Source organism: candidate division WOR-3 bacterium, assembly GCA_039802205.1.
Classification (GTDB): domain Bacteria; phylum Hydrothermota; class Tepidihabitantia; order SM23-42; family JAOAFX01; genus JAOAFX01.
This window is the reverse complement of the sequence record JBDRWD010000015.1, coordinates 1-46,081: the sequence shown is the minus strand read 5'-3', so window position 1 is coordinate 46,081 and position 46,081 is coordinate 1. Positions and strand designations below refer to the sequence as shown.

General features: G+C 43.1%; 60 protein-coding genes and 2 tRNA genes. 18 read left to right on the top strand and 44 right to left on the bottom strand.

What is annotated here, in order from left to right:
- Positions 1 to 199 precede the first annotated feature (199 nt).
- From ABIL39_05110 to ltaE, 6 genes are read left to right on the top strand one after another with little or no spacing between them, the layout of a single operon-like run.
- Positions 200 to 709, top strand: a complete 510-nt coding sequence (locus ABIL39_05110; protein MEO0165498.1) for a chemotaxis protein CheW — start codon at positions 200 to 202, stop codon at positions 707 to 709.
- 4 nt (positions 710 to 713) lie between these two features.
- Entirely contained in the window at positions 714 to 2,282 is a 1,569-nt protein-coding gene (locus tag ABIL39_05105) for a methyl-accepting chemotaxis protein (protein MEO0165497.1), read from the top strand.
- On the top strand, positions 2,279 to 2,704 hold the full coding sequence (locus ABIL39_05100) for a chemotaxis protein CheW (GenBank protein MEO0165496.1): 426 nt from the start codon (positions 2,279 to 2,281) through the stop codon (positions 2,702 to 2,704). Before ABIL39_05105 ends, ABIL39_05100 begins: the two co-directional genes overlap by 4 nt.
- On the top strand, positions 2,701 to 3,489 hold the full coding sequence (locus tag ABIL39_05095) for a nitrilase-related carbon-nitrogen hydrolase (protein ID MEO0165495.1): 789 nt from the start codon (positions 2,701 to 2,703) through the stop codon (positions 3,487 to 3,489). Before ABIL39_05100 ends, ABIL39_05095 begins: the two co-directional genes overlap by 4 nt.
- A gap of 39 nt (positions 3,490 to 3,528) precedes the next feature.
- Complete coding sequence (locus tag ABIL39_05090) at positions 3,529 to 4,935, top strand: amidophosphoribosyltransferase (GenBank protein MEO0165494.1); 1,407 nt, start codon at positions 3,529 to 3,531, stop codon at positions 4,933 to 4,935.
- 1 nt (position 4,936) lies between these two features.
- On the top strand, positions 4,937 to 5,974 hold the full coding sequence (ltaE, locus tag ABIL39_05085) for a low-specificity L-threonine aldolase (protein MEO0165493.1): 1,038 nt from the start codon (positions 4,937 to 4,939) through the stop codon (positions 5,972 to 5,974).
- Here ltaE and ABIL39_05080 read toward each other — a convergent pair.
- The 3 genes from ABIL39_05080 to ABIL39_05070 are packed head-to-tail and all read right to left on the bottom strand — an operon-like array spanning position 5,960 to position 7,921.
- Positions 5,960 to 6,409 carry a 4Fe-4S dicluster domain-containing protein gene (locus ABIL39_05080; GenBank protein ID MEO0165492.1) on the bottom strand — a complete coding sequence of 150 codons (450 nt, stop codon included), beginning with the start codon at positions 6,407 to 6,409 and terminating at the stop codon, positions 5,960 to 5,962. The genes ltaE and ABIL39_05080 overlap by 15 nt on opposite strands.
- Before the next feature lie 33 nt (positions 6,410 to 6,442).
- Positions 6,443 to 6,919, bottom strand: a complete 477-nt coding sequence (locus ABIL39_05075) for a hypothetical protein (protein ID MEO0165491.1) — start codon at positions 6,917 to 6,919, stop codon at positions 6,443 to 6,445.
- Positions 6,920 to 6,931: 12 nt separating this feature from the next.
- Positions 6,932 to 7,921 carry a radical SAM protein gene (locus ABIL39_05070; GenBank protein ID MEO0165490.1) on the bottom strand — a complete coding sequence of 330 codons (990 nt, stop codon included), beginning with the start codon at positions 7,919 to 7,921 and terminating at the stop codon, positions 6,932 to 6,934.
- 96 nt (positions 7,922 to 8,017) lie between these two features.
- Between ABIL39_05070 and ABIL39_05065 the strand changes: the two genes are divergently transcribed.
- The 7 genes from ABIL39_05065 (at position 8,018) to rbr (ending at position 15,125) form a co-directional block, all read left to right on the top strand.
- A complete protein-coding gene (locus ABIL39_05065) occupies positions 8,018 to 9,190 on the top strand; it encodes a sensor domain-containing diguanylate cyclase (protein ID MEO0165489.1) in 1,173 nt (390 codons plus the stop codon).
- A 24-nt stretch (positions 9,191 to 9,214) separates the two neighbouring features.
- Positions 9,215 to 10,285 (top strand): hydrogenase formation protein HypD, encoded by a 1,071-nt coding sequence (gene hypD / locus ABIL39_05060; GenBank protein ID MEO0165488.1) that lies wholly within the window; start codon positions 9,215 to 9,217, stop codon positions 10,283 to 10,285.
- Positions 10,286 to 10,297: 12 nt separating this feature from the next.
- A complete protein-coding gene (locus ABIL39_05055) occupies positions 10,298 to 11,167 on the top strand; it encodes a radical SAM protein (protein ID MEO0165487.1) in 870 nt (289 codons plus the stop codon).
- Positions 11,167 to 12,429, top strand: a complete 1,263-nt coding sequence (locus ABIL39_05050) for an MFS transporter (protein ID MEO0165486.1) — start codon at positions 11,167 to 11,169, stop codon at positions 12,427 to 12,429. Before ABIL39_05055 ends, ABIL39_05050 begins: the two co-directional genes overlap by 1 nt.
- A gap of 89 nt (positions 12,430 to 12,518) precedes the next feature.
- Positions 12,519 to 13,649, top strand: coding sequence for an ADP-forming succinate--CoA ligase subunit beta (gene sucC, locus ABIL39_05045; protein ID MEO0165485.1), 1,131 nt, complete (start codon positions 12,519 to 12,521; stop codon positions 13,647 to 13,649).
- Between the two features lie 13 nt (positions 13,650 to 13,662).
- Complete coding sequence (gene sucD, locus ABIL39_05040; protein ID MEO0165484.1) at positions 13,663 to 14,532, top strand: succinate--CoA ligase subunit alpha; 870 nt, start codon at positions 13,663 to 13,665, stop codon at positions 14,530 to 14,532.
- 14 nt (positions 14,533 to 14,546) lie between these two features.
- A complete protein-coding gene (rbr, locus tag ABIL39_05035; GenBank protein ID MEO0165483.1) occupies positions 14,547 to 15,125 on the top strand; it encodes a rubrerythrin in 579 nt (192 codons plus the stop codon).
- On the opposite strand, the gene rlmN is transcribed toward rbr, so the two are convergent.
- Together rlmN and lepB are read right to left on the bottom strand one after the other, a co-directional pair.
- Complete coding sequence (rlmN, locus tag ABIL39_05030) at positions 15,119 to 16,156, bottom strand: 23S rRNA (adenine(2503)-C(2))-methyltransferase RlmN (protein ID MEO0165482.1); 1,038 nt, start codon at positions 16,154 to 16,156, stop codon at positions 15,119 to 15,121. The two genes, rbr and rlmN, sit on opposite strands and share 7 nt — an antisense overlap.
- 18 nt (positions 16,157 to 16,174) lie before the next feature.
- Complete coding sequence (lepB, locus tag ABIL39_05025) at positions 16,175 to 16,873, bottom strand: signal peptidase I (protein ID MEO0165481.1); 699 nt, start codon at positions 16,871 to 16,873, stop codon at positions 16,175 to 16,177.
- Between the two features lie 115 nt (positions 16,874 to 16,988).
- Between lepB and ABIL39_05020 the strand changes: the two genes are divergently transcribed.
- On the top strand, positions 16,989 to 19,340 hold the full coding sequence (locus ABIL39_05020; protein ID MEO0165480.1) for a S8 family serine peptidase: 2,352 nt from the start codon (positions 16,989 to 16,991) through the stop codon (positions 19,338 to 19,340).
- A gap of 67 nt (positions 19,341 to 19,407) precedes the next feature.
- Here ABIL39_05020 and hisS read toward each other — a convergent pair whose 3' ends face one another.
- The 39 genes from hisS to ABIL39_04825 form a co-directional block, all read right to left on the bottom strand.
- Positions 19,408 to 20,658 (bottom strand): histidine--tRNA ligase, encoded by a 1,251-nt coding sequence (hisS, locus tag ABIL39_05015; protein MEO0165479.1) that lies wholly within the window; start codon positions 20,656 to 20,658, stop codon positions 19,408 to 19,410.
- Positions 20,655 to 20,978: a VanZ family protein gene (locus tag ABIL39_05010; protein ID MEO0165478.1), complete on the bottom strand. Its 324-nt coding sequence runs from the start codon at positions 20,976 to 20,978 to the stop codon at positions 20,655 to 20,657. Before ABIL39_05010 ends, hisS begins: the two co-directional genes overlap by 4 nt.
- A 13-nt stretch (positions 20,979 to 20,991) precedes the next feature.
- Positions 20,992 to 21,180, bottom strand: a complete 189-nt coding sequence (locus ABIL39_05005) for a rubredoxin (protein MEO0165477.1) — start codon at positions 21,178 to 21,180, stop codon at positions 20,992 to 20,994.
- Between the two features lie 18 nt (positions 21,181 to 21,198).
- Positions 21,199 to 21,915 (bottom strand): purine-nucleoside phosphorylase, encoded by a 717-nt coding sequence (locus tag ABIL39_05000; GenBank protein MEO0165476.1) that lies wholly within the window; start codon positions 21,913 to 21,915, stop codon positions 21,199 to 21,201.
- A 14-nt stretch (positions 21,916 to 21,929) separates the two neighbouring features.
- A complete protein-coding gene (locus ABIL39_04995; GenBank protein ID MEO0165475.1) occupies positions 21,930 to 23,129 on the bottom strand; it encodes a M23 family metallopeptidase in 1,200 nt (399 codons plus the stop codon).
- Positions 23,130 to 23,132: 3 nt separating this feature from the next.
- On the bottom strand, positions 23,133 to 24,035 hold the full coding sequence (locus tag ABIL39_04990) for an Lrp/AsnC family transcriptional regulator (GenBank protein ID MEO0165474.1): 903 nt from the start codon (positions 24,033 to 24,035) through the stop codon (positions 23,133 to 23,135).
- Between the two features lie 38 nt (positions 24,036 to 24,073).
- Positions 24,074 to 24,829, bottom strand: coding sequence for a class I SAM-dependent methyltransferase (locus tag ABIL39_04985; protein ID MEO0165473.1), 756 nt, complete (start codon positions 24,827 to 24,829; stop codon positions 24,074 to 24,076).
- Positions 24,830 to 24,847: 18 nt separating this feature from the next.
- Entirely contained in the window at positions 24,848 to 25,270 is a 423-nt protein-coding gene (locus ABIL39_04980) for a bifunctional nuclease family protein (GenBank protein MEO0165472.1), read from the bottom strand.
- A 47-nt stretch (positions 25,271 to 25,317) separates the two neighbouring features.
- Complete coding sequence (rplI, locus tag ABIL39_04975; GenBank protein ID MEO0165471.1) at positions 25,318 to 25,770, bottom strand: 50S ribosomal protein L9; 453 nt, start codon at positions 25,768 to 25,770, stop codon at positions 25,318 to 25,320.
- A gap of 7 nt (positions 25,771 to 25,777) precedes the next feature.
- Entirely contained in the window at positions 25,778 to 25,984 is a 207-nt protein-coding gene (gene rpsR / locus ABIL39_04970; protein MEO0165470.1) for a 30S ribosomal protein S18, read from the bottom strand.
- 22 nt (positions 25,985 to 26,006) lie between these two features.
- On the bottom strand, positions 26,007 to 26,444 hold the full coding sequence (gene ssb / locus ABIL39_04965; GenBank protein MEO0165469.1) for a single-stranded DNA-binding protein: 438 nt from the start codon (positions 26,442 to 26,444) through the stop codon (positions 26,007 to 26,009).
- A complete protein-coding gene (gene rpsF / locus ABIL39_04960) occupies positions 26,441 to 26,734 on the bottom strand; it encodes a 30S ribosomal protein S6 (protein MEO0165468.1) in 294 nt (97 codons plus the stop codon). The genes ssb and rpsF overlap by 4 nt, the downstream gene beginning before the upstream one ends.
- The gene (locus ABIL39_04955; GenBank protein MEO0165467.1) at positions 26,731 to 27,594 is read right to left on the bottom strand and encodes a CoB--CoM heterodisulfide reductase iron-sulfur subunit B family protein; all 864 of its coding nucleotides are present in this window, start codon (positions 27,592 to 27,594) and stop codon (positions 26,731 to 26,733) included. Before ABIL39_04955 ends, rpsF begins: the two co-directional genes overlap by 4 nt.
- A 2-nt stretch (positions 27,595 to 27,596) precedes the next feature.
- Complete coding sequence (locus ABIL39_04950; protein MEO0165466.1) at positions 27,597 to 27,992, bottom strand: 4Fe-4S dicluster domain-containing protein; 396 nt, start codon at positions 27,990 to 27,992, stop codon at positions 27,597 to 27,599.
- A 32-nt stretch (positions 27,993 to 28,024) separates the two neighbouring features.
- Positions 28,025 to 29,158, bottom strand: a complete 1,134-nt coding sequence (locus ABIL39_04945) for an NAD(P)/FAD-dependent oxidoreductase (protein ID MEO0165465.1) — start codon at positions 29,156 to 29,158, stop codon at positions 28,025 to 28,027.
- 176 nt (positions 29,159 to 29,334) lie between these two features.
- Positions 29,335 to 29,505, bottom strand: a complete 171-nt coding sequence (locus tag ABIL39_04940) for a hypothetical protein (GenBank protein ID MEO0165464.1) — start codon at positions 29,503 to 29,505, stop codon at positions 29,335 to 29,337.
- Between the two features lie 288 nt (positions 29,506 to 29,793).
- Positions 29,794 to 30,789: a tRNA (adenosine(37)-N6)-threonylcarbamoyltransferase complex transferase subunit TsaD gene (gene tsaD, locus ABIL39_04935; GenBank protein ID MEO0165463.1), complete on the bottom strand. Its 996-nt coding sequence runs from the start codon at positions 30,787 to 30,789 to the stop codon at positions 29,794 to 29,796.
- Positions 30,790 to 30,820: 31 nt separating this feature from the next.
- Positions 30,821 to 31,396: a 50S ribosomal protein L17 gene (gene rplQ / locus ABIL39_04930; protein MEO0165462.1), complete on the bottom strand. Its 576-nt coding sequence runs from the start codon at positions 31,394 to 31,396 to the stop codon at positions 30,821 to 30,823.
- 23 nt (positions 31,397 to 31,419) lie between these two features.
- Complete coding sequence (locus tag ABIL39_04925) at positions 31,420 to 32,490, bottom strand: DNA-directed RNA polymerase subunit alpha (GenBank protein MEO0165461.1); 1,071 nt, start codon at positions 32,488 to 32,490, stop codon at positions 31,420 to 31,422.
- Positions 32,491 to 32,498: 8 nt separating this feature from the next.
- Entirely contained in the window at positions 32,499 to 33,128 is a 630-nt protein-coding gene (gene rpsD, locus ABIL39_04920) for a 30S ribosomal protein S4 (GenBank protein MEO0165460.1), read from the bottom strand.
- Positions 33,129 to 33,515 (bottom strand): 30S ribosomal protein S11, encoded by a 387-nt coding sequence (rpsK, locus tag ABIL39_04915; protein ID MEO0165459.1) that lies wholly within the window; start codon positions 33,513 to 33,515, stop codon positions 33,129 to 33,131.
- Positions 33,512 to 33,895, bottom strand: a complete 384-nt coding sequence (gene rpsM, locus ABIL39_04910; GenBank protein ID MEO0165458.1) for a 30S ribosomal protein S13 — start codon at positions 33,893 to 33,895, stop codon at positions 33,512 to 33,514. Before rpsM ends, rpsK begins: the two co-directional genes overlap by 4 nt.
- Positions 33,896 to 33,914: 19 nt before the next feature.
- Positions 33,915 to 34,028, bottom strand: coding sequence for a 50S ribosomal protein L36 (gene rpmJ, locus ABIL39_04905; GenBank protein ID MEO0165457.1), 114 nt, complete (start codon positions 34,026 to 34,028; stop codon positions 33,915 to 33,917).
- Positions 34,029 to 34,056: 28 nt separating this feature from the next.
- Entirely contained in the window at positions 34,057 to 34,275 is a 219-nt protein-coding gene (gene infA / locus ABIL39_04900; protein MEO0165456.1) for a translation initiation factor IF-1, read from the bottom strand.
- Between the two features lies 1 nt (position 34,276).
- Complete coding sequence (gene map, locus ABIL39_04895; GenBank protein ID MEO0165455.1) at positions 34,277 to 35,029, bottom strand: type I methionyl aminopeptidase; 753 nt, start codon at positions 35,027 to 35,029, stop codon at positions 34,277 to 34,279.
- A complete protein-coding gene (locus tag ABIL39_04890; protein MEO0165454.1) occupies positions 35,013 to 35,663 on the bottom strand; it encodes an adenylate kinase in 651 nt (216 codons plus the stop codon). Before ABIL39_04890 ends, map begins: the two co-directional genes overlap by 17 nt.
- Positions 35,660 to 36,973, bottom strand: coding sequence for a preprotein translocase subunit SecY (gene secY, locus ABIL39_04885; GenBank protein ID MEO0165453.1), 1,314 nt, complete (start codon positions 36,971 to 36,973; stop codon positions 35,660 to 35,662). Before secY ends, ABIL39_04890 begins: the two co-directional genes overlap by 4 nt.
- On the bottom strand, positions 36,970 to 37,410 hold the full coding sequence (gene rplO / locus ABIL39_04880; GenBank protein ID MEO0165452.1) for a 50S ribosomal protein L15: 441 nt from the start codon (positions 37,408 to 37,410) through the stop codon (positions 36,970 to 36,972). Before rplO ends, secY begins: the two co-directional genes overlap by 4 nt.
- Positions 37,407 to 37,592: a 50S ribosomal protein L30 gene (gene rpmD, locus ABIL39_04875; GenBank protein ID MEO0165451.1), complete on the bottom strand. Its 186-nt coding sequence runs from the start codon at positions 37,590 to 37,592 to the stop codon at positions 37,407 to 37,409. The genes rplO and rpmD overlap by 4 nt, the downstream gene beginning before the upstream one ends.
- Positions 37,552 to 38,088, bottom strand: coding sequence for a 30S ribosomal protein S5 (rpsE, locus tag ABIL39_04870; GenBank protein MEO0165450.1), 537 nt, complete (start codon positions 38,086 to 38,088; stop codon positions 37,552 to 37,554). The genes rpmD and rpsE overlap by 41 nt, the downstream gene beginning before the upstream one ends.
- An 11-nt stretch (positions 38,089 to 38,099) precedes the next feature.
- Positions 38,100 to 38,441 (bottom strand): 50S ribosomal protein L18, encoded by a 342-nt coding sequence (gene rplR / locus ABIL39_04865; GenBank protein MEO0165449.1) that lies wholly within the window; start codon positions 38,439 to 38,441, stop codon positions 38,100 to 38,102.
- A gap of 14 nt (positions 38,442 to 38,455) precedes the next feature.
- Positions 38,456 to 39,028 carry a 50S ribosomal protein L6 gene (gene rplF / locus ABIL39_04860; GenBank protein MEO0165448.1) on the bottom strand — a complete coding sequence of 191 codons (573 nt, stop codon included), beginning with the start codon at positions 39,026 to 39,028 and terminating at the stop codon, positions 38,456 to 38,458.
- A gap of 11 nt (positions 39,029 to 39,039) precedes the next feature.
- The gene (rpsH, locus tag ABIL39_04855; protein MEO0165447.1) at positions 39,040 to 39,435 is read right to left on the bottom strand and encodes a 30S ribosomal protein S8; all 396 of its coding nucleotides are present in this window, start codon (positions 39,433 to 39,435) and stop codon (positions 39,040 to 39,042) included.
- Between the two features lie 102 nt (positions 39,436 to 39,537).
- Positions 39,538 to 39,750 (bottom strand): DUF2905 domain-containing protein, encoded by a 213-nt coding sequence (locus ABIL39_04850; protein ID MEO0165446.1) that lies wholly within the window; start codon positions 39,748 to 39,750, stop codon positions 39,538 to 39,540.
- A gap of 9 nt (positions 39,751 to 39,759) precedes the next feature.
- The gene (locus ABIL39_04845) at positions 39,760 to 40,020 is read right to left on the bottom strand and encodes an FmdB family zinc ribbon protein (GenBank protein ID MEO0165445.1); all 261 of its coding nucleotides are present in this window, start codon (positions 40,018 to 40,020) and stop codon (positions 39,760 to 39,762) included.
- A gap of 100 nt (positions 40,021 to 40,120) precedes the next feature.
- Positions 40,121 to 41,740: a chaperonin GroEL gene (groL, locus tag ABIL39_04840; GenBank protein MEO0165444.1), complete on the bottom strand. Its 1,620-nt coding sequence runs from the start codon at positions 41,738 to 41,740 to the stop codon at positions 40,121 to 40,123.
- Positions 41,741 to 41,756: 16 nt separating this feature from the next.
- Positions 41,757 to 42,044 (bottom strand): co-chaperone GroES, encoded by a 288-nt coding sequence (locus ABIL39_04835; protein MEO0165443.1) that lies wholly within the window; start codon positions 42,042 to 42,044, stop codon positions 41,757 to 41,759.
- A gap of 54 nt (positions 42,045 to 42,098) precedes the next feature.
- A tRNA-Val gene (locus ABIL39_04830) sits at positions 42,099 to 42,172 on the bottom strand.
- A gap of 389 nt (positions 42,173 to 42,561) precedes the next feature.
- On the bottom strand, positions 42,562 to 42,690 hold the full coding sequence (locus tag ABIL39_04825; GenBank protein MEO0165442.1) for a hypothetical protein: 129 nt from the start codon (positions 42,688 to 42,690) through the stop codon (positions 42,562 to 42,564).
- A 309-nt stretch (positions 42,691 to 42,999) separates the two neighbouring features.
- Between ABIL39_04825 and ABIL39_04820 the strand changes: the two genes are divergently transcribed.
- From ABIL39_04820 to ABIL39_04805, 4 genes are all read left to right on the top strand, one after another.
- A tRNA-Ile gene (locus ABIL39_04820) sits at positions 43,000 to 43,073 on the top strand.
- Positions 43,074 to 43,087: 14 nt separating this feature from the next.
- Positions 43,088 to 43,486, top strand: a complete 399-nt coding sequence (locus ABIL39_04815; GenBank protein MEO0165441.1) for a hypothetical protein — start codon at positions 43,088 to 43,090, stop codon at positions 43,484 to 43,486.
- Positions 43,479 to 44,960, top strand: a complete 1,482-nt coding sequence (locus tag ABIL39_04810; GenBank protein ID MEO0165440.1) for a DHH family phosphoesterase — start codon at positions 43,479 to 43,481, stop codon at positions 44,958 to 44,960. Before ABIL39_04815 ends, ABIL39_04810 begins: the two co-directional genes overlap by 8 nt.
- Complete coding sequence (locus tag ABIL39_04805; GenBank protein ID MEO0165439.1) at positions 44,948 to 45,544, top strand: GTPase domain-containing protein; 597 nt, start codon at positions 44,948 to 44,950, stop codon at positions 45,542 to 45,544. Before ABIL39_04810 ends, ABIL39_04805 begins: the two co-directional genes overlap by 13 nt.
- The last annotated feature ends 537 nt before the right edge of the window (positions 45,545 to 46,081 follow it).

The following is a 46,081-nucleotide window of genomic DNA, read 5'->3' as shown; positions in this document are numbered from 1 at the left end:
AATCAAGGTATCTCCTTTCTGATTCAATTCTGAGCGTGGTTTGAGCCACGCCTGGGGACATTTTACCTTTGAAGTTAAAGGTGACATTTTCGCTTTGAAACGACACAAGTAAACAATGCGCTTGACAACACTTTTATTTTATAGATAATTAAGATATGAAGCCAGAAATCTACCGGAAATTTCAAAAAGGAGTGCCTTTTTGAATAATTTAGACAAAAAACGCCTGACTGACGAAACGAACCCGACGAAGACTTTGGATGTATCTTTAAGGTCGGGTGAAGAACAGGCTTACGCCTTATTCGCGGTGGCTAACGAATATTACGCTATTGACCTTGATGCCATCTTTGAAATTCTTCATGATTTTACAATTGTCCCTGCTACCCATCTTCCGGATATTTATGCCGGTATTGTAAGATTGAGAAATGAAACCATTCCAGTGGTACACCTGCGCCGTTTATTAAATCTTCCAGCAGAAGAAATCAATTATCCAGTATGCCTTATTCTCCAATCCTCGGGGCAGAAAATTGGTTACCTGATAGATTCAGATATTGAGATAATCAAATCTTCGGAATGCCAGTTTTTCCCTTTGCCCGATTCTTTCACATCCCAGGAGCAAAAATTCCTGGAAGGGATAATCTCCTACAAAGACCGATTGTTTGGTATTATAAAATTAGATATGGCACTCAAAACCCTCACCGAACGGAGGTAGGATAATGAGAATAAATAAATTTTCAATGGCTTTATTGTGTTTTCTTTTCCAGTGCCTGGTTTTTTACCCGGTAGCCCGTAAATTGACGATGCTTAAGGAAAGTTATCTAATCTTTTTAGTCTTTGCCCTGGCGATTCTTGGCTACCAATTGTTAACGGGGTGTAAACTCTCCCCTCGTGGGCTTTTCCAGCTATTTTCACTAGTTACATTGCTGATTTTTCTCATCTCGGGTGTATTTTTTACCCCTTCTTTAGCATTATTCATTCAGTTTCTGACTTGGGGTATCAGCACCGGGATGCTCAGCGGGCTCTTCCCTTATTACTGTAAAAAAATCCTCTCATTGGGAGTAAAAGAAAACCAGTATCCCTTTTTCATAGAATCCCTGATTTCAATCTTTGCCGTCAATGCCTACACCATTGGTCTTCTGTTCTCCAATCCTTCCTTCCCGTTCTGGTACATTTTCATAGGTGCATTTGTTATCTCTTTAATCCTAAGTTTTGTCCTCATCAATTCAGTCAATGCAGTAATCCAACAGTCACTTCAGGATATAACCGAGGACCGCCCGGCACTTGGTTACATAAACGCACTGGTTTCTCTAAAAAATTTCTACGAAGTATGTCAAACATTCTTTGCCCGCACCCGAAGTTCAATAGGGGAAATAGAAAACCTGAGCAAAGAAATCCGCAATTCTGCCGAGGATCTCTCTTCGGCATCTGAAGAGATGAATGCTTCACTACAAGAGGTTTCTTCAACCATTCAGCACATCGCCAAGGGTGCTCAGGACCAGTCCGATGCCATCACCGCGATTGCCCGTTCCATTGAGGAACTGGACAATCTCACAACTTCAATCTCCTCCCAGGTAAAAATGGCGAATGTTTCAGCACGCCGTACTACAGAATCGGCAAAAAAAGGGATGGAATTTACCACCCAGCAAGCCCGCGTTCTCAAAGAAATCTTTGACCAGACCAGGGATATTGAAGAAAAAATGGCGAAACTCCGCGACCAAGCGACGGAGATCAAAAAGGTTGTAGATATCATCCAAGGTATAACTGAGCAGACAGATCTTTTAGCACTGAATGCGGCAATTGAAGCCGCCCGGGTGGGAGAACAGGGCAAAGGCTTCGCGGTGGTGGCAGACGAAATACGGAACCTTGCCAACGAAACCCAACGTTCATCAACGGTGGTTGAGAATTTGATTCTGGAAATAAATAAAACAATTCAGGAACTCAATAATCTCTTAAACCAGGAACGTGAAAAAATCGATGAAGCCAATGTCTCGGCTAGCCAAACTGAAGAAGAATTCACCGGAATCGTCAAGGCGGTCAACCTCGTAACTGACATGGTGGGCAGGATAAATGACGCTGCCGCGAATCAACTAACCCATACCAAAGAGCTCGTTAAAAAGGTGGAGCAGGTTGCCCAAGTAGCTGCTGATACTGCAGCTGCCACCGAAGAAGTCTCAGCCGCTGTTGAAGAACAGACTGCCTCCATGGAACAGTTCACTTCCACCGCCCAACTCCTTTCCCAGGTCGTAGCCAAACTCAATGAAATCGTCAGCGGTTTGAAAAAATGAATTACTATCTGGGCTACCAGATTGGCGCAATTAAATTTGCCACCGAGATTCATGAAATTAAAGAAATAATCCGCCCCAAAACGATAATCGCGGATGGCAAATTCCCCAAAAATATCGCCGGTTTTTGTATTTTGCGGAATAAAAAAATATTTATATTTGACCTGCCCACATTTTTGGCGATAAAGATCGCCCGTCCTTATGAAGTCATCGTGACTGAAGTAGACGGATTAACCATAGGTTTTTGGGCAGAAAAGATCTATGGAATATTGACTGCGACTCAATTGCTCCCCTATCCGGAAATCGTGGGGATAAGGGATTATCTCCTTGGAATCATTAAAAGAGATGGTGAGCTGTTCCAAGTACTTTCTTTTGCGCGCATCCTTTCGGGAACCCGGCTTCGGACCATTCGGAAATATTTATGAAAGTTGGCTTTGTTCAATTCTCTCCGGTATTCGGTGCCAAAGAAAAAAATTTCGATAAGGTTAGTGGACTGGTAAAAAATGTAAATGCCGACCTTTTGGTTCTTCCTGAATTATTCAACACCGGTTATCTGTTTCTCAATAAGACCGAACTCCAAACCTTAGCAGAAAAAGTAGACGAAGGCCCGACTTATGAATTTGCCCGGGCACTCTGTCAGAAAAAAAATTGGGCATTGATCTATGGTTTTGCCGAAAAGGACGGAAACGCCCTTTATAATTCAGCAGTGCTCATGGGACCGGATGGACTCATTGGACATTACCGAAAAACCCATTTATTTTTTGAAGAGTCTTTCATCTTTGACCCGGGCAATCTGCCCTATCAAGTCTTTGAATATCAGGGGGTGAAATTTGGGCTCTTAATCTGCTTTGATTATATCTACCCTGAGGCGATGCGCACAGTGGCTTTAAAAGGTGCCCAGGTTGTTGCTCTTCCTGCCAATCTGGTTTTGCCTTATTGTCCGGATGCCCTGGTGACTCGCTCACTCGAAAACCGCATCTACACCATCCTTGCGGATCGTACGGGCACAGAAGAACGGGAAACAAAAAGATTGTCATTCATTGGCAAGAGCGAGATCGTGGCTCCGGATGGCACAATCTTGCTCCGGGTTAACGATGAGGAATGTGTTCAAGTGATTGATATTGATCCGAATCTTGCACTGGACAAAAGAGTAACCCCTTATAATGACATCTTTAAACAACGCCGCACTGACCTCTATTTTCGGTTTTAATCCATATTGTCAAAGTTAAAGATTTGAATATAATAAAATATGAGTGGTATCGTCGGCCTGATCTCCCGTAAGGATTGCAAGGAAAATCTTTTTTATGCAACCGATTACCATTCCCATTTAGGAACCGAATACGGTGGTATCGCGATGTTTGACGGTAAAAAAATAACCAAAAAGATCCACAGTATCGCCAAAGCCCAATTCAAATCGCGCTTTTATGAGGATATTGACTTCATAAATATGAAGGGATATGCGGGTATCGGTGTAATAAGTGACCGTGATACCCAGCCGCTAATCATCCGGTTGAAATTCGGTGAATACGCCATCTGCGGTACCGGTTACATAGAAAATCAAAACGAATTAGCGCTTCGGTTAATCGGCGAAGGAACAACCTTTTCGGAAATGTATGACGGGAAAGTCAATCAGTGCGAACTCGTTGCCGAACTGATAAATAAAGGCAGAGACCTGATCGATGGTATTGAGTATATGTTCACCCAGATACAGGGTTCGATCTCCTTACTCCTTTTAGGCAAAGAAGGCATTTATGCGGTGCGGGATAAGTATGGTCGAACACCCCTCGTCCTTGCGACCCGCGGTGATGACAAAATCGTAGTCTCGGAAACCTGTGCATTTAAAAATTTGGGTTTTAAGACAGAAAAATTTTTAGGACCCGGCGAAATTCTGTTACTAACCCCATCCCGAATTGAGCAGATAAAGAAACCCAATTCAGACCTGAGACTTTGTACTTTTTTATTTGTTTATACTGGTTTTCCCGCTTCCGAATACGAAGGAAAAAATGTTGAGGAATTCCGAGAAGAATCCGGAAGATTCATCGCCCGCCGGGATAATGTGAAAGTCGATATGGTTGCCGGGATTGCTGATTCCGGCACCGCCTATGCGCACGGCTATTCTTATGAATCAGGTGTGCCAGTACGAATTCCCCTGCTCAAATATACACCAGGTTGGGCTCGGAGTTATGTCCCACCTTACCAGGAGGTTCGCAACCTCATTGCCCTGATGAAGCAGATTACCGCTGAGTCATTGATCAAAGATAAAAGAATTGCAATCACCGAAGATTCTATTGTCCGGGGTACCCAGTTGAAAAATTTCTTGCTCGTGAAACTCTGGAACGCAGGGGCAAAGGAAATCCATGTAAGACCTGCCTGTCCGGCATTGATGTTCCCCTGTAAATTCCTCTTTTCCACCCGAACCCTCGACGAACTTTTCGCCCGCCGGATACTCAATGAGATGCTGGGAAGCCAGCCCAAAGACATCGCACCCTATCTTGATCCGGAATCCCGAAAGTACAAGAAGATGTTAAAATTTATGGAGAAAGACCTGAATATAACCTCACTCCGTTATCAGCGTCTGGAAGACATGATTGCTGCTACCGGACTCCCCAAGGATAAACTCTGTCTTTACTGCTGGACCGGGAGAGAAAAAATCTGAAATGAGAATTATTGACCTTCGCAGCGATACTGTGACATTGCCTACGCCCAGGATGCGGGAGGCAATATTCCATGCCGAGTTGGGGGATGATGTATTTGAAGAAGACCCGACAGTGAATCTCTTAGAAAAACGTGCTGCTGAATTAATAGGCAAGGAAGCGGCCTTGCTCGTTACCAGCGGCACCCAGGCTAATTTGGTCTCTATTCTAACCCATTGTCATCGGGGTGATGAAGTAATTCTCGGTGACTTATCCCATACTTTTTTAAACGAATTGGGGGGGATCTCTGCACTTGGTGGAATCCATCCCCGGACCGTACCCAATCGCGATGATGGCACAATGGATTTAGAAAAGATTGAATCCGCCATAAGGGCAGATAATATCCACTATCCAAAAACCCGTCTTATCTGTCTTGAAAACACGCACAATCGTTGTTATGGAGCGCCCTTAACTGTTGAATATACAAATGCGGTATGTACCATCGCCCACCGCTATCAACTTAAAGTCCATCTTGATGGAGCAAGGATATTCAACGCCGCTGTGGCTTTGGGCGTGGATGTAAAAGAACTCACAAAAAATGTCGACTCGGTCAGCTTCTGCCTATCCAAAGGACTTTCCGCCCCGGTAGGCTCGCTCATCTGCGGAAAAAAGGAATTTATTAAAGAAGCAAGGCGTTATCGGAAAATGTTGGGTGGAGGTATGCGCCAAGCAGGTATTATTGCCGCCGCGGGCATTGTGGCATTAGAAGATATGATCGACCGATTAAAAGAAGACCATCAAAATGCCCGACTGCTTGCCGAAGGCATAAGCCAGATTCCTGGTTTGAAAATTGATCTGGAAAAAGTGAAAACCAATATTATATATTTTGACCTCATTACCGACCGCATTTCCTCCGAAGAGTTATTGCAAAAAATGGCTGAAAAAGGGGTGAAATTTTTAAGCACCGGCCCGAAACGTTTCCGGATGGTGACACATTACGGTATCACAGAAGATGATATAAAGACGACGGTAGAGATCTTAAAACAGCTATTTGTCTCTTAATTTAAAAAACCGAATATCGTGCTCCAATCCTTTAGGAACTGCTATCCCTACAATCGTACAGCGATTGAATTTAGGGGATTGCAAAACCCTCAATATTTCTACTGGACAGCGTTCTCTGCCTTCACGATCCAGACCTAATGCCTTCATCCCCTTCTCTGGAACAGGGAGGAATTCGTAGGGGAGGTAAACGATAGAGTATTCCGGAGGCCTTTCATCAATCACAAATATTGCCAATCCCGGGCATCTGGGAATACATAATAGACAACCCGTGCACTTTTCGTAATCCACTTCCGGCAACTCAATAAGGCTTCCCTTGATGGTGATTGCACCCTCTGGACAGGCTTCCACACAAGGATCACAGGGAATTCGTTCCGGACACTCAATTACAACATAGGGTCTTTTCTGACGCCGTTCCAGAGAAGGATGCTTATCCATGGTGCGACAATTATAAATGAATTTTAAATAAAATCAAGCACCTTTGATCATTTTTACGATCGCCTCGACTGCCTTATCCATGTCGGCTTTAAAATCGTGGAATAATCGGGTGATGATAAAACCCGCCTGTACGGTCGCACCGTGTTCTTGGGCGGCTCTTGTCATTTTGTTTATCGCCTGGGAGCCACCTAAAATTTTAAAAGGGAAGCCCATGGTTACAAATAGAAGCACCTTTTTATTTTCCAATCCCCGGGAATTTTTTATCGCCTCCAGAGTCACCGGACAAGCCCGAAAAGCCCACACCGGACCACCAAATAACACCCAATCAAACTTGGTACAATCCGGTGGATTAAGGACCTTAAACGTCTGACCTGGACCGGTTACCCGGACATCGGTCTCAATTTTTATCATTTCCACATTATATCTTTCCTTGATCAAAGAATTCGCGATACGACCGGCAAATTCCTCAGTCGTCCCGGTCAGGGAGTAATAGACAATTCCGATGTGCATTCAACCTCCTTTTTATAAAAAACATTGGGGGTCCGGGGCATAAAAATCGTTATAAACTGCATAACTCAGTGCCCGACAGCCAAAGCAATTTTCCAACGAACAATTCCGACATCGGCCTTTTAAGTTTTCTATGAGATGATTCTTAAGAATTTTCAAACGGAAAAAAATCGACTCAAACTCCTCATTCAGGAGATTACCTATTCTGGTGGGAAATCGCCGACAGGGATAGACATCACCGTTGGGCATCACCGCCATGGATTCTTCTCCGAGATTGCACAGCGCCCCTTTTAGTTCCAAGGAATCTTTCAAGACGATGTGAAAAGCTTTATAAGGTAACAATTCCTGCGGGATGTAATCAAGATGAACAAATTTGATGATCTCATCGATTACCGTGAACCATTCTTCTTTTTTTAAATAGTGCTCTTTCAGAAATGAACCCCGACCCCAGGGTACAAAACGTTCAAGGATGACTCCATCCACACCCAAATTTCTTGCCAAATCTATCATTGCACCCAAATGTCCATAATTATAACTTCCGAGCGTAAACATCAGCACAATCTCTTTCTGAGTTCTGGGCTTTAGTAGATCCACATTCCTAAGCACCCGATTGAAGACACCCCGGCCCCGGATTTTATCATTGGTATTGGCATCCCCCCCTTCAAGGGAAATCTTTATCTCTTTTAGTTTTTTATATTGATTCAGTCGGTTAATCGTCTCTTCATTTAACAGTAAACCGTTGGTGATCAGATTGAATTCATAAATGTTATCAATGCTCTCCGCCATGTTGAAAAGTTCAAAAAGGTCCGGGTACAGCAAAGGTTCACCACCTGTGAAATTGATAACTATTCTCTTTTCTTTCAAAACATTGGTGATCTTAAGAAGCACCTTTTTTAGTCGCGCCAGGGGCTGTTCATCCTGCCGTGAGAAATCATCTTGATAACAATGATAACAACGGAGATTGCAATAGTTGGTGATATGCCACTGAAAACCAAAGTTTCCCACCACTTATTTTATCTAAATTCAAAATTAAGTCAACCAACACAATAATTCATATTGATTTTTACCGAAAAATATGTAAAATAATCAGGAGAGATTGATATGCCCTACATGATCACCGGAATTTTGCTCTTCACGGTAATTCTTATAATCGTCGTGATCGTGGTCATTCAACGGATGCAGAAAAAGAGTGAAATCATATCCCAGATTGCCATTCTTACCGACGAACTTGACCGGCAAAAACAGGAGAATATCAGCTTGAGGAACGAATTACGCACCCTCATCTCTCAGGATAACCTCCTTTTTTCTTCCATCATCCGTTTGACTTCTCGATTAGAACCAATTGAGATCGCCCGGGAGACCGTGGGTTTCTTGACCAACTATCTCAATGCCTCCATGGTTGCCCTTTTCTTCCTTGATGAAAAAGAAAAAAGACTCAACCTGGTGGCACACCACGGTATCCATGAAAACTGGATACCCAAACTTACCTATGATGTGGGTGAAGGACGCATCGGTGTCACCGCTGAAAAAAGGATGCCACTTAGTGTTAATGAATCTGAAGTCTTAAGAATAAAAGAACCCTACCCTTATTATATCCCGGACATATGTTATCCACTCGTTTATCAAAACCGGCTCTTCGGGGTGATTGGGGTAAATCGTGAGCAACATCTTGATGAACGGGAAAAAAACATCCTCGGTGTCGTTACCCGGATTGCCTCTACCGCACTCCAAAATACACTGAGTTTTGCGATCATGCGTGATCTTGCCTCCATTGACCCGTTGACAAAATTGTATAACATCGGCTTTTTCCGTGATAAACTCACTGAGGAGCTAAACCGGGCTAAAAGATTCCAGCACAATCTCTCGGTAGCTATTATTGACCTTGACAACTTTAAGTATTTCAATGACACATTTGGACATCAGGCCGGTGACCAGTTATTGATCAGGATTGCACAAATCTTCAGTAAATTCTTTCGGGATACGGATCTCATCGCCCGCTACGGTGGTGATGAATTCATCGTGCTGCTCCCAGAAACCCGCAAAGAAGAAGCTGCCAAGATGGTTGCCAATCTTCTCAATAACTTCCGGATGTATGACTTTGCCCAGGGTCAAACAGATAAAAGACTTGCCTTTTCGGCAGGAATTGCCACCTACCCGGATGATGGGTTAACACCGTCGGATTTGATAAAAAACGCGGACAAGGCGTTGTATGAAGCAAAAAGTGCTGGGCGAAATCGCGTGGTTATGTATTATCATAAAGTGGAAAAAATATAACCACTATCCCACCCCACTTTATTCATGTCGGATACGCTGACTAAGGGCATAGCTAAATTAAGTAAGAAGCTTACCAGGCCGATTAAAATCATGGAGGTTTGTGGTACCCATACCATGGCTATCGCACGGGCAGGGATAAGGAAATTGTTGCCCCCGAATGTAAAACTGCTCTCCGGTCCTGGTTGTCCGGTTTGTGTGACACCTCAGGAAATAATAGACTGGACTATTGAACTCGCCCAGCAAAGGGATATCATCATCACCACCTTTGGTGATATCGTGCGTGTGCCGGGGACACAGGAAAGTCTTGAAAGCTACCATCCTCGTATTGTCTATTCCCCACGTGACAGTCTGAAAATTGCCCTACAAAATCCAGACAAAAAGGTGGTTTTCATAGGGGTGGGTTTTGAAACGACTTCACCCGCGGTTGCTGCCACCATTTTGGAGGCAGAACAAAAAAAGATAAAAAACTTCTATTTGCTTTCTGCCTTTAAATTGATACCCCCAGCATTGGATTATATTGCCCGTTCCCCTCAGATAAAGATTGACGGTTTTATCCTCCCCGGACATGTATCCACGATCATCGGTTCAAAACCTTATGAATTTCTTGCCGCGCAATACCATCTTCCTGGATGTATCACCGGTTTTGAACCTATTGATATTTTATTGGGTATTAAGAATCTCCTGGAGCAGATAATCAGCAAAGAAGCCAAGATTGAGATTGAATATAAAAGGGTGGTTACACCCGAAGGCAATCCGGCGGCCCGGGCAATATTAAATAGTGTTTTTGAAACAACCGATTCAAACTGGCGAGGAATTGGCAGAATTCCCCAATCCGGGTTGGGTTTGAAAAAGGAATTCTTACGCTTTGATGCTACCAAACATTTTGAAATCAAAAGTATAAAATCCGTTGAACCCAAAGGCTGTATCTGTGGTAAAATCCTGTTGGGGCTTAAAACCCCTCCTGAATGCCCGCTTTTCGGAAGAAGATGCACACCGCAAAATCCGGTGGGTGCATGTATGGTTTCTTCAGAAGGTTCCTGCGCGGCTTATTACCGTTATGGTGATCTTAATTATCAATCGACCCGCAAAAAATAAATGGGGTGTTGAATGAAAGAAATTCCTTCAGAACTGATCGATGAATTATATAAAAAACTGAACCCATGCCGGCTCTGTCCGCGGGAATGCCGGGTAAATAGAAGAACAGGAGAACTTGGTAATTGCCGCGCCGGTTTTAAACCCAAGGTAGCCTCCTACCATCAACATTTTGGCGAAGAATACTGCCTGGTAGGTCGGTTTGGCTCGGGAACGATCTTCTTCGCCCACTGTAATTTACACTGTGTCTATTGTCAGAATTACGACATCAGTCAGCACGGACTGGGTCGGGAAGTTACCATTGATCGCCTCGCCGAGATGATGCTGGAACTACAAAAACTTGGGTGTCACAATATCAACCTTGTAACACCCACGCCCTGGGTACCTCAGATTGTGGAAGCCTTGAGCATTGCCCGGCGCCAGGGCTTAAATATTCCCATCGTCTACAACTGTGGTGGTTATGAATCAGTGGAAACCCTGAGATTGCTGGAAGGCATAATCGACATTTATATGCCTGACATCAAATATGGTGATAACGAAAAAGGCAAAAAATATTCTGATGTGCCCGATTACTGGGATGTAGTAAGGAAAGCATTAAAAGAAATGCATCGGCAAGTCGGTGATCTGGTGATCGAAAACGGCATCGCCAAAAAGGGGCTGTTAATCCGACATCTTGTCTTACCCAACAACCTCGCTGATACGAAGAAATGCCTGGAGTTTATCGCCCAAGAAATTTCCCGCGATTCATTCGTAAACATCATGGACCAGTATTATCCCACTTACCGCGCCAACCACTTTCCTGAACTCAATCGTTCCATCACCCCCCGGGAATATATGAACGCATTTGAGGATTATCCGTTTACCCGGAATCCCAATCTCTGGTGATGGAAAAGAAACCTAAGCCTAATGATCATCCCAAAACCAAAGAAAGGTTTTTCTGGGATAAAACATTTTTAGCCCTCCGTTATCCCAATTATCGGCTATGGTTCTGGGGACAGATAATTTCACTATTCGGTTCCTGGATGCAAACCACTGCCCAAGGTTTTTTCATATATGAACTCACCCATTCCCCGGCTTACTTAGGATATGTAGGGTTTGCTGCTGGACTGCCCACCTGGCTTTTTATGCTGTATGCAGGAGTAATTGCCGACCGCATTCCCCGACGTCGCATACTGATCGTCACCCAGTCCACCATGATGATACTCGCCCTTATCCTTGCCACCCTTACTTTTCTAAAGATAGTTCGGCCCTGGCATATTCTGATACTTGCATTCGGCATGGGGACTGCAAACGCCTTTGATGCACCAGCCCGCCAAGCGTTTGTGCGGGAGATGGTGGATCCCGATGTTCTGACCAATGCCATTGCCTTAAATTCCGCAATGTTTAATACCGCAATCGCCTTGGGACCAGCAGCCGGAGGCATGATTTATGCCGCACTGGGTCCAGGTTGGTGTTTTACAATAAATGGTCTTACTTTTATTGCAGTTATCAGCGCACTTTTTGCTATGGAGTTAAAGGAAATTAAATCTACTCATAATAAGAACTCACCATTTGAAGATCTAAAGAGAGGGATCAAATATACCTTCAATCATCCCCAAATCCGTCTGTTAATCATGACGATCGCGATAATTGCCCTTTTTGGAACCTCTTATACCACTTTGTTACCAGCATGGGCGGTAAAGGTGCTCCAAGGCGATGCCCGAACTAATGGTTTTCTACAGACTGCCAGGGGTTTAGGAGCACTCACCTCAGCCCTATTTATCGCATCTTTGGGTGTATTCCACTTCCGAGGCAAACTGCTTACCCTGGGTACATTTTTGTTTCCCCTTTTTATCCTGTTATTTGCATTAAACACCAATTTTTTGATTGCCCTTGTTTTTCTCTACTTTGCGGGTATTGGACAAATTCTTATCATGAACTTAGCTAATTCACTCGTACAAACCCAGGTCGTTGAGGAGATGCGCGGACGGGTGATGGGAATTTATACCTTTGTATTTTTTGGTTTAATGCCCCTGGGTGCTCTATGGATTGGAACAGCCGCCCAGCTTTGGGGATTGAAAAATGCCCTAATAATCGCATCATCCATCACCTTGGGCTATGCGTTTTTGATTTATCTTCAGGGTCGGCCGCTCTGGCAGCTGAAATAACAGAACCCGCGCTATATTCCAAAAAATTGGTGTTATCTTGACTTGTTTGGTAAAATCATTATAATAGACCGCCAACTTAAGGAGGTACATTGAAAATCCATGAATATCAAGCCAAGGACTTTTTTAAAAAATATGGAATCCCGGTGCCGCGAGAAAAAGTATGTTCCAATCTGGAAGAAATTCTTGCGGCTGCAAAAGAGATCGGCTTGCCTTGTGTGATTAAAGCCCAGGTGATGGTGGGAGGCCGGGGTAAAGCCGGGGGAATTAAATTGGCGAAGACCGAGGAAGAGGTAAAAACTTATGGTGCTCAGATCCTGGGCATGGAGATAAAAGGTCTTAAGGTAAAGAAGGTTCTCGTTTCCGAAGCGGTTGAGATCACTTCTGAGGCCTATTTGGGAATCATCATTGACCGCAACGAAAAAAAGACCGTGGTCATGGCTTGTAAGGAAGGCGGAGTGGAGATTGAAGAAGTTGCCCGCCAGAAGCCGGAGGCGATATTCAAAGTTTACGCCGATCCCCTTCTCGGATTGCTTGAACATCGGGCGCGTGAGATTGGATTGTTTCTCTATGGGAATACCAAAAATGCCTTTGAATGTGCGACTATCGCCGATAAACTCTACCGCCTCTTCATTGAGAATGATGCTTCGCTCGCCGAAATCAATCCTTTGGTCACAAGTAAAACAGGGAATCTCATCGCTCTTGATGCCAAAATCAATTTTGATGATAATGCCCTTTACCGACATCCAGAAATTGAAGCAATGCGCGACCGCGAAAGCGAGGATGAGAATGAATTACTTGCCCGGGAAAGGGACCTTTCTTATGTAAAACTCAATGGCAATATTGGCTGCGTGGTAAACGGTGCAGGCCTGGCAATGGCGACTATGGATTTGGTAAAACATTACGGTGGAGAGCCTGCAAATTTTTTAGATATCGGCGGTTCCTCCTCTCCGGAAAAGGTTAAAAATGCCTTGGAAATCCTTCTCCGCGATAAGAATGTCAAAGTGATATTCTTCAATATCTTCGGAGGGATAACCCGTTGTGATGATGTAGCATTGGGAATATTGGAAGCCAAGAAATCGCTCAATATTACCCAGCCGATTGTCGCCCGCCTTACTGGAACGAATGAAGATAAGGCAATGGAGATATTAAAAGAAGCAGGATTGATATTCGCCAAGACGATGGAAGAAGGTGCACAAAAGGCAATTGAACTTTTAAAATGAGAAAGGAGCATAAATGAGTATCTTAGTAAATAAAAATACCCGACTGGTCGTCCAGGGTATAACCGGCCGAGACGGGAGTTTTCACACCCGCCAGATGTTAAATTATGGCACCAAGGTCGTCGCTGGAGTGACACCCGGAAAGGGTGGTAGCGAAGTCGAAGGGGTGCCTGTATTCAATACAGTGGCGGAAGCGGTCAAAAAGACCGGTGCCAACACCTCGGTAATATTCGTTCCCGCGAAGTTTGCACCGGGTGCATTATACGAGGCGATCGATGCCGGGATTGAACTAATCGTCTGCATATCCGAAGGAATTCCGACGCTGGAAATGGTAAAGATTATTGCGTATTTGAAAGATAAAAATTGCCGGCTCATCGGACCGAATTCTCCTGGTCTGGTATCGCCGGGTGAGGCTAAGGTAGGAATACTTCCCGGGCATATCTTCAAAAAAGGAAGTATTGGGGTAATATCGCGCAGTGGCACCCTCACTTATGAAATTGTTGACCACATCACCAAGGCCGGGATGGGCCAATCCACCTGTATCGGAATCGGTGGCGATCCGATAATCGGCACTAAATTCATCGACTGTCTTGAACTCTTCGCCCAGGACCCGGAGACCGAAGCGGTTGTCATCGTCGGTGAAATTGGCGGTCGCGATGAACAGGATGCTGCAGAATACATTAAAAAGCATTTTAAAAAGCCGGTATTCGGTTTCATCGCAGGCAAGACCGCACCCCCGGATAAAAGAATGGGACACGCCGGTGCTATAATCTCGGGTACTGCAGGGACGGCGGCAGAGAAAATCAAGGCTTTCGAATCCGCTGGTATAAAAGTAGGAGAAACACCGGCACAAGTCGCAGAGTTGATAAAATCAACTCTGAAATAAACCGGAGATAAATTATGGCTAAGACTTTAAAAGGAACCAAGACCGAAAGAAATTTGTTGATTGCCTTTGCCGGCGAAAGCCAGGCAAGAAATCGTTATACCTATTTTGCCTCAGCAGCGCGTAAAGAAGGTTACGAACAGATTGCGGCGATATTTTTAGAAACCGCTGATAACGAAAAGGAACATGCCAAGGTCTTCTTCAAATACCTTGAAGGAGGTGATTTAGAAATCACCGCTGCCTATCCCGCAGGGATGATAAAAGATACGCTCACCAATTTGCAATCCGCGGCAGATGGCGAAAGGTATGAATGGTCGAAGTTATATGCCGATTTTGCCCGGGAAGCGGACGAAGAGGGGTTTACCGAGATTGCCCAATCTTTTCGTGAAATTGCCAAAGTGGAGCAGTTCCATGAATCTCGATACCGAAAATTAATGGAGAATGTTAAAAACGGCACAGTCTTTAAGAAAAGCCAAACAGTAAAGTGGCACTGCCGGAATTGTGGTTACATTTACGAAGGCACTGAGGCACCCAAAGAGTGCCCGGCATGTCGCCATCCCCAATCCTTTTACGAAATACTCGCGGAGAATTATTGAATATTTTGAGAGGGGGCAAACCCCGCCGCAAGTTGACCACAGCCCGCGAGGATTTCTTTGCCTTTGGACTTACGCAGGGTAACTGGATGTGGAGAATCAAGCAAGATTTTTTGGAATCGCAAGATTTGATCCAACTGCGGTGCCGCATAGGGCAAACCCGGATATTCGTTATACGGAATTAGATTAATCTTTGCCGGCATCCCCTTTAAAAGTTTCAAAAGGTGGTTGGCATCATCCACCGAATCATTGACCCCTTTTATCAAGACATATTCAAAGGTGACCATCTCTTTCTTCTCCGAATATCTACGGGCAAGTTTTAAAATCTCTTTAATGGGATTACTCTTCGCCACCGGCATGAATTTTTCCCGTAACGCCTGGTCTACAAAATTCAGTGAAATCGCGAGCTTAACCTTCCAGCGGGAATTTAAAAGTTCTTCCATGCCTGAAATTATCCCGGCGGTAGAGATGGTGATGTGACGCTGACTGATGCCCAAACCAATAGAAGAGGTAATTATCTCCAATGCAGCAAAGACATTTTTAATATTCAACAACGGCTCACCCATACCCATAAAAACGATATTGGTTAACTTCTCATTCCGCAATTTCTGCACCAGCTGAACCTGATCGGCGATTTCGTATCCCTTTAGGTTTCTTTTGAAACCCATTAAACCGGTAGCACAGAAAAGACAACCCAGTGGACATCCCACCTGCGAGGAAACACATAGTGTCCGACGCGGGGTCTCAGGTATAAAAACCGATTCAATCAAATGTCCATCCTCAAGTTCCCATAAAAACTTTTCTGCACCATCACAAGCTCTCACAGTTTCAATGAGTTTGGATGCACCAATGACAAATTCTTCAGAGAGAACCTTGCGCAACGCAAGAGAAAGATTGGTCATCATTTGAAAATCATCGACGCCCTTTTGCCAGAGCCATTGAAAAACCTGGCGTCCCCGGTATCTTTCAATTTGCCGATTGGCAAAAAAATCTTCCAGTTCTTTGATCGAAAACTGTTTGATGTTAAAGGGCATAAATCGAAAGTCGGTAAGTTATATTATTCTGCCGATACGGTTCAGACGCAATGCCTTCCATCTCCAGAACTGGATTATATCCCAGAGACTTGATGCCTCGCGGCCCGGATTAAACGAAAAATAAATAAACAAAGGCTTGCCTTTCAAATATTTTTTGTGTAATGGACCCCAGAATCTGGAATCCATGGAATTATCCCGGTTATCACCCATCGCAAAAACACAATCCTTCGGTACAACAACCGGTCCGAAATTGTCCCGGATGTAAATACCATAAAGGTCGGCAAATTTTGCCTCTTCCCAGTTTTTTTGATAATTGGGATGAGTATTTGTATATCCCGGGAGAATTCGAGGGTCACGATGAATTTTATAAGGTTCATCGACTGGTTTACCATTCACATACAATACTTTATTTACGATTTTCACCGTATCGCCTTCCACCGCCACGCATCTTTTGACAAAATCACGATTCTCAAAAGGATATTTGAATACGATGATCTCGCCCCTTTTGGGCATACGCCCGGGTATTATCTGCAATTGGGTGTAAGGGAATTTTACCCCATAAATAAACCGGTTCACCAGGAGGGCGTCCCCGATGAGCAGGGTATTTTCCATGGAACCAGTGGGGATGACATAAGCTTCCACAAATACCGCCCTTAAAATCAAAACCACGATTATCACCAGCGTCCAGGAATATATTTCGCGCTTCAGACGTTCCATGGCTAATTATATGCACAAATATCTCCAAGTCAAGGAACGAAATCAAATCGCCCCTTGACTTTGCCTCGAGAATTGATATATTATAATTAGAGTCTCTACCCCAAAAGGAGGTCCTATGAAATGGTGGGCACTCTTAACCCTCACCGTTTTTATGTATGGAGTGGATATCCATTCACCCTCACCAATCCAACCGTATATTCCTCTTCCCGATAAAGATCACACAATCATCTCTTTCTCAAATGGTATCGTCATTGATACCCGATATGGTGAACCCGAACTACCCGATAATCTCAGAATTGATTCTTATCATGGTCCTGGATACTATCTCATACAGGTTGATGGTCCGGTCTATTCCCATTATCTTGACCAGATAAAAGAACTCGGGATCAATGTCGTTGGCTATATTCCGAATTATGCGCTAATCTCTTACGCAACCGAAGAACAGATTGCCCTTGCGAACTTAAAGCCTTTTGTGCGATGGACTGGCATATTCCAGCCTGCATATAAACTCCAGAAGGAAGTAATGGAAGGGAGTGGAACCGCACGCGTGACGATACAATTATTCCCTGATGAAAATACCAATTCTATTGCCAGTATAATCCAATCCCTCGGCTTTGATGTTGTTGAAGTGATTGACCATAAATTATGCAAGACGATTGATGCAATCGTAGACCTAAGCCGTGTTGATGAAGTCGCAAGGATTGCTGGTGTCCAATGGATTCAGCTCTGGTCTGAACCTACGTTCGTAAATGACAATTGCCAGTGGGTGACCCAGACTGGCTGGCGCTCCTCTGTTCCATCTGATCCTGGAGCAAGGAGAATTTGGTATTCAGGTATAAGGGGCGCCGGAACCGTGCTTAGCACTACTGATTCGGGTATTTACACCTCCCATCAGCAATACTATGATTCAGCATACCCTATTACGGCACCTGGAGTATTTCCTAATCACCGTAAGATTGTGGCATACAAACTGTATCAAGGAGCTGCATTTGGCGATCAATCCTATAACTCCTGGCATGGTACCCATGTCAACTGCACGGTGGCAGGAAATGACACAACCTTGGGCACAAGTCCTCGGGATGGTATGGCCAAGGAAGCAAAGATTTACTTTGTAGATATTGCCGATGCATCTGGCGGATTGGTCGTTCCAACAAATCTTGCTCCAATGTACGATACGATCTACCTCGGACGTGGCCTTAATTATCGCATCCTTCAACATTCTGGTTCCTGGGGATGGAGTAATTCCAGTGGCACCTACCTGACCCAGGATGCCTCAACCGATGCCTATATCTATGCCCATCCTGATTTCTTAAACCTGTATGCGGCCGGAAATGAGTACAATCCTCGAACCATCCGCAATCCTGGGATTGCTAAAAATGTTCTGACCGTCGGTGCCCTCCAGAATGGTACCGCTTCCAATCAAATCGCTTCATTCTCAAGCCGAGGTTATACCGCGGATCGAAGAATAAAACCGAATCTTACTGCCCCGGGACAGAGTATCTATTCAGCCCAAGGCAATACCACCTATAGCTACTGGGCAATGTCGGGTACGAGCATGGCAACACCCGCGACCAATGGTTCGGTAGGGCTTATCCGGCATTATCTGCTTGCAGGGTATTATCCCTCAGGGGCAGCCAATCCCTCGGATTCCATAAAATATCAAAGTGCCGCGCTCTTGCGGGCAATGGCACTGGTTTCTTGTGATCCAAATGTTGGTTCATTTGTGGTTCCTGACTCTAACATCGGCTGGGGCAGGATTGATGTGGATAGCGTCCTTTATTTCACCGGTGATACAAGAAAATTGATAATAAAAGATGATACGATAGGCGTGGGAACTGGACAATCAAAGACCGATTCATTTGTGGTGACCTCATCAACAATCCCCTTGAGGGTGGCGGTTGCCTGGACCGATACTGCGGCAGCACCCAATGCCAGCATCACTCTTATCAATGATTTGAATGTGAGTCTTACCGCACCCAACGGAACCTATTACCGCGGAAATATCTACTCCGGTGGTGCCTCAACCCCCAACCCCACGACCTGGGATAACCGGAATGTAGAAGAATGCTTCCGAATAAATAATCCGGTGACTGGTGTCTGGAAAATAACCGTTGCCGGGCAGAATGTCCCCAATGCACCAATGGGTTTTGCCTATGCCATTACCGGTGGTATTGGTACCATTGGCATTGAGGAAAGAACAAACAAGACCGCAATTAAAGAAGACTTCACCTGCAATACCATCGCAAACAGATTATTGAATTTGAAATTCACACTTAATATCCAGCAATTGGTGACGATCAAGCTCTATGATCTGACCGGTAGAATGGTTGAACAGCTTCTGAATCAAAAGTTAAATCCGGGCGAATATCAAATCAACCACCGGCTTAATCTCCCCGAAGGTATCTATTTTGTAGAATTGAGCACCGATAATGCAACACAATTCCGCAAGTTAGTAACAATTCACTAATCTCGCGAAATAAATAGAAAAAGGGGCACCGCCGGTGCCCCTTTCTTTTTAATACCTTCAATAAATTTCACTCCTTTATGATCGAAATCAGGTAATTTTCTAATTCTATCCTGGCGATCTCTTTTTGTTCGCCGGTTGACATGTCCTTTATTGTATAAACACCTTTTCTTGCTTCATCTTCGCCATAAATAATAACATAGTCAACCCGGTAATGGTTTGCTTCTTTTAATTGGCTTTTAATCTTATCAAGGGGATTCCCTATCAGGCAAATTCCGCCTTTATTTATTATCGTATCCCTCAATTTCACACCCTCATCAAATAAACCTTCACCCATTATCGCGACAAAAAATCTCTTGTTCTTCTTTATTACAGGGAGATTCTCCGGAAGTGCGAGCAGCATCCGTTCCACACCCATGGCCCAACCAACACAGGGGGTATCATCTCCCCCGAGTTCTTTCATCAATAAATCGTATCGCCCACCTGCCACGATGGTATCCTGGGCACCCAAACCCTTTAATTTAAATTCAAAAACCGTCCTGGTATAATAATCAAGACCACGCACCAATTTTTTATTCTCAATAAATTCAATATCCAGTCTCTCCAGAAATTCTTTAGTCTTCAAATAATGCGTTTGACAATCATGGCACAAATTATCAGTAATCTTTGGCGCCTCTTCATAAATCTCCTGACAGTTGCTATTTTTACAGTCGAATATCCGCAAAAAATTTTTTTCAAAGCGCCGCTGGCAATCAACGCAGAGGGCATCCTTCTTCGACTTCAAAAAATCATTGAGGATTCTTTTATACGCCTCTCTGCATCCTGGACAGCCGATAGAATTTAACTCAAGTAGAAATTCGGTTGTACCAATTGAATTTAAAAATCTCTTTGCCAGGTTTATACATTCCGCATCATAGAATGGTGCCGACTCACCAATCAATTCAATACCAATCTGAAGAAATTCGCGATACCTGCCCTTCTGGGGTTTTTCCTTACGAAACATCTGACCAATATAAAGCAACCGGCAGGGAGGATTTATTCTATTTTCCAAGACTGCTCTCAAAACTGCAGCGGTCCCTTCAGGTCTGAGGACATATAGTTTTTCATCATGTTCAAATGTATACATCTCTTTCTCTACAATATCGGTGTGTTCGCCAATAGAACGAATAAAGAGTTCAACGGATTCAAAGGTCGGCGTTTTTATCTCTATAAAACCATTGAGTTTAAAAAACTTTCTGGCAATGTGATTTATGTGTTCAATACGTTCCAATTCCTGACCATAAATATCCCTTGTCCCTTTTGGTTTCTGATATCTCATCATTTAGTCATTCTTTTTATGAAATAATAACACAAAAGACCAATGGCGCCCGCGAGCATGTCAAGGATTTCAAAATCCCTGCCGGGAATAAATATCTGCTGAACCTCGGCCGTGATGATGATTACGAAACCCGAGATAAAATAAATGATGGGGTTTAACACCTTCAGCCCCAGCAGCCCGTAGATGAAGAAGAGTAGAAAATGGTAAAATTTATCAACCGGCACCTCCTTAATCTTTGGAGTTTCAAGACCCGGATAGCCGGTAAGAAAGAATATCACCACAATCCAGATAATTAAAAGCAGAAACTCAATACTTTTTTTCATCGATTACCAGAACTTAATAAATCCCATAATCATCCTCCTCCTCGCCACACAATTCAAATAATTCTTTCTCTGCACCACATTCTGGGCATCCCCAAGAATCGGGTAATTCTTCAAACAAAACCCCTGGACCGATTCCGCTTTCAGGGTCACCAATTTCGGGATTATAAATATAGCCACAAACAGCACACCTCCATTTTTCCATATCGCCTCCTCTTTAATTTTAATCCAATTTATAACAAACTTCCAGAACCAGTCTTATCAATCTTTCCATACCGGTTTTCAACTCTTCATCCGTCACAAATTTGGTAAATTCTTCGCCCCGGCCCACCACATCCGAAACCAACAAAAAAGAGGCGGTCTCCAGGTTACTCCGATTGCAAAGATAATAAATCAAACTCGTCTCCATCTCCACGGCAAGAACCCCCTTTTTTCTCAATTTTGGCACATAATCGGGGTCAGGGCTATAAAAGACATCCACACTCGCAATACCACCGAAATGAAGGTTTAACCCCATCTGCCTGGCAATTTCGTCCGCAGCTTTTAAAATTTTGAATGTGGCATAAGGTGCGACCGGTTCTCCTTGAAGATAAAAATAGGTCGTCCCTTCATGGGGTGCTGAAGTCAACGCAACAATCATGTCAAGTGCATTAATATGTTCAGCAATCCCCCCACATGTCCCAATGCGAATAATACGTTTAGTCTCGAGTTGTATCAACTCTTCTACCACAATTCCAGCCGAAGGGCAACCCATGCCGGTCGTTTGGACTGAAATTCTCTTTCCCCGATAAAAACCTGTATAACCCAAGAGTCCACGATTTTTATTTACAAGCTTTGTATTATCCAGGATACCGGCAATAAACTCGGCTCTTCCCGGGTCGCCAACGACCAAAACGGTCTCTGCATAATCACCTTTTTGCGCGCGTAAATGTATTGGCATCCTGCCTCCTTTCGTTATTGACTATAAATTTTGTTTTGACCTAATGTATCAATCAACATTGCCAGTAATGAGTCCCGCAGTTGTTCAAATTCCTTGAGGTATTCCTTCTTGACCGAAGGTGCCCGTGGCAACTTAACAGTCAGGGGATTTATAGGAACACCGTCTTTATGTAATTCAAAATGGAGATGGGGACCAGTGGAGAGGCCTGTGGAACCGACATAACCAATCAATTCCCCCATTTTGACATGTTTCCCCTGATAAAGTCCGGGGGCATATTTTGATAGATGTCCATATCGTGATTTAAAATTATTTTTATGTTTAATCTCCACAAGATTGCCATACCCTCCCTTCCATCCTTTATATGTCACAACCCCATCACCAATTGAAGAAACCGGTGCCCCCACTGGTGCTACATAATCAAGTCCATGATGGGGACGCCAGACCTTTAGAATAGGATGATACCTCCTTTTAGAAAAGTAAGAGCTGATATAACTATACCTCAACGGCGACTTGAGTAAAGCTTTACGCAGTGATTCACCCTTAAGATTATAGTAGTCATCATAACCGGCAGGGTCATTAAAATAGATGCCATAATAGTCACCGATCTTCCCCTTATAGCGTACCAACACAATATTATCATATTCTACAAACTGGGAGTCACAAAATACCTTATCAAATACTACGAAAAATGAATCGCCATTCTGAGTCTCAGTCGCAAAATCAATCTCCCAGGCAAAGATGTCAGCAAATTTGTAGACCAGAACGGGTGTTTCTCCTCTTTTCAAGATTGATTCATAAAGTGTCGAGTTTATGTTTCCCTTTAAAATGGAAGTCATACGAGTGATATAGGGATATTTCATCGCCAAAGAAAAAAGTCCCTGGTTATTGATGATATAATAAACGAGCGTCGGTTTCTGGAAATAAATAATTTTTTTAAGGATATCATTTTCTTTAACCAAAATAATTGTATCCCCGGGCAGACACCTTCTAAATGGGAAATTGCACTTTTTTAAAAGATTAATGATATCCCCCGCAATTTGGGGTTCACCCAGCATATTGCTTAAGGCATTCTGTAAGACCTCGTTTTTCTTCAATACCTTTTTGACCTCCGTGTATGCAGGGATGGTGGGGGTGGATACTTCCTTTTTTTTGCTCCGGCAGCCCCAGACTAAAACCATCAACCCGATCAAACAAAAATGAGTAATATGCCTCATAACTCAATCTGCCTTTTCTCGAACGAAATTCTTGAACCACTCGTCACAGATTTCATTGCGTTGAGCAAAAGAAATGGAATGAATAGTAATCCGACGTTCATTCTTAACCCATTCTAATATCTTGCTCAAATCCGAGAAACCCCAGAGATCAAATTCCAACTGTAGATATTTCTTCTTGAATTTAGTAAAAATATCAGCCGGTATCACATACTGTTTCAAAAATCGTTTAAGTTCATTAGGACGCATCCTTGTAGTGATTCCTAAATGGACATGTGCGAAGTTTTTTATAACGCCCCAGTTGATGCTGGGAAAAATAGAAAATATGCCTTGTTGATTTTTTCGGCTGAGCAACAATCTCCCCAGACGCACATCGGCTTCCGACTTAGGATTCTCCATTACTTCGTGAATGCGCGAAAAGTTTATCTTGGACCGGATGAATTGATCGATTACACGCCATTCCTCCGTGGAAACCTCCTGAGGTACCGGAATGTTATACTCGGCAATCTTATAAATCTCTACATATTTTACCCCGGGTGTTCGGTGTAAGAGGCGGTAGCAATATTTCAGATCCCGGGCATAGAAAAAATAGGAATATGCCGGTAAAACTCCGTTGGGGAGTGTCATATTTACTATCTTCTCTTCGGTGAGTGGATAAACTTTTGCAATATCGGGTTCAACATCAGCATCAACGAACGCACAGCCCCGATACCATCGTCCGCCGATGATTGCAGGAATAAATAATTTAATGCCGTAGCCGGCAATCAATCCCTGTTCCTCAAAATTTTTAATGCGGAGAAAGATCTCTTCTTGGGTGATGTGAAATTTATTGGTTATTTCATTAATCGGAGCATAACCCTGACTTTCCAGATGCCGGAGAATCTTTAAATCTATGGGATCAATAATCACAATCCATTATATTCAAATTCGATTTATAGTCAATATTTTCATGAATGGCGGGTGATGCAGTATCTCTTTCCCCGATAACGCGGCATGGCTGAGAAATCGTCCACACACTCAATGATTTTTCCACCCTTAGAAATGATAAATTTATTCAAAAAATCTTCCTTGATCCAGTACATATCTTTTATTCCCCAGGTTTGGTATCGCATTTTTTTATATAACTGCCTGAGCAGAGGGGGAAGCAGCATACTTATCATTCTCCGGATCCGGTTAGCTATTCCAATAATGTCCGTGGTAATCTGGAAGATTATCACTCCATCTTTTTTAACAATGCGTAAGAATTCCTGAAGATAGTTGAGGGTCAATTTGGGAGGAAGATGTTGAAAGACAATACTGGAGTATATGAAATCAAAGGAGTGGTCTTTAAATATCTTCAAATCCGGAGCGCAATTGAGGATGTAAACACAGCGGTCTTTAAACTGATTGTGTTGTGTGGCGATCTGGAGCATCCCAAGTGAAATATCCACGCCGATGCATAGCTCAAAATACTGAGCCAGGGCTTGGGTCAAACGTCCAGCCCCACACCCAAAATCAAGCGCCCGCTTGTTTTTTATTTTGAGATTTAAACTTTGAAGATATTCAATAACCGCTTTTATTTCGGCGTTACCGGTTTGATATAATTCTTCTATCTTCCAGCGGTTACCCTTCTTCTCAGGAAAAGGGAGTATTGACCAGAGTGGATCTTTGCGTGCAAATTCCTCCCAATTTTTCCGAAGGTCGCCAATGACATTGCGGTCCATCCAAAAGTGCGGTCAAAATTATTTAATCTCGTATTTACCAAATTCTTCAGGTTTTGTATCTCGTAACTTATCTTTGAGTGAATTTGAGGCATCATCCTTAAATACAATTCCATTCCGTGCCATTATCTCATCCGCCACAAAAATCGTGGCATTAGCCCGAAGTGCCAGGGCTATCGAATCAGACGGACGCGCATCTATCGAAATCAACTTACCGTCACTCTCAATATATATCCGAGCATAATAAGTTTCATCCTTCAGATCGTTGATAACCACCTTAACGATTTTACTCTCCAGGGCGTCAAGTAGGGTTTTCATCAAATCATGGGTAAGAGGTCGGGGTGGTTTATAACCTTCCAAAAACATTGCAATAGCCATCGCCTCATTATCGCCAATCCATATGGGCAGTGTGCGTTCGCCGTATTTCTCCTTCAATAATACCACATAGGTATGAACCTGCTGGTCTTCAACGACCCCACTAACAAAGACTTCTAAGATTTTTCCTCCTCTACCACCACCAGTTTGAATACGGCGGTAACCTGTTGGGGAAGACGTACCGTGATATCGTACACCCCCGGATGTTTTATCGGTTCCTCTAAAACAATCTGTTTCTTATCAATTTCGATGTTCTCTGCCTTCAGTAATTCTACAATATCCAAAGAGCTGATCGCCCCAAAAGATTTCCCATCAATTCCAGTTTTTATCGTTGTCTTCAGGGAAAGATTATTTAGTTTTTCCGCAATCTCTTCACTGAGTTTCCTAATTTTTGCCATCCCCTGCGAGAAGCGTTGTTTGTTTTTCTCTAACCCTCGGATATTACCGGGCGTCGCGGGAATCGCTAGTTTGTTGGGAAAAAGATAATTACGTGCATAACCATCTTTCACTTCTAAAATTTCATCCTTTTTGCCCAAACGTGGAACATCCTTGGTAAGGATTACTTTCATGGTTGAACTATTTTATTTCGTAAGGAAGCAGAGCAATCTCCCGGGCCCTTTTTATTGCCTGCGCGAGTTTCCGCTGGTGTTTGGCGCAGAGACCCGTGAGACGCGCGGCAAGAATTTTACCGCGTTCATTGATGTACCCTTTTAATAATGCCGTATCTTTGTAATCAATCACCTTAACATTGGTTTCACATAAACGACATTTCTTAGCCACCAGTCTACTCCTTTTCTGTTAATAATTAAAAAGGTGTATCAATACCTTCCTCATCCTCTTTAACTTCTTCTTCGGCTTCAATCGGTGCACCGCCGCTCGATTCACTTCCCGGCTCCGGAACATCCAAAAACTGGACACGGTGTGCCACCACTTCCACCACCGATCTCTTTTCTTTATTGTCAGTTTCCCATTGTCGCGAACGCAACCTCCCTTCAATCAACACCGCGCTTCCCTTTTTCAAAAACTCGTTAACAAGTTCTGCCTGCCGACGCCAGGCGACAATCGTCACATAAAGAGTCTCCTCGTGTGTCTCTCCCGACTCACGATTTTTAAACCGGCGGGTCGTAGCCACTCGAAAAGAACACACCGGAGCACCTTTTTGGGTATAGCGGAGTTCCGGATCTGCAACAAGCCGACCGATGAGATAAACCGAATTAAGATAACCTAACCGCAACTGATTCATTTCCTTTTCTCCTTTACGATGATCATAAACCTCAGGATATTCTCCTTGTGTTTTAATTTATCCCTTATCTCTGTGATCTTATCCGGAGCTATTGAAAATTCGTAATTGACATAAAAACCTTCTTTCTGCTTCTCCACCGGATAAGCCAGCACCTTCTTTCCCAGCAATTGGTATCGGATTGTTCCAGCACCGCTTTCTTTTATAAGCGTCTCCACGGCACCGGCTTCTCTCGCCAATTCTTCCTCCTTCAATTTAGGATGGAATATAAACATTGCTTCGTAGTTTCTCATAGTATCTTTTTTTCCTCTAATAATTTTTTTGGTGAAACCTTATTATATTCCAGCCCCCAATCCTCCACCGGTAATCCAAAAGCCATCGCCATTACTTGGCTGAAATAGAATACCGGAATTGGTTGATGGTCCGGGTGGAGATTCGTAATGCGGGTCTGGAAATTGTCAAGATTATAATGACAAACAGGACACGATGTCACCAGTGCATCAACTCCGTTTTCCCGAGCATTCTTCAGAATTCTATAAGAAGCCTCCAGCGCGGCCTCGGGCGAATTGACAATGAGATAGGAACCACAGCATTCAACCTTGAGTGGGAAGCTTATTGGCCGGGCTCCGATCAAGTGCACGAAATCCTCCATTATTGTTGGTGCTTCAGGATCGTCAAATTCCAGCTCCTCCTGAGGTCTCAAAAGATAGCATCCGTAGTAACAGCCTAACTTGAGATTCTCAAGCTGTCGTTTAACCCCTTTTCTGAAATCATCTTTATGCTCAAAAATAAATTGAAAAGGATGGATTATTTCTGCCTGGGCATCATAATTCTCACCCAGATGCTCGTTAAGTATCTTTAGTGTCTCAGGGTCCTGTTTAAAGATAAAATTAGCGCGCTTGAGGGTGTTAAAACAAATGGAACAAGGAACTAACACAGATCCATTAGTTTGACGGACTTTTGCAAGAATCCTTAAGGGGGCGATCAAAGACATCTTATTATCGCGGGCCAAGGTAAATGTTGTTCCACAGCAATACCAGTTTGCCAGCTCTACTAATTCAATACCTACCGCCCTGAATGTCTTAATAATTGAGTCGTTAAGGATTTTCGCCTTGGTATATAAATCACAGCCCGGATAGTAGGTGACCTTCATGGTCAGTAGGAATATTTGTAGAGGGCACTCATCAAAACAAGCGGATGAGCCTCCTCTAAGATTTTCTTATCAATACGGTCAATGTCCAGAAGTTGTTCTTTCGAACGGAGATGTATCGTCCTCACAGCCTCCATTATCCTCGGGATATCAACACCGCGGGGACACCGCGTCTCGCAAACCAAACAAGCAGCACAAAACCATGGACCTTGTGCCTTAAGCACCTCATCCTTTAAACCTAATTGAAGATACCTGATTATCCGGTTAGGTGGTTCATCCATGAACTCAGCGAATGGGCAACCAGCAGTGCACCGTCCACATTGATAACAATCAGCAATATTCTGTTGACTTATTTCCTGGATTCTCAAAATAAAATCCTCATCCCTTGATAGTTTTCTCATAGTATATGATTATATTTAAAATTCCTTGGTTGTCAAGTAATCTTAAGCAGATGAGAAAAACTTTTTAAACAGAAATTAAGTAAATCGGAATGGAAATCAAAGTTAATTTTGGGGAGGACAAGATCAATCCAGAAACGATTATGCTTTACAAAACTGAATAAACGTTCGATGGTTTTATCATTAATCTTTGAGGCTAAAGATCGGATACGCCTTCCTATATCTAACTCCACGGAAAGAAGCGAACGCCAGGTAACATCATATTCATCAAGGGGCTTACCATATTTTAAACCTGAAGTCAGATAGTCGATTGCGATCTCCGCACATAAAAGGCCCGTGAAGATTCCTCCGCCTGTTGTAGTCTTCACCTGACCAGCCGCCTCACCAACCACCAAAATTTTCCCCTGAACACTTCTTTTCAACGCACCATGGGCAATCGATTTAGACTCTATTTGTTGTGTCATTAAGACCCCATCATAACCCAATCGTTCCTCAATGAATCTTTTTAAATACTCCTTACCTTTGATTGAAAGGATCGTTCCAATGCGGAACAAGTTTTTATCCACTGGAACAACCCAGGCAAAAGAACCCGGACAATATCTTTGGCCCAGATAAATCTCAATATTACTGTCCACATCCTTCTTCTGGTGCAGAACGACTTGAGATCCATAAAGAAAACGTGGAGGGGTTCCTAAACCCAATCTTTTCTGAAACCGATAATTCACACCTGTAGCAATGATAACAAATTTTGCATAGAATTCATTACCATCGGCGGTAACCCGATAGTATCTTTTATGTTCGGTTATCTCGCGGGCATAGACACCGAGTTTAAATTGGGCACCACTTTTTTGGGCCTGGGCCGCCAAAAGGTGATCAAACAATTCGCGATTAATCACATAGGCAAGAGGATAAGGAACGATATACTCTAAATGCTGGTCATTGGGGGAGATAAAGATAAGGGATTTTATTTCTTTAAGGATCGCCTCTCTCGGCAATCCAAACTTTTCAAAACATTCTTTACTGATTACACCTGTGCAGATAACCCCTTCCCCAACCTTTTCTTTCTGCTCCAGGACACACACTGTGAAACCCTTCTCGGCAAGTAAACGGGCAGCGTAGGAACCAACCGGACCTCCTCCGATAACCAGAACATCATATAAATTTTTCATACTGGGCAATTATACATAGATTTAAAGGTTTGTCAATGCTTGCCGGTTAACTTTTCGCACTGTCTTCATCAAAATAAAATCTTACCCAAATTAAATTGAGATTCTCAGGCGAATAAGAGGATAGTTTTAAAATTGAATTAATCATTCTCTCTCCTTAGGCGATTACATCTCTTCCTCTACACTCGGTCAAGTTTTTCTGTAATTGGATTATCCTTTTTCTGTAACATCACCTTGGGAATAAAATAATTATACAAGGTGGAAATCAACAGCATCAACTCTTTCGAAACCTCATACTCCGCATCCGTTAGACATACGAACGTATCAATGTAAAAACGAATCTCTGCCACCAGCACCGCCAAAACCCAGATCAAGAAGTGGAATGGCTTAGGAATGGGGTCAAATTTCTACATTCTACATTATTCTTTTCACAAGAAATGTTATTTTGAATAGTATAACATTATGGCACGGGCATTAAGGATTCAATTTCATAACACAGTTTATTAATCTTCTTCAGGTTGTGGTGCGGTTTATTTATTGCGGCGGCTGCGGAAGCGGATGGATAGAGATGTTAATTTGCACAAATGTGATACTGAAGTAGAAGCAAGGTGCGAAATGAAGGTAGAGATTTGACCCCTTCACTTTCTACTAATCATCTCCAGGGGTTCGCGAGCAACAGCATCAATTGATAAATCAGAAGGACCAAATTTTTCATACCGGCATCTACCCGCAAGTGCAATCATGGCACCATTATCAGTGCAGAATTGGAGATCAGGAATTAAAAGTCTAACCCCCAGAAGTTCTGTCAATTCCTGGAATTTCTCTTTTAATCTACTATTCACGGAAACCCCCCCGACTATTCCAAAATGTTTTACCTTGGTATATTCAATCGCCCGCTTTGAAACCTGAACCAGATGTTCCAGAGCCGTTTCCTGGAATGCAGCGGCAACATCGTGGGCCCGGTAATCAGGGTTATCCCTCAAATAATATAATACTGCTGTCTTCAGACCAGCATAGCTAAAATTAAATCCCTGAGGTTTGGGAACAGGAAATTTAATTTTATTTTTATTGCCTTCTTTTGCCAGTTTCTCAATATAAGGTCCGCCAGGATAGGGTAATCCCAACATCTTTGCCACTTTGTCAAATGCCTCGCCACCAGCATCGTCAAGGGTTCGCCCCAGCGTTTGATATTTAAATTCTTTTTTGACATAGATAAGTTCAGTATGTCCGCCCGATACCAGCAATACCAAATATGGATATTCAGGTTTTTCTTTTTCAAGAAATAAGCTGTAAATATGTCCTTCCAGATGATTCACACCGATGAATGGCTTTTTCAAGCCAATGGCTAATGACTTGGCAAAGGAAAGTCCGGTGAGTAGCGAACCCAACAGTCCCGGACCACGCGTTGCAGCTATTAAATCAATTTTATCAAGTTCAATTCCAGCAGTTTCAAGAGCAATTTTAATAAGGGGCAATAATATCTTGATATGATTTCGGGCAGCAAGTTCCGGCACCACTCCCCCGAATCGGGTGTGGGCAATCTGGGAAGAAACAATATTGGCAAGAAGTTTATTACCCTTGATAATGCCGATTGATGTCTCATCACACGAAGTTTCAATACCCAGGGTGGTCATCAATTACTCTGAAAGTGCGTTTTATAACTGGTTATTTCTTTTTCTTGGCTTTTTTCTGCTTCTTTTCTTTTTTGGCGATCTCTTTTTTCTGCTTTTTTGTTTTCTTTTCAATCCTTGGTTTTGGTTCCGGAGGTTTCTTCTCTTTCTTTTCTTTTTTGGGTTTCTCTTTTTTCTCCTTGGCAATTTTCTTTTCTTCCGGTAACACCCTGCGTTCGATCAGTTTTCGTCGCTGATCGATCTTTTCCGGCTCACTCTTTTCGGTCAATTCCAGAACCGCCATCTCTGCCCCATCGCCCAGCCGAGGTCCCAGTCTATAAATCCGGGTATAGCCCCCAACCCGGTTGGCGAATTTGGGTGCGATATCCTCACAGATAATTTTAACCAGTTTGTGGTCGGGAATAAAGCGATAAATGAAGCGACGCGCCGCAAGGGTATTCTTCTTTGCATATTCAATAATATGCTCGGCAAGCCGACGGGCTTCTTTTGCTTTAGGCAGGGTTGTTTTTATCTTTTCAAATATAAAAAGAGCACGACAAAGGTTTTTCAAAAGAGCTAGACGGTGTGCCTTTTTCCGGCCTAATTTTTTTATCTTCTTACCGTGTCTCATTCTCGCTCCCTATTCTTACCTCGTTAAATATCTTCTTTCAAATACTTATCTACATCCATTTCCAGATGTAAACCCATACTGTGAAGTATCTTCTCCAGCTCCTTCAGGGATTTGCGACCAAAATTGTCGTAGGTCAACAACTCTTTGCCGCTTTTACGCACCAGATCACCGATGGTTTTGATGTTTTTATTTTTCAGACAATTGGAAGTCCGCACCGAAATCTCTAGTTCATCAATACTCCGTTTCAGGATATCACGAATCCTTCGGTGTTCTGCATCCAGTTGTTCGCGGGAGGTAAATAAAGGTTCTACATAAAGTTGATAACCTCTTTTGTTGATATTGGTGCGCAGTTCATCAATAGTCTTCAAGGTAGCATCATCAAGTGTCATTAAGGGTTTACCCAGTTCCACAAAAAATGCCAGATGGTGCCGGAGCAAACTGGCGGCTTCTACAATTGCTTCCACCGGGGTAATCGTTCCATCAGTCTTGACTTCCAGAACCAGGTGATCGTAATCGGTTTTGGTGCCCACGCGTGTATTACGGACATCAAAATTCACGGAAAGCACCGGTGAAAAAATTGCATCAATGTATATCGTGCCTACCGGCATATCGGGTTTCTTTAAAAACTCAGCCGGCACATAACCTCTACCGCTCTCCACGGTCATCTCCATCGTGAAATTCGTCTTGGCATCAGTCACCGTCAAAATCTTTTGTTTAGGGTTAGTAATAATCACATTAGGATTTTTCTCAATATCTTCAGCATAGTAATCTTTCTTACCTTTTACTTTCAGCACTAAAGTGGCAGGGTGGTCACCGATTAATTTTACCCGAATTTTTTTGAGATTTAATATTATCTCCACAACATCTTCGTATACCCCGGGAATCGTAGAAAACTCTTGGGTTACATTACTAATTCTCACATTGGTGATTGCAGCACCTTGGATTGAAGATAAGAGTACCCTTCTCAACGCATTGCCGATCGTAATTCCATATCCCCTTTCCAAGGGAGAAATTATAAACCGACAAAAAACATCCGATGCGGTTTCTTTATCAATTTCTATTGCCTTTGGCATTACAAGAGGTTTCAAAACCATATTACTCCTTATTTAGAATACAATTCAACAATTAAATTTTCCTGTATCGGAATTGTGATATCTTCCCTTTTTGGAAGGCGCAGCACTGTTCCGGTCATATTTTCTTTATTCAGTTTTAACCAGCCGACAATTTTTTCAGGATCCCTTTCTTCCAAAGCCCTTTTCACACCTGGATTTGTACGCATCTTTTCTACAAGCGAAATAACCTGATTGGGTTTTACCAAATAACTGGGAATATCAACCTTTTTGCCATCCACCAAAATGTGGCCGTGGCGGACGATTTGCCGTGCCTGAGTTCTTGAGGATGCAAAACCAAGTTGATAAACTACATTATCCAACCTCCGTTCGAGAAGGATTAAGAGATTTTCACCGGTAGCCCCCGGCATACGCGTTGCCTCTTCGAAGAATCTCCTAAATTGGGCTTCCAAAACACCATAGATTGCTTTAACTTTCTGCTTCTCTCTCAATTGTGTGGCATAAGAAGTCAACTTGCGTCTTCCTGCCTTCCCATGCTGTCCAGGTGGATATCCTCGACGGGTAAAGGAGCATTTATCAGTGTAGCAACGGCTACCGCGTAAAAACAATTTTTCACCTTCCCGGCGGCAGATTTTACATTTGGGACCGATATAACGTGCCACTTATACCCTCCTTCTTCTCGGTGGACGACAACCGTTGTGAGGCAGAGGTGTAACATCTTTTATGGCGGTAATCGTCAGTCCAACGGTCTGGAGCGTGCGAACCGCAGCCTCCCGTCCTGGACCTGGACCCTTGATTCTAACCTCGACTTTTTTAATACCCATCGCCAGTGCCTCTTTTGCCGCAGCCGTTGCGCACTGCTGCGCGGCATACGCAGTCCCCTTTTTTGTCCCCTTGAAACCTACCCGACCCGCGCTTGACCAGCAGAGCGTATTCCCCTGATTATCACAGATGGTAACAATCGTATTGTTGAAACTCGCAAATATGTTGGCAATGCCCGTTAACTCGGCCTTTTGCACCTTCTTTTTCCTTAATCCCTTTTTCTTCATTTCTTTTCTCCTGTCCCTTTACTTACCGCCACTGTCTTTCTCTTCCCTTTACGTGTCCGAGCATTGGTGCGTGTCCGCTGTCCCCGAACCGGAAGCCCGACCTTGTGCCTTATTCCTCGATAACAGCCAATATCAATCAACCGCTTTATGTTTGCCGCAACTTCCGCCCGCAATGCCCCTTCCACCTTATACTCACTCTCAATCAATTTCCTTATCTTTGTTACTTCTTCCTCAGTGAGATCTTTTACCTTCTTGGTCCTATCTATTCCACATCTCAAAACAATTTGTTGAGCGGTGGGCAAACCAATCCCATAAATTGCGGTTAAACCATATTCTACTTTTTTGTTTAACGGTAAATCCACACCCGCAATCCTCGGCATAAACCTCCTTATTTAAAAACTAACCCTGACGTTGTTTGTGCCGGGGGTCTTTACAAACAATCCTTACCACCCCTTTTCTTTTTACCACCCGGCAATTTATGCATCGCTTTTTAATTGATGATTTCACTTTCATTATTCTCCTTTGATCTGTAAATATCCCATCATTTATAACGCCAGACGATTCTTCCTCTTGAAAGGTCATAGGGTGATAATTCAAGCAACACCCGATCGCCAGGTAAAATCTTTATATAGCTCATACGCATCTTACCAGAAACATGGGCTAAAACCTTATGTCCATTATCAAGTTCAACCCTGAACATCGCATTGGGTAAAGTTTCAATTATTGTGCCTTCGGTCTGAATCAAATCTTTTCTTGCCATATCAACCCTCCGCTACCCTTGTCGCATTTAAAAAACCCCTTTTTAATATAATAATGGTATCCTCAAAATGGCAAGATAACGAACCATCCCGGGTCAGAATCGTCCAGCCGTTTTTAGCTGTCTTCACTTCGAAACCTCCCATATTCGTCATCGGTTCAATTGCCAATGCCATCCCACACCGGATTTCCGGGTCAGGTCCTGGAGCAACAAAATTGGGAATCATCGGTTCTTCATGTAATGAACGGCCTACTCCATGACCGGTGAGCTCTCGGACGACACTGTAGCCATTCGCTTCAACAAATTCCTGGATCGCACGCGAAATATGAGAGACACGATTTCCGGCTCGAGCTTTTTCAATTCCCTTTTTCAGAGCCTCTTTCGTAAGCCTGACGAATCGTGCTACCGCTTCGGTGACCGAACCAATGATAAAAGTCCGGGCTGCGTCCGCAATATAACCCCCATAATTAACCCCAATATCTACTTTTACCAAATCTCCTTCTTTGATAACCCGATTGTCCGGAATACCATGAACGACCTCATCATTAATGGATATGCAGGCACTCTTGGGAAAACCTCGATAGTTGAGAAACGCTGGTTGGCCATTATGCTCGATTATCATCTTATGAATCACATCATTCAATTCCACAGTCTTCATACCCTTCAGTTCCATATTTTCAATCGTTTTGAATATCCTATGGATAATTTCACCAGCAAGGATAACATTCTTAATCCCTTCATCATTTAATATACCCATCCAGAACCCTAACTATCTGTTTATGCACTTCTTCCCTTTTTCCCGCTGCATCAATCGTCACCAACACACCGAGTGAGCGGTAATAATCACTCAGAGGTTTTGTCATTTCCTCATAAATCTTGAGCCGATTATTAATGGTTTCGATATTGTCATCTTTCCTCTTTTCCAGAACACTCCCACAGTTATCACAATGACCAGCAATCTTTGGGGGATTGGTGATTTCATTATAAACTGCCCCGCATTTCGGGCAGTAGAGACGACCTAATAATCGTTTTATCAATTCATTGCGCTCCAGGTAAAATTCAAGCGCCAGGTCTATTTTTCGATTATAGCGGGCAAGCAGTTTCTCTAATTCTATCGCCTGGTTAAGGTTACGCGGAAAACCATCAAATAGCAGCTTTTCTTTTAAATTTTCTTTGATGAAATCATCAACAATCTCCAGGATAATATCATCCGGTGCCAAAAGGCCATTTTTCATGTAACTCTCCACTTTCTTACCCAGTGCGCTACCAATTGCTACTTCTTCCCTCAATACATCTCCTATAGAAAACTTCTTAAAGTTATAGCGTTCCACTAACAGATCTGCTTGGGTCCCTTTACCCACACCAGGAGGGCCAAAGAGAAATATCATCATCTCCGCCCCCGAATCCTGCCTCTCTTCATAAATCCCTCATAGTGATACATCAAAAGCTGAGATTCAATCTGTTGCACTGTATCAAGGGCAACGCCAACAATAATGAGCAACGTCGTGCCGCCAAAGTAAAATGGTACTTTAAGATAGCTCATTAGATACCAGGGAATGAGGGCAATAAACCCTAAAAATAATGCACCAGGTAATGTTATCCGCGATAGGACACTGTCTACATAATCCGCTGTCTTCTGTCCTGGTCTTATCCCGGGAATAAATCCACCGTAACGTTTCATGTTTTCTGCCAGTTCATTAGGGTTGAAGACAATGGATGTATAAAAATAGGTGAAGAAAACGATAAGGATAAAAAATATGATATCGTAAGCCCAATGCCCGGGTCGAAATAATTCGGCTAAATATTTGAGATTGGGCACATAAGCGGCAACCGTGCTTGGAAATACAACGAGCGATTGTGCAAAAATTATCGGTATTACTCCTGCAGTATTGACCCGCAAAGGTAAAAATGTCGACTGCCCTCCATACATTCTTCGTCCAATCACCCTTTTAGGGTACTGGATGGGAATACGCCGTGTCGCCTGGGTCATCACAATGACTGCGGCAACGATCAAGATCATTATCACAATGATTATCAAAAGATGAAAGACCGAAAGCCCCTGAGTTGCCACGAGCTGGGCGGTACGGAGAAAGTAAATTGGATATTCTTCCAGGCAACCGATAAAAATGAGGAACGAGATACCGTTACCGATGCCTTTCTCAGTAATCTGTTCACCCACCCACATGGCAAATATCGCCCCACAAGTTAAGGTGAGGACCGAAGAGAACCGGAACATCCACCCTGGTTCATAGACAATTGGTACCACCCCAGAGGCGGTTGGGAATTTCTGCATCTCAAGATAAGCAGCAATTCCAAAGGCTTGAAACGCTGCAAGTCCTACTGTCAAATATCGGGTGTATTGGGTGATCTTTCTCCTTCCCGCCTGATCCCGCTGCAATTTTTCAATCTGGGGAAAAACCGATCCGAGAAGCTGGAAAATAATTGATGCCGAGATATAGGGCATTACCCCCAAAAATAGTATCGCCGCCCGCGATAAGGCACCCCCAACAAATATATCATACATTCCGAATAATGAACCTTGCTGTTTCAGTTGCTGCATAAGTAGTCCCAGTGCTTGAACATTTATTCCGGGTAGAGGGATATGGGCACCAAGCCGGTAAATACAGACGGCTCCCAGTGTGAACAAGAGTTTCTTTTTAAGGTCCGGAACTTTTAAGATATTCTGGAAGGTTGAAATCATGATATTAACTCCACCCTGCCCCCGGCTGAGACTATTTTTTCTTCAGCCTTTTTAGAGATCGCATGGGCTTTTACCACAAGGGGCTTATCAATATTGCCTTGGCTCAGAATTTTTAACTTATCGTCGCCCTTTATCAATCCCTGGGTTTTCAAAAACTCTGGGGTGATTTCGGTATTTGCCGGGAATCTCGCCAGCTGGAAAAGATTTACTATTTCATATTCTTCTTTGGTGAAATTTCTAAAACCTCTTTTGGGTAGCCGCCGGGTAAGTGGCATTTGTCCGCCTTCAAATCCCATCTTAACTCGATAACCCGAACGCTGCTTGTGACCCTTATGCCCCCGGCAGGAAGTCTTCCCATGGCCCGAACCCGGTCCACAACCTCTTCTTTTCTTTTTATGGGTACTGCCTGGTTTGGGTCTTAATTCACTCAGTTTCATTTAACATTCTCCTCCACTTCAATCATATAAGAAATTTTCTCAATCATCCCGCGCACCGCTGGATTATCTGGAAATATTCTTGCCTGCCCGATTTTACGCAAACCGAGTGCTTGAAGAATCAATTTATGTTTTTTATTTTTGTCAATCGGACTCTTTTTTAATATCACTTTTATCTTTTTCATACCTCTTCCTCAAAAAATACTCAATCGGCTTGTTTCTCATTTCTGCAACGACCGAAAGCGGACGTATGGATTGCAATGCCTTCAATGTTGCCATTGCCAAGTTCGTGGAATTGCGCGAACCGAATGATTTGGAAAGAATATCCTTGATGCCCGCTGCCTGGCACACAGCCCTTACCGCATTAGAGGCGATGATACCACTCCCGGGGAGGGCGGGTTTAAGGATAACCTTGCACGCAGAAAATTTTCCCATCACCGGATGGAGAATCGTTCCATTAATCACATCCACCTTCACCATATTTTTCTTAGCGATTTCCGTAGCCTTCTTTATAGCTGGTGCCACCTCTGCGGATTTAGCATGCCCAATCCCTACCCTTCCTGCACCATCACCCACCACTACACAGGCATAGAGCTTCAACCGTTTTCCACCCTTGATCACCTTCGAAACCCTTTTTAATTCTACAAGCCTCTCAATTAATTCAATATTATTCTCCTGCATTTAATTTCCCCCTAAAATTTCAAACCTGCCTGGCGTGCCCCTTCAGCCAGCGCCTTTACCCGCCCGTGGTATTTATACCCGGCACGGTCAAAACAGACATATTTGATCCCTTTGCTCAACGCCAATTCTCCCAACTTTTTGCCTACTTCCAGAGCAACTTCGGTTTTCTTTTTGTCTGCAAGTTCCAATCCCGTGGATGAAACACCACAGAGCACCACGCCTTTTGTATCATCAATAAGCTGGGCATAAATGTGACGGTTGCTTCGGAATACGCAAAGCCGGGGTTTTTCAGGTGTCCCTTTTATCTTCTTTCTTATGCGTTTGTGCCTACGTAGTCTACCCGTCAATCTCATAAATTGCACTCCCTCTAAGCAGTTTGACCGACTGCCCGTTTGCCGACTTTCTTGCGCAGTACCTCATCCGCGTATCTAATTCCTTTGTGCTTGTAAGGGTCAGGAGGACGAATCTTACGAATCTTCGCCGCAATATCACCCAGTAACTGCTTATCAATACTCTTCAAAGTGATATGGGTCAGATCACCTTTATCCGCACTCTTTACGGTCTGCATCTCATATTTAATCTCCGGTGGTAGTTGAACCGTCACGGGTTTAGTAAAACCCACAAACAATTGGATCCCTCCACTAACTGGCTGAGCACGGTAACCCGTTCCCTGGATGACGAGGGTCTTAGAATATCCTTCAGTAACACCTTTGATCATGTTTAATATAAGGGTGCGCGTTGTCCCCTGGATTCCTTGGGCTAATTTTGAATCATCAGCGGTGTGGACGGTGACCGTTCGATCCTTCAATTCTAACCACACATGACTGGAAACCGTCATCTTTAGTTCTCCGAGGGGACCTCGGACCTTTATCTCCTGTCCCTGGATTTCTACATTTACCTTTTCCGGGATCAACACAGGTTTAGTCCTCAATTTTGCCATAAGCCACTCCTTTAATATACATAACCAATTACTTCACCACCCACTTTCTTGCGGCGCGCTTCTCGGTCACTCATAACCCCTTTGGAAGTCGTCAAAATCGCCACGCCGATACCGTTAAGTATTGAAGGAATCTCCTTCCGGGAAACATACACCCGGCGTGAACAACGTGAAACCCGCTGAATATCCCGAATCACCGACTCGCCGTCCTTAGAGTATTTGAGCATTATCGTAATCTTGCGCGGCTTTTTCTCCGAATCAACTGTAAAATTATTGATAAAGCCCTCTTCCAGTAGTATCCGCAAAATCTCCACATGCAATTTAGAATAAGGCACCACCACTTCACTCTTATTGGCACGACAGCCATTCCTAATAATGGTGAACATATCAGCAATTGGATCCACCACCATTGCCTCCTAATCTTAAGTTAGCAAAATTACCATCAATTAAAATCATAAACATAGAACTATATTATATCTATTTTCCTCAAAAAGTCAAGAGAAAAATGCGCTTTATTTACGGAAAATCAAGTTAAGAATGATTGAAAGAATGACCGAAAGAAGAATGCTGGAGACAACCGGGAAGTAGAAGAAAAAATTATCTTTTTTTACTAAAATGTCCCCGGGGAGTTTAAAAAGCGGAAGGCGGGGAAATAGTAAGAATAAAATCCCCGCCACTATGAAAATTAAACCCCAGATGATGAGCAGCCTGCCTACACCCGCCATGAAAAATTTCTAATCTTCGCTTTTGGTTAGAGCCGATTTTTCCTCGGGTTTTTTAAGTTCAGGTTTCTTTTCTTCTTTGGGCAAACTTTTCTTTTTGTAATCTGTGATGTAAAAACCGCTTCCTTTAAATATCAATCCGGCACCACCCGATATCAATCTCCGCACACTTCCCCCACATTTCGGACACTGCTCTATCTGCGGGTCGTTAATACCTTGAAATACTTCAAACAGATAACGACAATTATTGCATTCGTATTCGTAGGTAGGCATAACGTATTCTAAATTCTAAAAGCATAAAAGGTTGGGGCTAAGATGCCGGACTTTTGGTAAATTTTCCTGCATCTCAACCCCAACCTCACTCCATTCCTCATTAATACTCGCCGTATCCACCCGGTGCTGGTGGTGTTTTTTCTTCCTCAGGTTTTTCCACCACTACCGCCTCGGTAGTAACCAGGAGCGAAGCGATGCTTGCCGCGTTCTGCAATGCAGTGCGAACAACCTTGGTCGGATCAATGATTCCCGCTTCTACCATGTCTTCAAATTTTTCCGTGAGCACATTGTAGCCAATATTGCCCTTTTCTTTCTTTATCTGTTCCACAATCACGGATCCCTCTTTACCGGCATTTTCAGCTAATTGTCGAGCCGGCTCTTCAAGGGCTCTCTTTACAATCTCCACACCAATCTGCTGATCCCCAGGCAATTTGAGTTTTTCCAGTTCCGGAATGCACCGAATGTAGGCCACCCCACCTCCAGGAACGATCCCTTCTTCAACCGCAGCTCTTGTCGCATGGAGTGCATCCTCAACCCGTGCCTTCTTCTCCTTCATCTCCACCTCGGTTGCTGCACCGACATTCAACACTGCTACGCCGCCGGACAATTTTGCCAATCTCTCTTGAAGTTTCTCACGGTCATAATCGCTCTTCGTCTCCTGAATTTCATTTTTGATCTGGTTGATACGAGCCTGGATTTCCGACTTTTTACCCGCACCTTCTACAATGGTAGTATTTTCTTTATCCACCACCACTCGCTTTGCCTGTCCTAAATCCGAAATCTGGACATTTTCCAGTTTGATACCGATATCCTCGGAAATCAGTTTTCCACCAGTAAGGATTGCAATATCTTCGAGCATCGCCCTACGCCGGTCACCATAACCCGGAGCTTTAACCGCGCAGCACTGGAGGGTTCCCCGAATCTTATTCACGACAAGTGTTGCCAGGGCTTCACCCTCAACCTCTTCAGCAATGATCAGGATGGGTTTGCCTTTCTGTGCCACCTTTTCCAGAATGGGCAAAAGGTCTTTCATCGCGCTTATTTTCTTTTCATAAAGAAGAATATATGTATCTTCTAAAACACATTCCATACGCTCGGGGTTGGTTATAAAATATGGAGATAAATACCCTCGGTCAAATTGCATACCTTCGACGACATCAACCGTCGTCTCCAAACCTTTTGCCTCTTCGACCGTGATTACACCATCCTTGCCCACCTTCTCCATGGCATCAGCAATCTTATTGCCTATCGTTTCATCGTTATTAGCCGAAATCGTTGCCACCTGGAATATCTCGGTACGCCCCTTAATCGGCGTGGAAAGTTTCTTTAAGGCTTCTACCACCGTCTCCACGGCTTTATCGATCCCTTTCTTCACCTCCATCGCATTCGCGCCAGCAGTGACAGTTTTCAATCCCTCCCGATAAATCATTTCCGCAAGAATCGTAGCGGTCGTTGTACCATCGCCAGCCACATCCGAAGTCTTGGAGGCAACTTCTTTCACCATCTGGGCACCAACATTTTCAAATTTATCTTCAAGGTCTATCTCCTTTGCCACGGTTACACCATCCTTGGTAATCGTAGGTGCCCCAAACTTCTTTTCCAGAATCACATTGCGGCCTTTCGGACCCAATGTCACTTTCACTGCATTCGCTAATATCTGGACACCTCTTAAAATCGACCTTCTTGCTTCTTCATCAAATTTAATGATTTTTCCTGCCATATTTCACGCTCCTTTCTTATTTTATAATAATCCCTAACACATCATCTTCCCGAATTATTAGGTATTCTTTATCTTCAATCTTAACCTCTGAACCCGCATACTTCCCGAAGAGGATAATATCACCCTTCTTCACATCCAGCGGAATACGATTACCCTTTTCATCCTTACGGCCATCACCAACCTCAATCACCCGACCCTGTTGGGGTTTTTCCTTAGCCGTATCCGGGATTATTATGCCACCCTTTTTAACCTCTTCCTCAATCCTTTCCACAAGGATATGATCATGGAGTGGTTTTATTGTCATAAGCGTACCTCCTTTCTTTCAAATTTTAAAAATCCCCTATCCTCATCTTTGATCTGGGCGAAACCCGATTTGAACGGGTGACCTTCTGCTTGTAAGGCAGACGCTCTCACCACCTGAGCTATTCGCCCTTTAGACATTTTATTATACCCAAAAGTTTAGTTTTGTCAATGTTTGACTTTTTTTAAAATTTTTATATAATATAAACGGCTCTATTAGAACCGCTGTATCCTCAAAAAAACCCGTACTCCCTCCTACGGGATAAAGATACAGCAGGAAACTCTAATGGAGCCACATTTTTTATTCCAAAGGTAAAATGTCCATTAATTTCAAAGCAAATTTGATTCTTTTGTAATGAAATTTCTGATCTTTCTTCAAGAATAATCTGCAATTCAATCTCAACATCTCCCAGTAAAGACGATAACCAAAATCTGTCGATTGGAAGGCATGACCTTGATATTATCTTTTTTAACCTTCATTTTTCTCCCTTAAACAGAAAACCCGATCCAGATCTAAACCCTTAAACAGGTATTTTTAAACCGCCCATCCAGGTATTATAAGGCACACATATGTTCCAGGTGGTCTCATGCCCCCAATTATTAAGTTTCATCTCTTCGGGTGTTTTATTCTGGGATGGTTTTCTGGGCATCAGCCCCATTATGCCGGTATTTTTGAATCTATAATCGTTTTGCGTGGGAATAGTAGAGATTGGGCAATTCCCTTGTATGTTTAAAGTAATAACTCCTCTTTTGTGACCGCCCAAGTATCATGATGTTAAATCCTGCTTTTGATATAGTTATGTTGGTTTAACCAAATAATAAAAAAGCCAGGGGATATTTTACCTTCGAAGTTTAAGAGGAAATTTTCGCTTTGAAAGGACAGCGGATCAAATCGAACTATTGACACGCTTAAAGTTTCATATTATAATTGGCGTGGTTAGAATCTAGACTGAAGTAAGGGGCCCGTAGCTCAGTTGGTCAGAGCAGCTGACTCATAATCAGCGGGTCGTGGGTTCAAGTCCTACCGGGCCCATTCTTTATATGAATATGAAATGGCAGGTCCACCCGGCAAAAGAAAATATACCTAAAACGGTTATAAGCATTCTTTTTGTCGTAATCTTTTTGTTTTTAATCGCTGTTTTTTATAACCTTTATTGGGCGGGCCTGGGATTTTTATTCCTTTTTGCCTCTTTATCATCATACTATTTCCCCACCACCTATGAGATTACTGAAGACGAATTGATTATTAAAACACCCTTTACCTTCCAGAAGCGAAAACTCCGCGAGTTTAAAAAATATTATCTGGGTAAAAACGGAATCCTCCTCAGTCCCTTTAAACATAAAACCTTTTTGAATAATTTCCGCGGTGTATTCCTTTTGTTGCCGGCCCAGCGTGATGATATAATCAATTATATCAGGTCCCGGTTTGCAGAAAATAATGGATGATTTTCTCGCACACAAATATAGTGTGGAATTTAATATCCCGATAGAACTGGCACTGCTCATCAGCAAAAGGTTCCCTGATTATGAGATTGCCAGAGATTTTCTTTTTCCTAACCGGTCCCAGCTAAAAAACCCGGCGGAATTACCCGATATAACCAGGGGTGTTAATAATATCTTGGAGGCAATAAAAAAAGAAAAAAATATCCTCATCTATGCTCATGATGATCCTGACGGCTATACCTCAGCCGTTATCCTTCATCAAACCCTCTGTGAGATCCGACGCAGGGATCGGCCGGAAATATTCATTTATCCTATTAACCGGGAGAAAGATGGCTATCTTTTAAATCCCGAAGTCCTGAAAGAATACCAGGCAAAAGGTGTAAAAGTGTTGATCACCGTTGATTTCGGCATCAGCAATCCTCGGAATTTTTTTGTCGCTCAAGAATTGGGTTTGGATTTAATCATCTGCGACCATCATGAGACCGAATTGAATGATTTTCCTGTTCCCGCGATTGATCCCAAACGGCGTGATTCAAATTACCCATTCCGTGAACTCGCTGGGGCAGGTGTTACATTGAAATTGAGTCAGTTTCTCTATCGTGCTGCTTTAGGTGTAACCGATGACGAATTTTTAAGACTTAAAAAAGAGTTGGTGGTGATTGCAATGATCGGGACACTCGCTGACCGAGTAATGCCTCTCAATGAAAACCGCGTCCTTTGTTATGAAGGATTAAAAATGTTCAATGAAGTAAATAAACCATGGACAAGATATTTCCTTGACCGATATCCGATAACTATTCCTCAGATATTCAACGAGATCATTCCCTTGTTACAAGCTGCGGCTTTAAAGGATTCCAGGTTGGGGGTTGATTTTTTTCTCAACTCTGATTTTAAAGGAGTCGTTGAAGAATTAAAAAAAGTGGAAATCCAGCGCCGGGAAAATATTGAGTATCTTTTTAGCATGGCTTTGGATGTTGCCAAGGTATATCCAAATGTCGTCATCGCCGTAATCCCCGGCAACGCCTTAGCACCCGAACAATTCAAGATGAACAACCTGGGTGCAGTCGTTTCCAAACTGCGTGACCATTTCCACAGAACTGCCATTGGGATAATCGCCAAGGACAAAAAATGCTTTGCAGAATTACGATCCCATGATATCAACCTTTTTGATTTTTTAAATAACGCCCGAAGTCTGTTTATCGACTACGGCGGACATAAAAGGGCAAGCGGCTTCTCAATGCACGAAGATAATCTTGATAGATTCATAGAATATGCCACAAGGGCAATACCCGAATCCAACACAGAAAAAACCCACCTGGTCCCGGAAATCACTCTTGATAAATCCCGAATAAAACTCCTCGAGCCTCTCCTCCCTTTTGGCGAAGGCAATCCATCTCCTCTCTTGACCGATGGCATTGATTTATATACAATTGACAACCGGATGAATATCATAGAGCTTGGAGTATGGCGAACTTAAATTATAACTTGAAAGAACTCAATCTGAAGATTGTGTATTATGGGACTGGTCTTTGCGGCAAGACGACCAACCTTCGTTCAATATATGCAGCGTTTCCCCCGGAAAGAAAAGGAAAGATGATGAGCCTCGCCACTGAACTTGACCAAACCCTATTTTTTGATTTTTTACCGGTAGATATGGGAAGTGTAAAGGGTTGGAAATTGCGTTTTCATTTATTCACCGTCCCTGGACAGGTTTATTACAATGTTTCAAGAAAACTCGTCTTAAGAGGTGTTGACGGACTCGTTTTTGTAGTTGATTCTCAAGAGGAAAGATTGGAAGAGAATATTGAAAGTTTCAATAATTTAAAAGACAATCTGCACTCCTATGGTTTAAACCTTAAAGATATCCCAATGGTCATCCAGTATAATAAACGAGACTTACCCAATATCCTCCCCATAAGTGACTTGCAATTGTACTTGAACCAGGACGGATATACCTATTTTGAAGCCGTCGCAATCAGGGGAATCGGAGTATTCGATACCCTGAAATCAATCTGTCAGAAAACAGTTTTAAAACAGCTCGATAATATTCCTGAAATATAAGGACAATCTAAAAGCATAAAAATCCTCCTTCAAAATCTTAGAAAGTAAGGTCCCTAAACCCTCGGCTGCGTATTAAAATACTAAAATTTATCTTAGCTTTTCTATATTGAGTTTACAACCAAATGTAGTGCAAGGCTTCAGTCTTGCGCTCAACCAGTGACACCGGAGCAATAGTGCCGATAAAAATTTCTGGTAGCCGCAGGCTTCAGCCTGCGCATGGTCTTTACCATAAGATGTAGCCGCAACCTTCAGGTTTGAGTTCAATGGAGCAGAAACTTCAGTTTCGTGGTAAGAAAAGTGTGTAAAATTTGCACACTTTTTGGAACACGGGCAATAAAAAATCAATGAAATTTCAATAAATTTTTTGGACACAAAATTTGTAATAGGATAAGTTAAAGTGGCTATCTATGAAAGACACCTATTCAAATTGGGTCTTGACTCTTTAGCAGGGAAAGTTATAATGTTATATAGGAGTGAGCATGTCTTATCTTATTTACCCTCAGAAAATAACCATCGGCATGTTATCACTGCCGATTT

What these genes read in the sequence shown, in the direction of transcription:
- hypD (MEO0165488.1), top strand. Translation starts at nt 9,215, where the DNA reads ATGTCGGATACGCTGACTAAGGGCATAGCTAAATTAAGTAAGAAGCTT.
- ABIL39_04925 (MEO0165461.1), bottom strand. Translation starts at nt 32,490, where the DNA reads ATGGTTTTGAAACCTCTTGTAATGCCAAAGGCAATAGAAATTGATAAA.
- ABIL39_04985 (MEO0165473.1), bottom strand. Translation starts at nt 24,829, where the DNA reads ATGGACCGCAATGTCATTGGCGACCTTCGGAAAAATTGGGAGGAATTT.
- ABIL39_05105 (MEO0165497.1), top strand. Translation starts at nt 714, where the DNA reads ATGAGAATAAATAAATTTTCAATGGCTTTATTGTGTTTTCTTTTCCAG.
- groL (MEO0165444.1), bottom strand. Translation starts at nt 41,740, where the DNA reads ATGGCAGGAAAAATCATTAAATTTGATGAAGAAGCAAGAAGGTCGATT.
- ltaE (MEO0165493.1), top strand. Translation starts at nt 4,937, where the DNA reads ATGAGAATTATTGACCTTCGCAGCGATACTGTGACATTGCCTACGCCC.
- rlmN (MEO0165482.1), bottom strand. Translation starts at nt 16,156, where the DNA reads ATGCCCTTTAACATCAAACAGTTTTCGATCAAAGAACTGGAAGATTTT.
- rpsM (MEO0165458.1), bottom strand. Translation starts at nt 33,895, where the DNA reads ATGCCGAGGATTGCGGGTGTGGATTTACCGTTAAACAAAAAAGTAGAA.
- infA (MEO0165456.1), bottom strand. Translation starts at nt 34,275, where the DNA reads ATGGCAAGAAAAGATTTGATTCAGACCGAAGGCACAATAATTGAAACT.
- ABIL39_05010 (MEO0165478.1), bottom strand. Translation starts at nt 20,978, where the DNA reads ATGAAAAAAAGTATTGAGTTTCTGCTTTTAATTATCTGGATTGTGGTG.
- ABIL39_04995 (MEO0165475.1), bottom strand. Translation starts at nt 23,129, where the DNA reads ATGAGGCATATTACTCATTTTTGTTTGATCGGGTTGATGGTTTTAGTC.
- rplI (MEO0165471.1), bottom strand. Translation starts at nt 25,770, where the DNA reads ATGAAAGTAATCCTTACCAAGGATGTTCCACGTTTGGGCAAAAAGGAT.
- ABIL39_05095 (MEO0165495.1), top strand. Translation starts at nt 2,701, where the DNA reads ATGAAAGTTGGCTTTGTTCAATTCTCTCCGGTATTCGGTGCCAAAGAA.
- map (MEO0165455.1), bottom strand. Translation starts at nt 35,029, where the DNA reads ATGGGTATATTAAATGATGAAGGGATTAAGAATGTTATCCTTGCTGGT.
- ssb (MEO0165469.1), bottom strand. Translation starts at nt 26,444, where the DNA reads ATGAATCAGTTGCGGTTAGGTTATCTTAATTCGGTTTATCTCATCGGT.
- ABIL39_04850 (MEO0165446.1), bottom strand. Translation starts at nt 39,750, where the DNA reads ATGGCGGGTGTAGGCAGGCTGCTCATCATCTGGGGTTTAATTTTCATA.
- ABIL39_04890 (MEO0165454.1), bottom strand. Translation starts at nt 35,663, where the DNA reads ATGATGATATTTCTCTTTGGCCCTCCTGGTGTGGGTAAAGGGACCCAA.
- ABIL39_04815 (MEO0165441.1), top strand. Translation starts at nt 43,088, where the DNA reads ATGAAATGGCAGGTCCACCCGGCAAAAGAAAATATACCTAAAACGGTT.
- ABIL39_05050 (MEO0165486.1), top strand. Translation starts at nt 11,167, where the DNA reads ATGGAAAAGAAACCTAAGCCTAATGATCATCCCAAAACCAAAGAAAGG.
- rplO (MEO0165452.1), bottom strand. Translation starts at nt 37,410, where the DNA reads ATGAAACTGAGTGAATTAAGACCCAAACCAGGCAGTACCCATAAAAAG.
- ABIL39_04805 (MEO0165439.1), top strand. Translation starts at nt 44,948, where the DNA reads ATGGCGAACTTAAATTATAACTTGAAAGAACTCAATCTGAAGATTGTG.
- ABIL39_04825 (MEO0165442.1), bottom strand. Translation starts at nt 42,690, where the DNA reads ATGCCCAGAAAACCATCCCAGAATAAAACACCCGAAGAGATGAAACTT.
- ABIL39_04945 (MEO0165465.1), bottom strand. Translation starts at nt 29,158, where the DNA reads ATGAAAAATTTATATGATGTTCTGGTTATCGGAGGAGGTCCGGTTGGT.
- lepB (MEO0165481.1), bottom strand. Translation starts at nt 16,873, where the DNA reads ATGGAACGTCTGAAGCGCGAAATATATTCCTGGACGCTGGTGATAATC.
- tsaD (MEO0165463.1), bottom strand. Translation starts at nt 30,789, where the DNA reads ATGACCACCCTGGGTATTGAAACTTCGTGTGATGAGACATCAATCGGC.
- ABIL39_04955 (MEO0165467.1), bottom strand. Translation starts at nt 27,594, where the DNA reads ATGAAGGTCACCTACTATCCGGGCTGTGATTTATATACCAAGGCGAAA.
- rpsE (MEO0165450.1), bottom strand. Translation starts at nt 38,088, where the DNA reads ATGCAGGAGAATAATATTGAATTAATTGAGAGGCTTGTAGAATTAAAA.
- ABIL39_04810 (MEO0165440.1), top strand. Translation starts at nt 43,479, where the DNA reads ATGGATGATTTTCTCGCACACAAATATAGTGTGGAATTTAATATCCCG.
- ABIL39_05020 (MEO0165480.1), top strand. Translation starts at nt 16,989, where the DNA reads ATGAAATGGTGGGCACTCTTAACCCTCACCGTTTTTATGTATGGAGTG.
- ABIL39_05075 (MEO0165491.1), bottom strand. Translation starts at nt 6,919, where the DNA reads ATGCACATCGGAATTGTCTATTACTCCCTGACCGGGACGACTGAGGAA.
- rplF (MEO0165448.1), bottom strand. Translation starts at nt 39,028, where the DNA reads ATGGCAAAATTGAGGACTAAACCTGTGTTGATCCCGGAAAAGGTAAAT.
- rplR (MEO0165449.1), bottom strand. Translation starts at nt 38,441, where the DNA reads ATGAGATTGACGGGTAGACTACGTAGGCACAAACGCATAAGAAAGAAG.
- ABIL39_05100 (MEO0165496.1), top strand. Translation starts at nt 2,279, where the DNA reads ATGAATTACTATCTGGGCTACCAGATTGGCGCAATTAAATTTGCCACC.
- ABIL39_05065 (MEO0165489.1), top strand. Translation starts at nt 8,018, where the DNA reads ATGCCCTACATGATCACCGGAATTTTGCTCTTCACGGTAATTCTTATA.
- ABIL39_05090 (MEO0165494.1), top strand. Translation starts at nt 3,529, where the DNA reads ATGAGTGGTATCGTCGGCCTGATCTCCCGTAAGGATTGCAAGGAAAAT.
- secY (MEO0165453.1), bottom strand. Translation starts at nt 36,973, where the DNA reads ATGATTTCAACCTTCCAGAATATCTTAAAAGTTCCGGACCTTAAAAAG.
- sucD (MEO0165484.1), top strand. Translation starts at nt 13,663, where the DNA reads ATGAGTATCTTAGTAAATAAAAATACCCGACTGGTCGTCCAGGGTATA.
- rpsF (MEO0165468.1), bottom strand. Translation starts at nt 26,734, where the DNA reads ATGAGAAACTACGAAGCAATGTTTATATTCCATCCTAAATTGAAGGAG.
- ABIL39_05000 (MEO0165476.1), bottom strand. Translation starts at nt 21,915, where the DNA reads ATGCCAATACATTTACGCGCGCAAAAAGGTGATTATGCAGAGACCGTT.
- hisS (MEO0165479.1), bottom strand. Translation starts at nt 20,658, where the DNA reads ATGATGAGATATCAGAAACCAAAAGGGACAAGGGATATTTATGGTCAG.
- rpsK (MEO0165459.1), bottom strand. Translation starts at nt 33,515, where the DNA reads ATGAAGAAAAAGGGATTAAGGAAAAAGAAGGTGCAAAAGGCCGAGTTA.
- ABIL39_04835 (MEO0165443.1), bottom strand. Translation starts at nt 42,044, where the DNA reads ATGACAATAAAACCACTCCATGATCATATCCTTGTGGAAAGGATTGAG.
- rplQ (MEO0165462.1), bottom strand. Translation starts at nt 31,396, where the DNA reads ATGAGACACGGTAAGAAGATAAAAAAATTAGGCCGGAAAAAGGCACAC.
- ABIL39_04950 (MEO0165466.1), bottom strand. Translation starts at nt 27,992, where the DNA reads ATGAGAAAACTATCAAGGGATGAGGATTTTATTTTGAGAATCCAGGAA.
- rpsH (MEO0165447.1), bottom strand. Translation starts at nt 39,435, where the DNA reads ATGGTGGTGGATCCAATTGCTGATATGTTCACCATTATTAGGAATGGC.
- rpmD (MEO0165451.1), bottom strand. Translation starts at nt 37,592, where the DNA reads ATGAAAAAGATAAAAGTGATATTAAAAAAGAGTCCGATTGACAAAAAT.
- rbr (MEO0165483.1), top strand. Translation starts at nt 14,547, where the DNA reads ATGGCTAAGACTTTAAAAGGAACCAAGACCGAAAGAAATTTGTTGATT.
- ABIL39_05080 (MEO0165492.1), bottom strand. Translation starts at nt 6,409, where the DNA reads ATGGATAAGCATCCTTCTCTGGAACGGCGTCAGAAAAGACCCTATGTT.
- ABIL39_05055 (MEO0165487.1), top strand. Translation starts at nt 10,298, where the DNA reads ATGAAAGAAATTCCTTCAGAACTGATCGATGAATTATATAAAAAACTG.
- ABIL39_05005 (MEO0165477.1), bottom strand. Translation starts at nt 21,180, where the DNA reads ATGGAAAAATGGAGGTGTGCTGTTTGTGGCTATATTTATAATCCCGAA.
- ABIL39_04845 (MEO0165445.1), bottom strand. Translation starts at nt 40,020, where the DNA reads ATGCCTACCTACGAATACGAATGCAATAATTGTCGTTATCTGTTTGAA.
- rpmJ (MEO0165457.1), bottom strand. Translation starts at nt 34,028, where the DNA reads ATGAAAGTGAAATCATCAATTAAAAAGCGATGCATAAATTGCCGGGTG.